General features: G+C 72.5%; 50 protein-coding genes. 23 read left to right on the top strand and 27 right to left on the bottom strand.

Going from position 1 to position 54,239, the window contains the following annotated elements:
- Positions 1–100: 100 nt before the first annotated feature.
- Entirely contained in the window at positions 101–517 is a 417-nt protein-coding gene (locus ACFWZ5_RS15270) for an RNA-binding S4 domain-containing protein (protein WP_384797532.1), read from the bottom strand.
- 155 nt (positions 518–672) lie between these two features.
- Between ACFWZ5_RS15270 and ACFWZ5_RS15265 the strand changes: the two genes are divergently transcribed.
- The 4 genes from ACFWZ5_RS15265 (at position 673) to ACFWZ5_RS15250 (ending at position 5,834) form a co-directional block, all read left to right on the top strand.
- Positions 673–2,034, top strand: coding sequence for a M20/M25/M40 family metallo-hydrolase (locus tag ACFWZ5_RS15265; RefSeq protein WP_384797529.1), 1,362 nt, complete (start codon positions 673–675; stop codon positions 2,032–2,034).
- A complete protein-coding gene (locus ACFWZ5_RS15260; RefSeq protein WP_384797526.1) occupies positions 2,031–3,557 on the top strand; it encodes a YfcC family protein in 1,527 nt (508 codons plus the stop codon). Before ACFWZ5_RS15265 ends, ACFWZ5_RS15260 begins: the two co-directional genes overlap by 4 nt.
- Positions 3,558–3,606: 49 nt before the next feature.
- Entirely contained in the window at positions 3,607–4,569 is a 963-nt protein-coding gene (pip, locus tag ACFWZ5_RS15255) for a prolyl aminopeptidase (RefSeq protein WP_384797523.1), read from the top strand.
- Positions 4,570–4,802: 233 nt separating this feature from the next.
- The gene (locus tag ACFWZ5_RS15250; protein WP_384797520.1) at positions 4,803–5,834 is read left to right on the top strand and encodes a glycoside hydrolase family 6 protein; all 1,032 of its coding nucleotides are present in this window, start codon (positions 4,803–4,805) and stop codon (positions 5,832–5,834) included.
- A gap of 20 nt (positions 5,835–5,854) precedes the next feature.
- On the opposite strand, the gene ACFWZ5_RS15245 is transcribed toward ACFWZ5_RS15250, so the two are convergent.
- From ACFWZ5_RS15245 to ACFWZ5_RS15225, 5 genes are read right to left on the bottom strand one after another with little or no spacing between them, the layout of a single operon-like run.
- A complete protein-coding gene (locus ACFWZ5_RS15245; RefSeq protein ID WP_384797517.1) occupies positions 5,855–6,307 on the bottom strand; it encodes a GNAT family N-acetyltransferase in 453 nt (150 codons plus the stop codon).
- Entirely contained in the window at positions 6,304–6,726 is a 423-nt protein-coding gene (locus tag ACFWZ5_RS15240) for a RidA family protein (protein ID WP_384797514.1), read from the bottom strand. The genes ACFWZ5_RS15245 and ACFWZ5_RS15240 overlap by 4 nt, the downstream gene beginning before the upstream one ends.
- Before the next feature lie 55 nt (positions 6,727–6,781).
- Positions 6,782–7,786, bottom strand: a complete 1,005-nt coding sequence (locus ACFWZ5_RS15235) for a TolB family protein (protein ID WP_384797511.1) — start codon at positions 7,784–7,786, stop codon at positions 6,782–6,784.
- Entirely contained in the window at positions 7,783–9,060 is a 1,278-nt protein-coding gene (locus tag ACFWZ5_RS15230) for an MFS transporter (protein ID WP_384797508.1), read from the bottom strand. The genes ACFWZ5_RS15235 and ACFWZ5_RS15230 overlap by 4 nt, the downstream gene beginning before the upstream one ends.
- A 21-nt stretch (positions 9,061–9,081) precedes the next feature.
- Positions 9,082–10,032 (bottom strand): metallophosphoesterase family protein, encoded by a 951-nt coding sequence (locus ACFWZ5_RS15225; protein ID WP_384797505.1) that lies wholly within the window; start codon positions 10,030–10,032, stop codon positions 9,082–9,084.
- Positions 10,033–10,241: 209 nt separating this feature from the next.
- Between ACFWZ5_RS15225 and ACFWZ5_RS15220 the strand changes: the two genes are divergently transcribed.
- Positions 10,242–10,655 (top strand): hypothetical protein, encoded by a 414-nt coding sequence (locus ACFWZ5_RS15220; protein WP_384797501.1) that lies wholly within the window; start codon positions 10,242–10,244, stop codon positions 10,653–10,655.
- A gap of 3 nt (positions 10,656–10,658) precedes the next feature.
- On the opposite strand, the gene ACFWZ5_RS15215 is transcribed toward ACFWZ5_RS15220, so the two are convergent.
- Together ACFWZ5_RS15215 and ACFWZ5_RS15210 are read right to left on the bottom strand one after the other, a co-directional pair.
- Positions 10,659–13,214 carry a protein kinase gene (locus ACFWZ5_RS15215; RefSeq protein ID WP_384797498.1) on the bottom strand — a complete coding sequence of 852 codons (2,556 nt, stop codon included), beginning with the start codon at positions 13,212–13,214 and terminating at the stop codon, positions 10,659–10,661.
- Between the two features lie 160 nt (positions 13,215–13,374).
- On the bottom strand, positions 13,375–13,848 hold the full coding sequence (locus tag ACFWZ5_RS15210) for a DUF3574 domain-containing protein (protein ID WP_384797492.1): 474 nt from the start codon (positions 13,846–13,848) through the stop codon (positions 13,375–13,377).
- Positions 13,849–14,039: 191 nt separating this feature from the next.
- Here ACFWZ5_RS15210 and ACFWZ5_RS15205 point away from each other — a divergent pair, with 191 nt between their 5' ends.
- Positions 14,040–15,077 (top strand): phosphatidylinositol-specific phospholipase C domain-containing protein, encoded by a 1,038-nt coding sequence (locus tag ACFWZ5_RS15205; RefSeq protein ID WP_384797538.1) that lies wholly within the window; start codon positions 14,040–14,042, stop codon positions 15,075–15,077.
- Positions 15,078–15,139: 62 nt separating this feature from the next.
- Here ACFWZ5_RS15205 and ACFWZ5_RS15200 read toward each other — a convergent pair whose 3' ends face one another.
- A complete protein-coding gene (locus ACFWZ5_RS15200; RefSeq protein WP_384797489.1) occupies positions 15,140–16,105 on the bottom strand; it encodes an endonuclease/exonuclease/phosphatase family protein in 966 nt (321 codons plus the stop codon).
- A gap of 158 nt (positions 16,106–16,263) precedes the next feature.
- Between ACFWZ5_RS15200 and ACFWZ5_RS15195 the strand changes: the two genes are divergently transcribed.
- From ACFWZ5_RS15195 to ACFWZ5_RS15180, 4 genes are all read left to right on the top strand, one after another.
- Positions 16,264–17,625 (top strand): amidohydrolase, encoded by a 1,362-nt coding sequence (locus ACFWZ5_RS15195; RefSeq protein WP_384797486.1) that lies wholly within the window; start codon positions 16,264–16,266, stop codon positions 17,623–17,625.
- Positions 17,626–17,743: 118 nt separating this feature from the next.
- Positions 17,744–18,967 carry a cytochrome P450 gene (locus tag ACFWZ5_RS15190; RefSeq protein ID WP_384797483.1) on the top strand — a complete coding sequence of 408 codons (1,224 nt, stop codon included), beginning with the start codon at positions 17,744–17,746 and terminating at the stop codon, positions 18,965–18,967.
- A gap of 148 nt (positions 18,968–19,115) precedes the next feature.
- Entirely contained in the window at positions 19,116–19,808 is a 693-nt protein-coding gene (locus tag ACFWZ5_RS15185) for a DUF899 domain-containing protein (protein WP_384797480.1), read from the top strand.
- A gap of 205 nt (positions 19,809–20,013) precedes the next feature.
- Positions 20,014–20,220 (top strand): hypothetical protein, encoded by a 207-nt coding sequence (locus ACFWZ5_RS15180; protein WP_384797477.1) that lies wholly within the window; start codon positions 20,014–20,016, stop codon positions 20,218–20,220.
- A 180-nt stretch (positions 20,221–20,400) separates the two neighbouring features.
- On the opposite strand, the gene ACFWZ5_RS15175 is transcribed toward ACFWZ5_RS15180, so the two are convergent.
- From ACFWZ5_RS15175 to ACFWZ5_RS15155, 5 genes are all read right to left on the bottom strand, one after another.
- On the bottom strand, positions 20,401–21,255 hold the full coding sequence (locus tag ACFWZ5_RS15175) for a siderophore-interacting protein (protein ID WP_384797474.1): 855 nt from the start codon (positions 21,253–21,255) through the stop codon (positions 20,401–20,403).
- A complete protein-coding gene (locus ACFWZ5_RS15170) occupies positions 21,255–22,292 on the bottom strand; it encodes an ABC transporter substrate-binding protein (protein WP_384797471.1) in 1,038 nt (345 codons plus the stop codon). The genes ACFWZ5_RS15175 and ACFWZ5_RS15170 overlap by 1 nt, the downstream gene beginning before the upstream one ends.
- A 227-nt stretch (positions 22,293–22,519) precedes the next feature.
- Positions 22,520–22,972: a hypothetical protein gene (locus ACFWZ5_RS15165; RefSeq protein ID WP_384797468.1), complete on the bottom strand. Its 453-nt coding sequence runs from the start codon at positions 22,970–22,972 to the stop codon at positions 22,520–22,522.
- Between the two features lie 63 nt (positions 22,973–23,035).
- Entirely contained in the window at positions 23,036–23,176 is a 141-nt protein-coding gene (locus ACFWZ5_RS15160; protein WP_384797466.1) for a hypothetical protein, read from the bottom strand.
- A 48-nt stretch (positions 23,177–23,224) separates the two neighbouring features.
- Positions 23,225–23,689 carry an ATP-binding protein gene (locus ACFWZ5_RS15155; protein ID WP_384797463.1) on the bottom strand — a complete coding sequence of 155 codons (465 nt, stop codon included), beginning with the start codon at positions 23,687–23,689 and terminating at the stop codon, positions 23,225–23,227.
- A gap of 269 nt (positions 23,690–23,958) precedes the next feature.
- On the opposite strand from ACFWZ5_RS15155, the gene ACFWZ5_RS15150 reads away from it, so the two are divergent.
- Positions 23,959–24,819: a helix-turn-helix domain-containing protein gene (locus tag ACFWZ5_RS15150; protein ID WP_384797460.1), complete on the top strand. Its 861-nt coding sequence runs from the start codon at positions 23,959–23,961 to the stop codon at positions 24,817–24,819.
- Between the two features lie 102 nt (positions 24,820–24,921).
- Positions 24,922–25,137: a DUF397 domain-containing protein gene (locus tag ACFWZ5_RS15145; RefSeq protein WP_384797535.1), complete on the top strand. Its 216-nt coding sequence runs from the start codon at positions 24,922–24,924 to the stop codon at positions 25,135–25,137.
- Between the two features lie 370 nt (positions 25,138–25,507).
- Here the strand turns inward: ACFWZ5_RS15145 and ACFWZ5_RS15140 are convergent, their stop codons facing one another.
- From ACFWZ5_RS15140 to ACFWZ5_RS15130, 3 genes are all read right to left on the bottom strand, one after another.
- Positions 25,508–26,992, bottom strand: a complete 1,485-nt coding sequence (locus tag ACFWZ5_RS15140) for a glutamate synthase subunit beta (RefSeq protein ID WP_384890758.1) — start codon at positions 26,990–26,992, stop codon at positions 25,508–25,510.
- Between the two features lie 174 nt (positions 26,993–27,166).
- The gene (locus ACFWZ5_RS15135) at positions 27,167–27,646 is read right to left on the bottom strand and encodes a DUF1772 domain-containing protein (RefSeq protein ID WP_384800049.1); all 480 of its coding nucleotides are present in this window, start codon (positions 27,644–27,646) and stop codon (positions 27,167–27,169) included.
- Between the two features lie 286 nt (positions 27,647–27,932).
- Positions 27,933–28,613, bottom strand: a complete 681-nt coding sequence (locus ACFWZ5_RS15130; protein WP_384800046.1) for a DUF2293 domain-containing protein — start codon at positions 28,611–28,613, stop codon at positions 27,933–27,935.
- A 76-nt stretch (positions 28,614–28,689) separates the two neighbouring features.
- Between ACFWZ5_RS15130 and ACFWZ5_RS15125 the strand changes: the two genes are divergently transcribed.
- Together ACFWZ5_RS15125 and ACFWZ5_RS15120 are read left to right on the top strand one after the other, a co-directional pair.
- Positions 28,690–29,322, top strand: a complete 633-nt coding sequence (locus tag ACFWZ5_RS15125) for a uridine kinase (protein ID WP_384800043.1) — start codon at positions 28,690–28,692, stop codon at positions 29,320–29,322.
- Positions 29,323–29,581: 259 nt separating this feature from the next.
- On the top strand, positions 29,582–30,001 hold the full coding sequence (locus ACFWZ5_RS15120) for a CBS domain-containing protein (RefSeq protein WP_384800041.1): 420 nt from the start codon (positions 29,582–29,584) through the stop codon (positions 29,999–30,001).
- Positions 30,002–30,122: 121 nt separating this feature from the next.
- On the opposite strand, the gene ACFWZ5_RS15115 is transcribed toward ACFWZ5_RS15120, so the two are convergent.
- From ACFWZ5_RS15115 to ACFWZ5_RS15105, 3 genes are all read right to left on the bottom strand, one after another.
- Positions 30,123–31,277 carry a magnesium and cobalt transport protein CorA gene (locus ACFWZ5_RS15115; protein WP_384800038.1) on the bottom strand — a complete coding sequence of 385 codons (1,155 nt, stop codon included), beginning with the start codon at positions 31,275–31,277 and terminating at the stop codon, positions 30,123–30,125.
- A gap of 123 nt (positions 31,278–31,400) precedes the next feature.
- Positions 31,401–32,447, bottom strand: coding sequence for a carbohydrate kinase family protein (locus ACFWZ5_RS15110; RefSeq protein WP_384800036.1), 1,047 nt, complete (start codon positions 32,445–32,447; stop codon positions 31,401–31,403).
- Positions 32,448–32,455: 8 nt separating this feature from the next.
- Positions 32,456–33,406, bottom strand: coding sequence for a pseudouridine-5'-phosphate glycosidase (locus tag ACFWZ5_RS15105; RefSeq protein WP_384800033.1), 951 nt, complete (start codon positions 33,404–33,406; stop codon positions 32,456–32,458).
- Positions 33,407–33,478: 72 nt separating this feature from the next.
- Here ACFWZ5_RS15105 and ACFWZ5_RS15100 point away from each other — a divergent pair, with 72 nt between their 5' ends.
- Entirely contained in the window at positions 33,479–33,847 is a 369-nt protein-coding gene (locus tag ACFWZ5_RS15100) for a cupin domain-containing protein (protein WP_384800030.1), read from the top strand.
- Positions 33,848–33,927: 80 nt separating this feature from the next.
- On the opposite strand, the gene ACFWZ5_RS15095 is transcribed toward ACFWZ5_RS15100, so the two are convergent.
- The 3 genes from ACFWZ5_RS15095 to ACFWZ5_RS15085 all read right to left on the bottom strand — a co-directional run bounded on the left by ACFWZ5_RS15095 (position 33,928) and on the right by ACFWZ5_RS15085 (position 36,983).
- A complete protein-coding gene (locus ACFWZ5_RS15095; protein WP_384800057.1) occupies positions 33,928–35,196 on the bottom strand; it encodes an MFS transporter in 1,269 nt (422 codons plus the stop codon).
- 239 nt (positions 35,197–35,435) lie between these two features.
- On the bottom strand, positions 35,436–36,005 hold the full coding sequence (locus ACFWZ5_RS15090) for a methylated-DNA--[protein]-cysteine S-methyltransferase (protein ID WP_384800055.1): 570 nt from the start codon (positions 36,003–36,005) through the stop codon (positions 35,436–35,438).
- Positions 36,006–36,080: 75 nt separating this feature from the next.
- Positions 36,081–36,983: a glycerophosphodiester phosphodiesterase gene (locus ACFWZ5_RS15085; protein ID WP_384800027.1), complete on the bottom strand. Its 903-nt coding sequence runs from the start codon at positions 36,981–36,983 to the stop codon at positions 36,081–36,083.
- Between the two features lie 272 nt (positions 36,984–37,255).
- On the opposite strand from ACFWZ5_RS15085, the gene ACFWZ5_RS15080 reads away from it, so the two are divergent.
- The 6 genes from ACFWZ5_RS15080 (at position 37,256) to ACFWZ5_RS15055 (ending at position 46,176) form a co-directional block, all read left to right on the top strand.
- A complete protein-coding gene (locus ACFWZ5_RS15080; protein ID WP_384800024.1) occupies positions 37,256–38,143 on the top strand; it encodes an MHYT domain-containing protein in 888 nt (295 codons plus the stop codon).
- A gap of 40 nt (positions 38,144–38,183) precedes the next feature.
- The gene (gene uvrB, locus ACFWZ5_RS15075) at positions 38,184–40,328 is read left to right on the top strand and encodes an excinuclease ABC subunit UvrB (protein ID WP_384800021.1); all 2,145 of its coding nucleotides are present in this window, start codon (positions 38,184–38,186) and stop codon (positions 40,326–40,328) included.
- A 147-nt stretch (positions 40,329–40,475) separates the two neighbouring features.
- Positions 40,476–41,054 carry a TerD family protein gene (locus ACFWZ5_RS15070; RefSeq protein WP_384800018.1) on the top strand — a complete coding sequence of 193 codons (579 nt, stop codon included), beginning with the start codon at positions 40,476–40,478 and terminating at the stop codon, positions 41,052–41,054.
- 85 nt (positions 41,055–41,139) lie between these two features.
- On the top strand, positions 41,140–43,446 hold the full coding sequence (locus ACFWZ5_RS15065; RefSeq protein ID WP_384800015.1) for a TerD family protein: 2,307 nt from the start codon (positions 41,140–41,142) through the stop codon (positions 43,444–43,446).
- Between the two features lie 413 nt (positions 43,447–43,859).
- Positions 43,860–44,864 carry a TerC family protein gene (locus tag ACFWZ5_RS15060; RefSeq protein ID WP_384800012.1) on the top strand — a complete coding sequence of 335 codons (1,005 nt, stop codon included), beginning with the start codon at positions 43,860–43,862 and terminating at the stop codon, positions 44,862–44,864.
- A 211-nt stretch (positions 44,865–45,075) separates the two neighbouring features.
- The gene (locus ACFWZ5_RS15055) at positions 45,076–46,176 is read left to right on the top strand and encodes a calcium:proton antiporter (protein WP_384797306.1); all 1,101 of its coding nucleotides are present in this window, start codon (positions 45,076–45,078) and stop codon (positions 46,174–46,176) included.
- Between the two features lie 96 nt (positions 46,177–46,272).
- Here ACFWZ5_RS15055 and ACFWZ5_RS15050 read toward each other — a convergent pair whose 3' ends face one another.
- Positions 46,273–47,535 (bottom strand): MFS transporter, encoded by a 1,263-nt coding sequence (locus ACFWZ5_RS15050; protein WP_384797314.1) that lies wholly within the window; start codon positions 47,533–47,535, stop codon positions 46,273–46,275.
- Positions 47,536–47,701: 166 nt separating this feature from the next.
- Positions 47,702–48,769 (bottom strand): S66 peptidase family protein, encoded by a 1,068-nt coding sequence (locus ACFWZ5_RS15045; protein ID WP_384797303.1) that lies wholly within the window; start codon positions 48,767–48,769, stop codon positions 47,702–47,704.
- Positions 48,770–48,852: 83 nt separating this feature from the next.
- Here ACFWZ5_RS15045 and aroQ point away from each other — a divergent pair, with 83 nt between their 5' ends.
- Positions 48,853–49,314 (top strand): type II 3-dehydroquinate dehydratase, encoded by a 462-nt coding sequence (aroQ, locus tag ACFWZ5_RS15040; RefSeq protein ID WP_384797300.1) that lies wholly within the window; start codon positions 48,853–48,855, stop codon positions 49,312–49,314.
- Positions 49,315–49,423: 109 nt separating this feature from the next.
- Here the strand turns inward: aroQ and ACFWZ5_RS15035 are convergent, their stop codons facing one another.
- On the bottom strand, positions 49,424–50,080 hold the full coding sequence (locus tag ACFWZ5_RS15035) for an MBL fold metallo-hydrolase (RefSeq protein WP_384797297.1): 657 nt from the start codon (positions 50,078–50,080) through the stop codon (positions 49,424–49,426).
- A gap of 9 nt (positions 50,081–50,089) precedes the next feature.
- The gene (locus tag ACFWZ5_RS15030) at positions 50,090–50,797 is read right to left on the bottom strand and encodes a maleylpyruvate isomerase family mycothiol-dependent enzyme (RefSeq protein WP_384797294.1); all 708 of its coding nucleotides are present in this window, start codon (positions 50,795–50,797) and stop codon (positions 50,090–50,092) included.
- Between the two features lie 220 nt (positions 50,798–51,017).
- Here ACFWZ5_RS15030 and uvrA point away from each other — a divergent pair, with 220 nt between their 5' ends.
- Positions 51,018–54,101, top strand: coding sequence for an excinuclease ABC subunit UvrA (gene uvrA / locus ACFWZ5_RS15025; RefSeq protein ID WP_384797291.1), 3,084 nt, complete (start codon positions 51,018–51,020; stop codon positions 54,099–54,101).
- The last annotated feature ends 138 nt before the right edge of the window (positions 54,102–54,239 follow it).

Raw genomic sequence — 54,239 nt, 5'->3', positions numbered from 1 at the left:
GGAAGGGCGGGTGGGTGGGGGAATCAGCCTGCCCGGCGTTTGAGGGCGAGGCGCGCAGCGCCGGAGAGAAGGGGGTCTGGGGGGCGGAGCCCCCAGGGGGTCAGCCGAGGCCCAGGGTGCCCTTGAGGCGCTCCATGTCGCGGCGGTCCCGCTTCGTGGGGCGACCGGCGCCCCGGTCGCGCACCCCCGCCGGGGCAACGGCCTCGCGCGGAGGCGGCGGCGGGCTGTTGTCGACGTAGCACTCGACGGCCACGGGCGCACCCACCCGCTTGCGGATGACGCGCTTGACGATCACCACACGCTCGCGGCCCCCGGCCTGACGCAGGCGGATCTTGTCGCCCGGCTTCACCCCGTACGCGGGCTTCACGCGCTCGCCGTTGACGCGGACGTGCCCGCCCTTGCAGGCCGCCGCGCCCATGGAGCGGCTCTTGACCAGGCGCACCGACCAGATCCAGCTGTCGACGCGGACGCTGCCGCCGGTCGTGTCCGCCGTGTTCGCTGACGTCTCCGAAGCCATGTCCTCGACCTTAATGCGGCATCGGTGCGGGCACCCAGGGCCACCGGCGAGCCGTCCGGAATCCGCCAGCGCTCACACTCGATAATTCGGGCTGAATCACAGCAAATTCAATAAACATGGTAAATACGGCAATCTTGCATGCAGAGGTGCTGCCCATGACGCCCGAAGAGCTCGCAACCACGGTCGACGGCCTGATGGACGGCCTGCGCGCCGACCTCGAACGGCTTGCCACGATCCCCTCGATCGCCTTCCCCGGATTCCCGAGCGGCCCGGTCGAGGAGGCCCACGACCTGGTCGCCGCGCTGCTGCGGGACGCCGGTGTGCCCGCCGTCGAGCGCATCGACCTGCCCGACACCGCCCCGGTCGTCTACGGCGAGATCCCCCCGCCCGCGCCGGACGCGCCCACCGTCCTGCTGTACGGGCACTACGACGTGCAGCCGCCCGGCGACGAGCGGCTGTGGAAGTCGCCGCCCTTCGAGCCGACCCCCGTCGACGGCGGCCTGCGGGCCCGCGGCATCGCCGACGACAAGTCCAACGTCATCGCCCACCTCGGCATGCTCCGCGCGTACGGCGGACGCCCGCCCGTCGGCGTCAAGATCGTCGTCGAGGGGCAGGAGGAGTACGGCAGCGCCTTCGACGCCTACCCGCCCACCGACCCCGGGCGCTTCGCCTGCGACGCCATGGTCATCGCCGACCTCGGCAACCTGCGCCCCGGCACGCCGACCCTCACCACGGGGCTGCGCGGCGCGGCCGAGGTCACCGTCGAGGTCCGCACCCTGGACGAGCCGCGGCACAGCGGCGAGTTCGGCGGCGCCGCGCCCGACGCCCTCCTCGTGCTCCTCAAAGCCCTCGCCACCCTCCACGACGTGCACGGCGACGTCGCCGTCGAGGGCCTGCGCCGCGACGAGTGGGACGGCACCTCGTACACCGAGGAGGAGTTCCGCGACCTCGCGGGCGTGCGCGACGGGATCCCGCTCATCGGCAGCGGCAGCCTCGGCGAACGGCTGTGGAGCGGGCCCGCGATCACCGTGATCGGCCTGGACGCGCCGAGCGTCGAGCACGCGGCGTCGGCGGTCGTGCCGTACGCGCGCGCCAAGCTGAATCTGCGCTTCCATCCCCGGCAGGACCCGCGCGACGCGCAGGCGCGGCTCGTCGACCACCTGCGGTCCCTGAAGCCCTTCGGCATCCCGCTGACCGTCACCCCGGGCGACACGGGCCCCGGCTACGAGGCGCGCACCGGCGGCCCCGCCTACCGCGCCGCGCTCGCCGCGCTCAAGGAGGCCTGGGGCGAGGACGCCTCGTACGTGGCGACGGGCGGCTCGATCCCGCTGGTCAACGGGCTCGCGACGGCCGCACCCGGCGCGGAGGTGCTGCTCTTCGGCGCCCAGGACAGCATGTGCAACCTGCACGCGCCGAACGAGCACGTCCTGCTCTCGGAGCTGCGCAACACGGTGGTCGCCATGGGGGCGTTCGTCCGCGAGTACGCCGCCGACTTCGCCGCCGGGGGCCGGCCATGAGCGCCACCGCCGCCGGCCCCGACACCGAAGAGCCGACGCCCAAGGGCAAGTTCACCTTCCCCAGCGCGCTGACCGTCCTCGCCGTCGTCACGGTGGCGGTGTGGCTGCTCGCGTTCCTGATCCCCTCCGGCGCCTACGACCGCGACGCCAAGGGCGCGCCCGTCCAGGGCAGTTACCACCGCGTCCCCGACGAGCAGTCCTTCGTGGACCGCCTCAACGACCTCTTCCTGGCGCCCGTCAACGGCCTGTACGGCATCCAGGACCCCAAGTCCGGTCAGGTCGGCCCGGATCTCGCCGGTGAGCTGTACGGCAGCGCGGGCGTGTTCCTCTTCGTCCTCGCGATCGGCGCGTTCATCACCGTCGTCTTCGCCACCGGCGCCCTCGACCGCGGCATCGAGCGCCTCGCCCACCGCCTGCGCGAGCGCGGCGCGCTGCTGATCGCGGGCGTCATGGTGGTCTTCTCCGTCCTCGGGACGGTGGAGGGCTTCGCGGAGGAGACGCTCGGGTTCTACGGCCTGATCGTGCCGTTGATGCTGGCGCTCGGGTACGACCGGATGACGGCCGTCGGTGCGATCATCCTGGGTGCGGGCATCGGCGTGCTGTGCTCGACCGTCAACCCGTTCGCGACCGGAGTGGCCTCGTCGGCGGCGGACATCTCGCTCGGCGACGGGATCGTGCTGCGGTTCGCGATGTGGCTGGTGCTCACGGCGGTCACCGTCGCGTACGTCATCCGGTACGCGAAGCGCGTACAGAAGGACCCCGGCCGCTCCCTCAGCGGCTTCCTGCCCGGCGACCGCGAGCTGACGGCCGCCGACGCGGGCGAGGTGCCCGAGCTCACCGGTCTGCACAAGGCGATCCTCGTCGTGGTCGCCCTGGTCTTCGCCTTCATGATCTTCTCGGTGGTGCCGTGGTCCAGCGCCCTGACGGGCAAGGCCGACGCCGAGCCGTACGGCTTTGAACTCGGCTGGTCCTTCCCGCAGTTGGCGGCGCTCTTCCTGTGCGCGGCGGTGCTCGTGGGTCTGGTGGCGCGGATGGGCGAGCAGAAGCTGAGCGCGACCGTCATCCAGGGCGCGGCCGACTTCATCTCGCCCGCCCTGGTGATCGTGCTCGCCCGCGGAGTCACCGTGATCATGAACAATTCGCGGATCACGGACACCGTCCTTCACTCGATCGAGGGCGTGGTCAAGGGCACCTCGTCCGGCCTGTTCGCGGTGATCGTCTTCATCGTGAACCTGCCCCTGGCCTTCCTCATCCCCTCCACCTCGGGCCATGCCACGCTCGCCATGCCGATCCTCGCGCCGCTCGCGGACTTCGCCGACGTCTCGCGGTCCGTCGTCGTCACGGCCTGGGCGGCGGCGAGCGGCTGGATGAACCTGTGGGTGCCGACGACGGCCGTGACGATCGGCGGGGTGGCGCTCGCGAAGGTCGGCTACGACAAGTACCTGCGGTTCGTGTGGCCGCTGCTCGCGCTGCTGTTCCTGCTGATCTGCGGGTTCGTGGCCGTGGGAGCGGTGCTCACCTGACGCGGAAATCGATGCGACGCCGGACCGACGCGGCCTCTAGGGTGCTCGGATGCCTCTTTACCCGCAGATCGAACCGTACGACCACGGCCTGCTCGACGTCGGTGACGGCAACCGCGTGTACTGGGAGGTCTGCGGCAACCCGCGGGGCAAGCCCGCCGTGGTCCTGCACGGCGGGCCCGGATCCGGCTGCACGCCGGGCCACCGGCGCTACTTCGACCCCGACGCGTACCGGATCGTCCTTCTCGACCAGCGCGGCAGCGGCCGCTCGACGCCCCACGCGAGCGGGCACGGCACCGACATGGGCGTCAACACGGCCAAGCACCTGCTCGCCGACCTGGAGCTCCTGCGTCGCCACCTCGGCATCGAGCGGTGGCTGGTGTGGGGCGCGTCGTGGGGCTCCGCGCTCGGCCTGCGGTACGCGCAGACGTACCCCGACCGGGTGTCCGAGCTGGTCCTCACCGGCGTCGCCACCGGCAGTCAGGCCGAGGTCGACCTCATGACCCGGGGGCTCGGCCGGATCTTCCCCGAGGCGTGGGAGGCGTTCCGCGCCCAGGTGCCCGAGGCCGAGCGCGACGGTGACCTGGCCGGGGCCTACCACCGCCTCCTGGAGTCAGGGGACGCGGAGACCCGGGCGCGGGCCGCGCGGGCCTGGACCGACTGGGAGACGGCCATGGCCGCGCAGCCACCGCGGTCCGTGCCCCGGTACGAGGACGCGACGTTCCGCGCCGGATTCGCGCGCACCGTCACGCACTACTGGGCCAACGGCCACTGGCTCGGCGAGGACGGCGCGGTCCTGCGCGACGCGGCGTCGCTCCACGGCATCCCGGGCGTCCTGGTCCAGGGCGCCCTCGACTTCGGCAACCTCCTCGGCATCCCCTGGCGCCTGCGGGAGGCGTGGGGGACGGCGGACCTGATCCTGGTGGACGACGCGGGCCACGACGCCGGTGCCGGCGGCATCGTGGGGGCCTTGGTGGCGGCCACCGACGGGTTCCGCGAGCGGAATCCAGCCTGAGCGACGGAATTTCAGCCCGTCAGGGGGTACCCCCTGCTCGTCAGAGCTTGGGGGAGTTTGAGGACGAGGCCGAAGGCCGATCAAGGGCAGGAATCCAAGGGGACAGGAACGCCGTAGGAGTGATCTTCCACGGCACCCACGCCCGGTCCAGCCGCCCGCCAGGGCCCCGCGTCGCACACTCCGTGAGAGAAGCGCGCCGGGCCCGTCCGGCGCCCCGATCGCGGAGCCGCCCGGTGTCCACCGATCCCCCTCGCCCCCGTCGCCCCCGTCACCCCCGTCACCCCCGTCGACCGTCCCGCGCCGTCGTCGCCGCCCTCGCGCTCGGCGCGCTCGCCGCCGCGCCCGCGGCGCCCGCGGCTCCCAAGGCTCAGGACACCGCCCCCGCGACGCGGGACGTCACGTTCTGGGTGAACCCGGACACCCCCGCGTCCCGGCAGGTCGCCCTCTGGTGGCGACAGTGGCGCCTGACCGACGCCTGGACCGTGGCGCGCATCGCGGTCCGCCCGCAGGCGGAGTGGCTGAACAAGGACCGGCCGGGCCCGGTGGTGCGCTCGCTGGTGCGGCGGGCGGCAGCCGCGGGCCGCACCGCCGTCCTCGTCGCGTACTTCATCCCGCACCGCGACTGCGGGGACTACTCGGCGGGCGGCGCCGACGACGCCGACCACTACCGGGACTGGATCGACGGCTTCGCCGAAGGGCTCGCCGCGCACGACGCGTACGTCGTCGTGGAACCGGACGCCATCGCGCAGATGGTGGCGGGCTGCCCGGGGGCCGACGCCGCCGAGCGGTACGCGCTGCTCGACTACGCCGTCACCCGGCTCAAGCGGCAGCCCGGCGCCAAGGTGTACCTCGACGCGGGCAACGCCACCTGGATCCCGCAGGAGCGGCGCCTGGCCGCACCGCTGCGCCGCTCGGGCATCGACAAGGCGGACGGCTTCGCGCTCAACGTGTCCAACTTCCACACGAACGCGGTGAGTTCGGAGTACGGGCACCGCGTCGCCCGGGTGCTCGGCGGCGACCGGCACTTCGTCGTCGACACCAGCCGCAACGGCAACGGGCCCTACGCGGGCGACAAGCCCTGGTGCAACCCGCCGGGCCGCGCCCTCGGCACCCCGCCCACCACCCGCACCGGCGACCCCGCGATCGACGCCTACCTGTGGATCAAGCGGCCCGGCGAGTCCGACGGGGAGTGCAGGGGCGGCCCGGCGGCGGGGGACTGGTGGCCGCGGTACGCGCTCGACCTCGCGCGCAACGCGAAACACTGACGCCTCAGGACACTGACGCCTCAGGGCCGCCACACGTACCGCACGTCCGGCTCGCCCTCCTCGTTGTCCCCGTCCGTCCGCTCGGCCGCCACGAAGCCATGGCGTTCGTAGAAGCGCCGCGCGGGCGCGTTGACCTGGAACGTCCACAGCGTGAGGCCGTCCGGGGCGTGCTCCTTGGCGAGCGCGACGAAGCGGTCGCCGATGCCCTGGCCGCGCCGGTCGGGCGCCAGATAGAGCTGGCTCAGCTCCGCGCCGTCGAGCACCATCATCCCGACGACCGCGTCCGCCGCGACCGCCACCCACGTGCCGCCGCGGGGCAGCACCACGCGCGCGAAGTAGTCCCGCACCGCGTCGTCGGAGTGGGCCCGGCGCACCGTCGGCAGCGCGGCGTCGTACGAGCGCAGATAGACCTCGGCGACGGCGGGCGCGTCGGCCGCCGTCGCGGGGCGCAGGGTGACGGCCGCCGCGGTCACCCGTCGGCTCCGTCCGGCACCACGGCCGTCGCGGTGATCTCGACGAGCTGTCCCGGGTAGCCGAGGACGGTCACGCCGAGCAGCGTCGACGTGTGCGGCTCGGGGGTGAGGAGGCCGGAGGCGCGGACGACCTCCCACGCCTCGGTGAGGACGCCGGGCACGTCCCCGACCACGTACACCGTGCTCGCCACGACCTGCGACAGGTCGCTGCCGATGGCGCGCAGGGCCTCGTCGAGGTTGGCGACGACCTGCCGCGTCTGCGCCGCCACGTCCCCCGCGCCGACCAGCTTCCCATCGGCGTCGAGCGGCACGGAACCGGCCATGAAGGCGAGCCGGGTCCCGGCTTCGACGACGGCTGCGTGGGCGTATCCAGGGGGCGGGAAGAGGGACGGGACGACGGTGCGGTGTGGGGTGGTCATGGGCCCATCGTGCGTGCGGCGCGGCCTCGTACGCACCTGAATATCTCGTGAGGGTTCAGCGCACCGCCGCCGGTGAACTGCCCCCGGGCACCCGCAGCTCCGCCCGCCCGGAGCCGTCGGCCGGCACCGTCCAGATGTCCTGCTTGCGGCCTTCGCGGCCCGGCAGGGCGTACGCGAGCGTGCCGTCGTCCAGCCACGCCGCCTGGTCGTCGACGCTGCGGCGCTCGGCGACGGGGTGCTCGCGCATCGTGCGCAGGTCGAGGACGTACAGGCGCCACGGGTCCGACGTGCCCTTGCGTACCCGCTTCTTGAACGCGACGCGGGTGTTGTCCGGGGACAGGGACGGGCACTCCACGTTCTCGCGCAGGGCCCGCGCGGCCCACTTCCGCAGGTCGCCGCGGACGAGATACGTCTTGCCCCGCGTCGAGACGGTGGCGTAGAAGCGGTTGTCGTCGCGGGCGAAGGTGACGCCCCAGTAGTTGACGTCGGGGGCGTGGTGGCGGCGGCCGTCGACGGTGAGCGGGATCTCCTCCATGTTCTTGATCAGGTAGCCGGTGCGGGTGTCCAGGATCGAGGTGCGGGTGGAGAAGGAGGAGCCGCCGCCCGCGTAGGAGTCGCCGGTCGTGAACATCGTCCACGAAAGCATCCGGCCCGACGCCGAGACGCGGGCCCGGTTGGGGATGCCGGTGAGCGCCACGCGCCGCTTCTCGCGCAGGCGTTCGTCGAGGACGACGGCGTACGACTTGGGCGGGATGCCGGGGCGGCGCAGCAGGCACAGGGCGGTGCCCCCGGCGGCGTGGAAGCGCTCGCAGGAGGGGCCGCCGGTGGTGCGGCGCACCCCGCCCGCGACGGGAAGCCGGGCCACCCGGCCCGCCCCGGCCTCCGTGGAGCGGAAGTAGAGGTGGCCGCGGTCGAGGGCGAACTCCGAGGTGGCGGAGACCGGTTGGGCGTCGTGCGCGGCCCGCATGGTGTAGGCGACGGCGATGGCCGTGAGCAGGGCGGCGGCCGCGGCGACGGCGATGACGCGGACGCGGAAGCGGGGGGAGGGGGCGGAGTTCATGGTGTCCCTTCGGTGGGGGCACTGGCGGCGTGGGGAGCGGAGGGGTGCGGTCGGCGCGGCAGCAGTGCCGCCGCACCCCCGATCGCCACCGTGAGCGCGAGCACCGCGCAGGTCAGCGCGGCGCCGACGCCCCACAGCGTCCATGCCGCGCCGAACCCGGCCGCGGCGACGAGCCGGCTGAGCGCCTGGCCGGTCTGGACCACGGCCATGCCTGCGGCGCGCTGCCCCGGCGGTACGAAGGGCGTGGCGAGCGCCATCAGGACGCCGTCCGTGGCGGCGTAGAAGACGCCGAGCGCGAGCAGCACCCCGACGAGCAGCGCCCGCCCGCCGGTCGGCAGGAGCAGCAGGGCGTACGCCGCGAGCAGCGCGCCGTGCCCGGCGAGGAACGGCCCGCGCCGCCCGAACCGGTCGGCGAGCCGCCCCGCGGGGACGGCGAGGAGCAGATACACCGCGGCGGTGCCGAGCGGAAGCAGCGGGAACCAGCTCTCGCCGAAGTCGAGCCGCCGCTGGAGCAGCAGATACAGGAAGGCGTCGCCGACCGTGGCGGCGCCGAGGAGCGCGGCGGCCCCGCACAGGCGCCGGAAGCCGGCGTCGCGAAGCAGTGCGAGCGACGCGCTCAAGCGGGTTTTCGGGCGGGCCGCGGGCAGTGCCTCGCGCCCCGGTACGAACGCCGCCATCAGCAGCACCCCGAAGAGCCCGAAGCAGAAGCTGACGACGAAGACGGCGTCGTACGCGTCCGCCGTGACCCACAGCAGCGCGAACGCGGCGAGCGGGCCGAGCAGCGCGCCGGTGGTGTCCATCGCCCGGTGCACGCCGAAGGCGCGGCCGAGTGCGTCGGGCGGGCTGTTCAGGGAGATCAGCGCGTCGCGCGGCGCGGTGCGCACGCCCTTGCCGAGGCGGTCGGCGGCGAGCGCGGCCCCGATCCCGGCGGTGGCGCCGCCCGCGAGCAGCAGACCGAGCCGGGACAGGGCGGACAGCAGGTAGCCGGAGCCCGCGACGAGCTTGTGCCGCCCGCCGCGGTCGGCGGCGTACCCGCCGAGGAGCCGCACGAACGCGGTCACGCCGTTGTAGAGCCCGTCGAGGAATCCGAACGCGAGCGGCGAGAGCCCGAGTCCGAGGACGAAGTACAGCGGCAGCACGGCCGTGACCATCTCCGAGGAGATGTCCGTGACGAGGCTGACCGCGCCGAGCGCGAGGACGGGACCGGTGACGCGGCCGCGGCGAGTGCGGGCCTTGGCCGCGGTGGCGACCGCGTCGGTGGAGGCCAGATACATCGGTGCGCTGTCCGGTCCGGGTCAGCGGCAGTTGTACGAGGGGCTGCTGTCCTTGGTCGCCCCGTCCGTCCCGATGAGCTTCCAGGAGAACCCGTCGTCGCCGAAGTCGAACTTCACCACGCCGTAGGTGTTGGTGATCCGCTTCTGGCTGTTGGGCTGCACTTCCTCGATCTTGTACGGGTTGGCGCCGCCGGTCCCGGCGATCACCTCGACGATGCCCTTGTCCGCGTCGGCCTTCCCGTTCTCGTCCTGCGGCGCGAACCGCTCGTAGTGGTGGTCGTGCCCGCCGAGCACGAGTTCGGCCTTCGCGCCGCGGAGCAGCTTCCAGACGGGTTTGCTGACGGGGTTGTTGCCGTGCTCGCCGGAGGAGAACAGCGGGTGGTGGAAGTACGCGGCCACGCACTTCTTGGCGGTGCCTGCGAGGTCGGACTTCAGCCAGTTGATCTGCGCGGAGTCGTCGAAGCTGTTGGAGTCGAGGGCGACGAAGTGCCAGTTTCCCTGGTCGTAGCTGTAGTAGCTCTTCCCCTTCGGGTACGCGATGTCCCCGAAGTAGCTCTTGTACCCCTTGAGCGGCCCGGCCGGGTCGTACGTCTCGTGGTTGCCCGGCACCGGCCGCGTCTTGCTCTTGAAGGCGCCCCAGGTGGTTGCGTAGTACTTCTGGAAGTCCTTGAGGCGGGCGTCGTCGTACTGGTTGTCGCCCATGGTCATCACGAAGTCCGGATTGAGCTGCTGCACGAGCGCCGCGGTCTTCGGGTGCGCGCACCTGCTGTCGCTCTTGGTGCACTGCTCGGCGATGTCCCCGACGGCGACGGCGGAGAACGCGGCCCGCGCGTCCCGCCCGCCCTCGGCGGCGTCGGCGGGCGACCAGACGAGCAGCCCACCGGCGACGGCGAGCGCGGCCCCCGCGGCGGCGGGCACGCCCCAACGGGCCTTGCGGCGACGGGATATGGGCGCACGAGAGGTGGGAGGCATGTCCTTCTCCTGGGGGGTGGGGGGTGGGGAGGACTGTCTCAGGCATGGTGGCGAGCGGGCATGTTCGCGTCAATGACGCGGGAGATAATTGTTAGGAAACTTTCCTACCATCGGCAGGGCGGCCTCTCGGCGCCCCTCGCTCAACATCCCCTGCCCCGGCTACCGTTGAACCCGACCGCGCACCCCCCGACCCGCACGAAGGAGCCCCCGTGGACCCAGAAGTGACCGCCCTCGCCACCGCCGGTGCCACCGCGCTCGTGCAGGCGATGGTGGGGGACGGGTGGGCGCACGCCCGGGATCGGGTGGTCGCGTTTCTCGGGCGGCGGCGGGACGGGGGTGAGGGCGGGCTCGCCGGTGAACTCGACGAGTCCCGTGCGGAGTTGGTGGCCGCAAGGGACGCCGGGGACGCGGAGGCCGAGGGGGATGTGCGGGCCGCGTGGCGGAGCCGGATGCGGCGGGCGCTGCGGGACGATCCCGACGCGGCGCGCGAACTACAGGCGCTGCTGCGGGAGTTGGGGCATGAAGAGGCGCGCGGCGGGGTCGCGTACAACACCATCAGCGGCGGGGTGCAGCACGGGACCGTCATTCAGGCCCACACGGTGGGGGACGTGAACCTGGGATAGGCGTCAGGCCGTGTCCGGCAGCGGGTGGAAGCCCGTGACGGGCGGGTCCGACGCCTCCGGGGTCGCACGCAGGGCGGCCAGGAAGTCGGCCGGCTCCTGATAGCGGTGCGCCGGGTCGCGGGCCAGACAGGTGCGCAGCACGTCACGCAGTTCGGGGGACACGTCGAGCGCGCTGACGTCGATGTCCTCGTGGATGATCGAGTACATCACCCGCACCATGTCGCCGTCCTCGTGCGGGCGGCGGCCCGTGGCGCACTCGTACAGGATGATGCCCAGGGCGTAGAGGTCGGAGCGGATGTCCGCCTCCGCGCCGCTCACGTGCTCCGGGGCCATGTACAGGGGCGTGCCGATGACGACGCCGGTCACCGTCAGCTGCGCGGCGGCCGACTCCAGGGCGCGTGCCACGCCGAGGTCGACGATCACGGCGCCGCGGGTGGGGTGGACGATGACGTTGGACGGCTTCAGGTCGATGCGGGACAGGCCCATCGCGTGCAGGTAGGAGAGGGCCTCGCCCAGGTCGGCGGCCAGGGAGGCGAGGGCGCGCGGGGGCGGCAGGCGGTGCTCCTCCAGGAGCGCGGAGAGCGAAGGGCCCTCGATCAGCTCCATGACCAGGGCGGGCTCCGGGTCCTCCACGACCGCGATGCCGCGCGTGATGTTGGGGTGCCGCACGCGCAGGCCGATCTGCGCCTCGCGGGCGAAGCGGGCCCGCATGCCGGGGTCCTGCGCGGTGCCGCGGTGCAGCAGCTTGACCGCGATCTCCTCGCCCGTCCGCAGATCGCGGCCGCGGTAGACCGCGCCCATGCCGCCCTGGCCGATGAGCTGGCGCAGTTCGTAGCGGTCGGCGAGCAGCAGCACCGGTGGCTCCGGTTCCGCCAGCGGTGGCGCCGCCGGCGCGCCGGTGGACGTGACCGGCGGGCTCAGGGTGTCCTCCCAGACGCTGCGCGCGGGCGGCGCGGGCAGGCCCAGGTCGGCGCGTTCGTTCTCGCTGTGCCGGGCGAAGCCCGCGAGGCGGCGCGCGTAGCCGTCGGTGAGCTTGTAGTACGTGATGGCGGTGTCGGCGGGATTGCCGTACACCGTCGCGTCCGGCCGGTCACCCTCGCTGACGACCTCCACCACGCCGCTGTGCGCCAGATGACGCAGCAGCCGCTCCGCGGTCGGGCTGTCCATCCGCAGGAGCGGGTCGAGCTGGCCGTCGCCCGTGATGTCCTCGGCGGTGAAGACCCGGCCGCGGCTGCGCAGCGTCCAGTCCACCAGGTGGTAGCCGCCGAGCCGCCACCGGTCGACGTCGATCGGCACGGTCGCGAGACCGCTCGTCGTGTTCGCGGACACCGCCTCCGTGACGACCGCCTCCAAGTGGCTGTAGAACAGCACCCGCTGCCAGTCGTCGCCCGCGACGCGCAGCGTCGGCCGGCCCGAAGGGTCCCAGCCGACCAGCGAGTTGAACTCCTGGAGCAGCCTGCGCGGCACCCCGCGCGACTTGAACTGGAGGTAGGTGATGAGCGCCGTGAGCGCCATCGCCTCGCCCTGTGAGGACTGCCCGTCCCAGGTGCGGGTGAGCAGCCGCTGCGCCGACGGCATCGGCAGCGGGCCGAGCCCCAGCTCCGCGCGCCCGAGCGTGGACAGGCCCGTCACAAGGCGTTCCGGCGCCGCCCACAGGCACGGCACGTACATCCGCCACGCGAACACGCTCTCGTACAGGCCGCCGCCCCGGTCCGCGTCCTTGAGCACCTGGTCGTGCAGGTCGGGCCCGGCGACGACGACGAAGTGGGCGCCGCGCGCGGTCAGCACGTTCTTGAGGGTGCCGAGCAGCCGCTCCAGGTCGGCGATGGCGTCCGCGGAGTTGTCGGTGAGCTTGTCGACCTCGTCGAGCACGATCACCGGATGGATGCGCAGGCGCGGCTTGCGGCGCCCGAGCCGCCGCCTGCGCCGGGGCGGGCGGCAGCTCTCCGCGTCGCCGAGCAGCTGGATGATGCGGACGAGGTCGTGCTCGACGTCGGTCTCCGAGTACGCGAGGAAGGAGGCCTCCGTCGCGCGGGTGCTCATCTTCTTGCCGGTCATGTTGAGCGTGGGCGCGAGCGACGCGAGCGGGCCGCCCTTCTGGCCGCCGAGGCCGAGCGTGGCGCCGTGCTCGCTGCCCTCGGAGTGGGTCTGCGTGAACGACAGGGACGTCCGCGTGTACGCGAGCAGCAGCGCCTCGCGGACCTCCGCGGGCAGGCGCGCGAACAGGCCCCGGTCCTCCAGGGTTTCGAAGATCCGCCGTACGACGGCGAAGAGCAGCTGGTCCGGCTCCATCCGCCGCGCCACGTTCAGATGCACGGTGAGCAGCGCCTCGGCGCGCCGCTGCTCACCGGCCGCCCGCGCGAGCGCCCGCAGGACGAGCGTCGACTTGCCGACCCCGCGGAAGCCGGTGACGAGGAAGGTCCCGCCGTGCGAGTACGTGAGTCGCTCCCGGAGCGCGTCGACGAGCTCCTCGTGCCCGAGCACGGGTATCGCGACGTCGCCCACGGGCAGCGGCTCATGGATGTACCGGAAGTCCCGGTGCAGCGGCACGTGCAGCATGGCGGTCCCCCCTTCGCCACGGGCAGCAACAGCCTAGAGCCGCAAGGGGCGTATTGGGCCCGCCCGTGGTGAAGGGGATTGCGGACGGCGCCCGTCACGCGGTTCTGCGCGGAGCGTGGGCGGCGCGGAGCGTGGGCGGCGCCGAGCGTGGGCGGCGCGCTCAGAAGTCCACGCGGGCCCGGTCGTCGAGCCGTCCCACCGAGTCCTGCGCGAACTTCTTCTCGTAGTCGGAGCGGATCTCCTCGATGACCTTGTCGCGCCGCTTCGCCTCGGCCGTCGGGTACAGCAGGATCAGCTCGTAGGAGCGCTCGCGCTCGATCTTCCCGTTGCTGTCCTTCCACTGGCCCCGGCCCTTCTGCACGGTCAGGCCGTCGGGGAAGCCGGGGGTCACCTCGTCGTCGATGAACTTCATGAACTGCTTGTCCGTCACGTCGGGGCCGCCGTCGGGGCGTTCGGTGCCGAAGAAGAGGCGGGTCTCGACGAAGGGCTTGCCGCGGGGCGGCGCCGACGCGGTGGCGGCCGCCGGCTTGTCGGTGTCGAGGGCCGCGTACGCCGTGGGCGCGCCGATCGCGAGGACGGCGGCGGTCGCCGCGAGCGCGAGGCGCGGTCCGGTGAGGGTGAGCGTGAGGGCCATGGGGCGCTGCCTTTCGGGTGCCTGATCGTCAACGGGCGTAAACGGTAGACGACCTGCGGGCCCGCCGAGGGGAGGGCGCACGGGGCTGTCCTTAAGTCGCCGTCTTCCGGTCGGTCACTCCCGTCCCGTACGTTTCCTTGCGTCTTTCCGTGAACACGACAGCACACGAGAACAAGGGCAGAGGGGGCGCCGTGCGCGCAGGGACGGTTCGGAGATTCGGGGCGGCGATCGCGGTGGGCGCCTTCCTGTGCGCGGTGCAAGGGGCACCGGCGACCGCCGCCGACGACCCCTCGTACGCCGCCACCACCGGCGTCGGCGTCCACAACGCGTACGAGAAGACCGCGTACCCGTACTTCGCCGACGCGCTCGACTCCGGCGCCGCGATGCTGGAACTCGACGTGTGGACCAATGTGTTCGGCGGCGGCTGGCGCGTCTCGCACAGCAACCCGGTCGGCAACGACAACAACTGCGAGAACGCGCAGCGGCCCGACGAGCTGCGGACGAAGGCGCGCAACCAGCGCCTCGACGGGTGCCTCGCCGACATGAAGGCCTGGCACGACGCCCACCCGGGGCACCGGCCCGTGCTCCTGAAGATCGAGCTGAAGGACGGCTTCCAGGCGCGGAACGGGCGCGGGCCCGCCGAGCTCGACGCGCTCCTGCGCAGCAAGCTCGGCGACGCCCTGTACCGCCCCGGCCAGCTGGCCTCCGGCGGTGCCACCCTCGACGACGCCGTCCGCGCCGGCGGCTGGCCCGGACGGTCCGCGCTCGCCGGGAAGTTCGTCGTCGAGCTCATCCCCGGCACCGTCGAGCAGAACAACCCGGTCGACACCCTGTGGACCGACCGCGAGTACGCGACCCACCTGCGGGACCTGGCCGCCGCGGGCCGGATCCAGGACGCGGGCGCCTTCCCCGCCGTGCTCGGCGCCGCGTCCGGCGACCCGCGCACCCGGTACGCGGACGCCTCGATCCGGCCCTGGTTCGTGCTGTTCGACGGGGACGCGTCGGTGTACGCGGGCGGGTCCGTCGACACCAAGTGGTACGCCGACCGGGGCTATCTGGTGGTGATGACGGACGCCCACAAGGTGCCGCCCGCCATCGACGGCACGCGCCCGACGGAGGCACAGGCCCGCGACCGCGTCGCGCTCCTCGCGGGCCGCCACGCCAGCGTCGTGTCGGCGGACTGGTATCCGCTGCCGCAGGTCCTCTCGACCGTGCTGCCGCGCGGCTGAACGGACGCGGCAGGAATCGCGGCAGCGGTGGTGGCAGGAGCCGCGGCAAGGGACGACGGCCGTCAGAACCCGAACCGCACCCACACCGGCGCGTGGTCCGAGCCCGCCGCGCCCTGCCGCCCGGTCGGGTCCAGGCCCACCGACGGCAGGTCGAGCGCGCCCGAGTCGTCCGGACGCCCCGTGCCCGCCGTGCCGTTGGAGGTGACACGGCGCAGCAGGCGGTGGCTCAGGAGCACGTGGTCGATGAGCTCGCGGCGGCCGGAGGTGACGCGCGAGAAGCGGCGCTCGGCGGGGATCAGCGGCGCCACGTTCCACAGCCGCGCCGCGTCCCCCTTGTCCGGCGTGGCGTGCCCGGGCGTGCCGAGCTCGGAGCCGGGCGGGCCGAGCAGGAGCTGGGTCGTCGCGGCCGCCACCTCGTCGTTGAGGTCGCCGAGCACCGCCACCTCGCGGACGCGGCCGTCGCCCGCGAGGAGGTCGTCGGCGAGCGCCCGCAGCGTCGCCGCCTCCGCCGTGCGGCGGTAGAGCGCGTACGCGCCGACGCGGGCCCGCTCGCCCTCGTCCCGGGGCTGGAACCGGCCGCCGGGGTAGCTGAGCAGCTTCGACTTGAGATGGCACACGGCCGCGTCGACGACGAGGGCGCGGCTGGAGACGCGGACGGCGAACAGGCCGCGGCCCGTCGTGGCGATCTGCCGCCCCGCGTCGTCGCTCTGCACGGGACGCAGATTCGGCGGGAACGCCTCCACGTCGGCGATCACCTCCGGTTCGAGGCGGCTCAGGAAGCCGACCCGGATGCCCCGGTCGTCCGCGTGCCGCGACACCGCCGTGTGCCAGGTGCCGTCGAGCAGCCCCGCCAGGTCGTCGAGGGCCGCGGGATCGCCGACCTCCTGCACGCCGAGCAGGCTCGGGTCGAGTGCGGTGATCGTCGCCGCGAGCGCGGACAGCTTCGCCTCGTACGCGGCCTTGTCCTTCGGGCCGAAGGGGCCGCCGGGACGGTAGAGGTTCTCCAGGTTCCAGGTGCCGAGGAGCACGACGGGCTCCCTCCGGGATCGGGCGGCGGGCCGTTCACGCCGGGCGGTGCGCCGGGCGGCCAGTTCACGCCAGACGGTCAGTTCACGCCAGCGTGCCCGCGGAACTCGCGCGGCGGCAGGGTGCGCGCACGGATCCGTACGCCACGTACCGTGAACGCATGACCGCGCCTGCCGCACCCGGCCCCGCCGACCTCGTCATCGACGGCTGCACGGCCCTCGTCCACGACCCGGCGGAGCGCGTCGGCTTCGCCGAGGACGCCGCGATCGTCGTACGCGACGGAGTGATCGCCGACGTCACCACCACGGCCGCGGCCCGGGGCGTCGACGCCGTCGAGCGGGTCGACGCCCGCGGCCAGGCGGCGCTGCCCGGCCTGATCAACTGCCATACGCACGCGCCGATGGTGGCGCTGCGCGGGGTCGCCGAGGACCTGCCGGTGGAGGAGTGGTTCAACGACCGCATCTGGCCGATCGAGTCCAACCTCGGCGAGCGCGACGTGGAGCTCGGCGCGCGGCTCGCCTGCGCCGAGCTGATCCGCGGCGGCGTCACGACCTTCGCCGACCACTACTTCGCCATGGACACCGTCGCGGACGTCGTCGCGGAGACCGGCCTGCGCGCGCTGCTCGGCCAGGCGTACTTCTCCTCGCAGGGACCCGAGGGCCGCGCGGCGTCCCTCGACTTCGCGCTGCGCCGCCGGGGCGCGGCCGACGGGCGCGTCACCACCTGCCTGGCCCCGCACGCCCCGTACACCGTCGAGGACGCCGACCTCGCCGCGACCGCCGAACTCGCCCGCGAACACGGCCTCCTCGTCCATCTGCACGCGGCCGAGAGCCGCGCCCAGACCGAGCACAGCATCGCCCGGCACGGTGCCACTCCCATCGAGATCCTGCACCGCACGGGCCTGCTCGACGTCGACGTCCTCATCGCCCACGGCACCGGCATCGTCGACCGCGACGCCGAAGTGCTGCGCGCCGCCACCGGACGCGTCGCCGTCGCCAGCGCGCCGCGCGGCTACCTGAAGTTCGCCTGGGACCCCACGCCCGTGCGGCTGCTCGCCGACCTCGGCATCCCCGTCGGCCTCGCCACGGACGGCGCCGCGTCCAACAACTCCCTCGACGTGTGGGAGTCCATGGCGCTCACCGCGCTCGTGCAGAAGTCCACGACCGGCGACCCGCGCTGGCTGACCTCCCGTCAGGCCCTGCACCACGCCACGCTGCAGAGCGCGCGGGCCGTCGGCCTCGGCGACCGCGTCGGCTCCCTCGCGCCGGGCCGCCGCGCCGACATCATCCTCGTCGACCTCACCGGCCCGCACACCCAGCCCGTGCACGACCTCGCCGCCACCCTCGTCCACAGCGCGCGCAGCGGCGACGTCCGCACGACGATCGTCGACGGGAAGGTCCTGATGCGGGACCGGGAACTGCTCACGGTGGATGTCGCGGCGGTGGTGGGGGAGTTGGGGGAGCGGCTGCCCGCGCTCGTCGAGCGGGGGCACGGCAGGCGGATCCAGGAGTACGACGCCTGATCCGACGTCCGATCCGACGTCCGACCCGACGTCCGACCCGAGGCCTGATCCGAGTACTGATCCGAGGCCTGAAGGGTCGCCCACGAGTGGCGGGGTGGCACTCCTTAGGGTGAGACCCATGGCGACACCCCCGGCATCCGCGACTCCCTCGGCATCCGCGACTCCCGAACCGCTCGACGGACTTCTCGACGACCCCTACGCCACGTACGCGCTGCTGCGCGAGAGCGCGCCGGTGCGGCGCGTCACCGGCACCGACGGCAACGCCGCCTGGCTCGTCACCCGCTACGCCGACGTCCGCGAGGCCCTCGCCGACCCCCGCCTGTCCCTGGACAAGTCGCACGCCCTGCCCGGGAACTACCGGGGCTTCGCGCTGCCGCCCGCCCTGGACGCCAACCTCCTGAACATGGACCCGCCGGACCACACCCGCATCCGGCGCCTGGTCGTCAAGGCGTTCACGCCGGGCCGGATGGAGCGCCTGCGCGAGCCCGTCCGCCGTGCCGCCGACGAACTCCTCGACGCCATCGCCGCCGACGGCCGCGCCGACCTCGTCGCCGCGTATGCCGCCCCGCTCCCGATCACCGTGATCTGCGACCTGCTCGGCGTGCCCGCGGAGCTCCGGCGGGACCTGCGGACCTGGACCGACGCGCTCGTCGCACCCGACCCGACCCGGCCCCACCTCGCCAAGGAAGCCGTCGGCGGACTGCTCGGCTACTTCACCTCGCTGATCGCCGAGAAGCGCAAGGCGCCCGGGGACGACCTGCTGTCCGACCTCATCGCGGCGCGGGACGAGGGCGACGGCGGGCGGCTCAGCGAGGACGAGCTGATGTCACTCGCCTTCCTGATCCTCTTCGCCGGGTACGAGAACGTGGTGCAGCTCATCGGCAACGCCGTCCTCGGCCTGCTTCGCCACCCCGACCAGCTCGCCGCGGTGCGCGCGGACCCGAGCCTGCTGCCCGGCACCGTCGAGGAGTTCATGCGCCACGAGGGCCCGGTGCTCCTCGCCATCCGGCGCTTCCCGCTCGAGGACGTCACCATCGCGGGCGTCCGCGTGCCCAAGGGGGAGACCGTGCTGCTCTCCCTCGGCTCCGCGGGCCGCGACCCCGAGCGCTTCGCCGACCCCGACCGCCTCGACATCACGCGCGACGCGAGCGGCCACCTCGCGCTCGGCCACGGCATCCACTACTGCTTGGGCGCCCCCCTCGCCCGCCTGGAGATGACGGTCGCCCTCGGCGCGCTCATCGAACGCTTCCCGAACCTCGCGCTCGCCGTGCCCGAGGACGAGCTGCGCCGACGCCCCTCCATGCGGGCGCGTGGCCTGCTGGAACTTCCGGTCGTGTGCTGACGTACGGACGCATCCGACGCGTTCGGCACCGGCGCAGGCGGCGGGCGCCGAGAAATTTCCGGAAATCCCGTCCGCGACCGATGAGTTCCGCCGACGCCCCCGGTCCACCCTGTCGGAGAACCGCGGACCGGATCCGGAGGAATGCGCCATGGGACTTCCGCACATCGTCACGCGCGCGGAGTGGCAGGCCGCGCGAGCGGAGCTGCTCGCCAAGGAGAAGGCCGCGACGCGCGCACGGGACGCGTTGAACGCCGAGCGGCGCGGGCTCCCGATGGTCGAGATCGACACGGAGTACGTGTTCGACGGCGCGGACGGCAAGGCCACGCTGCTCGACCTGTTCGCCGGGCGCGGCCAGCTCATCGTCTACCACTTCATGTTCGCGCCCGAGTGGGACGCCGGCTGCCGCAGTTGCTCGGGCTTCCTCGACCAGATCGGGCACCTCGCCCATCTGCGGGCCCGCGGCACGACGTTCGTCGCGGTGTCGCGCGCGCCGTTCACGCGCATCCTGCCGTTCAAGGCCCGCATGGGCTGGGTCGTGCCCTGGTACGCGGCGTGCGGGCCCGAGTTCAACCGCGACTTCGACGCCTCGTACGTCGACGAGCGGGGCCGCCTCCACGACCGGCCGGGCCTCAGCTGCTTCCTGCGGGACGGCGACCGCGTCTTCCACACGTACTCGACGTTCGACCGCGGACTCGACGGCCTCGGCTCGACCACCAGCCTCCTCGACCTCACCGCGCTCGGCCGCCAGGAGGAGTGGGAGGAGCCGAAGGGCCGTGCCTCCGCGCTCGGCGCGCCCGCGGGCAGCGAGAAGGTGCGCTACCACGACGAGTACGACGACTGAGCGGGACCGCGCGGCCGGCGGGGCGGTGGGGCGGTGGGAACCGTTCCGTCCCGGATGCGCGTGCGGTGCCTCAACTCCGTGTCATTTAGGTCACGTTGCGAGTCCTTCGGGGTGCTTCGCGCGTTCTCCTCAGTGCAGAGTCTGCGTGCGGAGGCCTCCGGGTCTCCGCACCTGGCACCGAGCCGCACACACGGGGGACGAGGACATGATGAACGGACGAGTGGTGCTCGAGCGCTTTCCCGCGGGCGGGCCGCGTGGATCGTGGCCCGCGGAGGAGTTCGCGCGGGACCGGCGCCGCGAGGGGCAGCGCGCGGAGGTCGTGATGGACCTGGCGACCGACGCCTTCCTGGTGATCGTGCGCGGACAGGACGCGGACGAGTGCCGGGGCGCGGGCGAGCGCGCCGCCGCGTGAGGGGGCGCCGCCGGGCCGAGGGGCATGTTCCCTTGACCTGGCGCTGACGGGTTGACCTGGCGCTGACGGACCGCGGGCGGCCCCGGGCCGGGGGTGGGTTCTCCTCGGCTCGGGGCCGCTTCTTATGGGGCCGGTTCTTATGGGGTCGGTTCTTTGGGGGCGGTTCTTACGGGGCCGGGGTCAGTCGTCCTCGGTCCGGGGATCGCCCTCCTCGCTGAGCCACTGTTCGACCGTCTTGCCGAGCCGCCAGTAGCCGGTGGCGTGCACCGCCTCGCGCGGCAGGCCGCGCTCCTGCCGCAGATACCGGCGCAGCGCCCGCACCACGGCCGCCTCGCCCGCGACCCACGCGTGCACCGCGCCCGCGGGCCAGGGCAGTTCGCGGACCGCGCGCTCCAGGGGAGTGGGCGTGGTCCACGGGCCCGTGCCGCGGTGCAGCCAGTGCACGGTCACGTGGGCGCCCCGGGCGATCGTCAGATGTTGCTCCTCGGCCGCGTCCACGACCTCGATGAACACCTCGGCGCGGGCCGTCGCGGGCAGCCGTTCCAGGATCGAGGCGATCGCGGGCAGCGCGGTCTCGTCGCCCGCGATGACATGGGTGTCCGCCGCGTCCGACGGCATCCCGCCGACCGCGGGACCCGCGATGCCGAGCAGGTCGCCCGGCCGGGCGTCGCGCGCCCACTCGGCGGCGTGCCCGCCGTTGTGGATCACGAAGTCCAGGTCGAGCTCCAGGAGCTCCGGGTCGAAGGAGCGCACCGTGTAGTTCCGGGCGTGCGGGATGACGGCGCCGTCCGGGTAGCGCATGCCGTCGGGGCCGAACTCGGGCAGCGCGGGCACGAGCAGGCCCCGCGGCGGGAAGAACAGCTTGACGCGCTCGTCGGCGTCCCGCCCGGCCGCGAACCCGCGCAGCCGCTGCCCGCCCAGGGTCAGCCGCAGCATCCGCGGCGTCACCGGGGAACTCCTGAGCACCGGGACGAGATACGTGGCGTGCCGCGTGGGCGCCGCCGCTTCCGGAGTTGCCGCTTCCGGAGTTGCCATCAGGTCACCTTCTTCGCGTTCTCCAGGGCCTGCGCGAACCGCTCGATGAGCGGCGCGTAGCCCGCGTAGCTGAACTGGGCCTCGTTGTTCCACGGCACGACCTGGCCCGCCTTGACCGCGGGCAGCGTGCCCCAGGTGGGCTTGGACCGCGCGACCTCGTCGAGCGGCATGTTGTTGGACCGCCGGTCGGCGAAGATCACGTCGGCCGCGTACGCGTCGACGTTCTCCCAGCTGACGGGCGACCAGAAGCCGGGCTTGCCGGGCTTGCGCGGCTTCACGAACTCGACGCCGAGCTCCGCGAAGTACCGGGTGTCGGGGAAGGCGCCGGGCGCGCCCACGGACAGGGCCGCGGGCTGCGTGGCGACGGCAACGACCCGGATGCCCTTCTTGGCGTGCGCCGCCCTGCGCAGCCGTTCGGCGGCGCGCTCGAAGCGGGACTTGGCGGACACCACGCGGTCCGCGCCGAGGTCGGCGCCGAGCGCGGCGGCCAGTTCGCCGTACCGCTGGATCGTGCGGACGAGCGAGACGTGCGCGGTCCTGATGCCGACGCTCGGCGCGAGCCGGTAGATCTTGTCGGCGCTGTCGTCGGGCACCTGCCACAGCAGGCCCGGCTGGTTCATGTTGCTGACGAGCAGGTCGGGACGGAGCGCGGCGTACTTCTCGATGTTGAAGTCCCCGAACGACGCGCCGCCGACGGTCGTCAGCTTCTTCACGTCGAGCGCGCCCGCCTGCGGGGTCGGCCGGCCGTCGCGGTACGTGGCGGGCCCGAACACGCCGACGCACTCCACGCCGAAGTCGTGCAGGGCGGCGGCGGACGCGACGTACGCGACGATCCGCTTCGGCGTGGCGCGGGCCTTCGCGGTCCTGCCGCGGTCGTCCTCGAACCGCCACGCACCGCCGGATCCTCCGGCGGCCTCGCCGTCCCCGTCGTCGTCGCCACCGCCGCACGCGGCGAGCGCGGCGGCCAGGGCGGCGGCACCGCCCGCGGTGAGCAGGCTACGTCTGGTGGGGGATGCGGGTGGACGGAAGACGGCCATCTGTACCTCATCAGTGCGTCTCGGCATCACAAGCGGCCCAACTCCCGTACGCAGAGCCGGACCCTGATATTCTTACACGTAAAGAAAGGGTGCCCTAAGTGATGCCGGTAACAGGGGGGTGGGTATGTGGCCGGGCGTGCGGACCGGTTGCGCGGAGCCGGGCGTGCGGCCGGGCATGCGAAAAGGGCGCCGCACGGTCAACGTGCGACGCCCAGGGTGAGCCGTCGTCAGGCGTGCACCGCCCGGCCCGTCCGGCACAGGGCCAGGTACGCCGAGTACAGGGGGAGGGGCGGTGTATAGGGGACGTCCCCTTCGAGGTCGGCGGGACAGTGCACCAGGGCGGGCTCGCGCGTCGCGTCCGGCAGCACCGCCCCCCGCGAGTAGAGCGTCGGCGGGGGCCAGTCGAGGGCCACGTCGGACTCGGCGGGCACGATCCACCACCAGCGGGGCCCGTCCTCGTACACGCACCCCACCCGGGGCAGCCGCTCCAGGAGCCGCGGACCGAACTCCGCGGGCAGCGCGACCGCGTCGCAGCCGAGCGGCTGCCGCATTCCGGCGGGGACGGCGAGCCGTGCCACTGGCTGCACACTCACGACCCGCCGTCCGACCGCCCGCTCCCGCTCTCGCGAGAGCCGTACCAAGGTGTCAAGGCCGAACGGTCGCACTGTCCCCGAGCTCACATGTCCCCCGACCGCATCACTGTCGCACTCGCATCCCCGTACCGCCGGCCTCGCGGCCGGCCGTCACGCCGTGTGGTTCACGTCGCCGGCGGGGCCCCTGTCGGAGCCGCCGGCGACGTCCTTGCCGAACTCGATCGAGCTGAAGTCGATCGAGCTGAACTCGATCGGGCCGACCTCGCTCCGGCTCCGGTCGAGGCCGCTCAAGCTCTGGTCGATGGCGCGCCGGTCGACGCTCCAGTCCTGGTCGACGCCCTAACCCTGGTCGACCTCGCCCCAGCTCCGGTCGACCTCGCTCCAGCCGAAGTCGCCCGCCGTGGCGGCGGGCGACCTGGGCAGCTCCGCCCACACCGAAAGGCCGGATCCGGAATCCTGGACACCCCATGCCGTGCTCACGGCACTCACGAGAAGCAACCCCCTCCCATGCTCCTCGTCAGGCCCACGCAGGCCGGTCGGGCGCGGAACCCCCGATCCGCACCCCTCGTCGCGTATCGCTATCCGCACGGTGTCGGCTTCCGTGCGGATCTCGCAGACGACGGTCCGGCTTGCGGTGTGCACGATGGCGTTGGTGACCAGCTCCGATACGACGAGCGCCGCCGTGTCGCAGGCGTCGTCGCCGACCGCGAGGGAACTGAGCCGGTCCCGTGTCAGCCGCCGGGCGCGCGCGACGGAAGCGGGCTGCGCGGCCAGGGTGAAGGTGACACAGGGCTCGCCATCCACTGCCCGCTGCCCGGCGCTCGCGCCAAGTCGGGGTCGGGTGGCCTCAGTTCCTAACGATGCGGGCGGAGTCACGCTCTCCACTATCGCCCCGGCGCGAACACCTTGGCAAGGGCCACTCTGAAAAGTGCACAGTGACGTGTTCCTTTGAGACGGCGCATGGCACACTTCTGGCAACGCCTCACCATGCGGCGTGAGTTCGCGTGACGTGCGGTGACGCGGCGTGGCGCAAGGCTTAGCAGAGAGTGACGCGTAGTGGGTGGAGGTAGGACGTGAGCGAACCGCGGTCGGCGCCGACCGTCGGGCAGGTCGTTCTCGGTCGTCGCCTGCAGGACCTGCGCGAACGGGCAGGTCTCAAACGTGACGAGGCCGCGCGCGTCCTGCGCGTGGCCCCCGCGACGGTGCGCCGCATGGAGACGGCGGAGGTCGCGCTCAAGATCCCCTACCTCCAGCTGCTCCTGAAGGCGTACGGCGTCCCGGAGGACGAGGCCGAGGCCTTCGTCGTGCTCGCCGAGGAGGCGAACAAGCCGGGCTGGTGGCAGCGGTTCCACGACATCCTGCCGGGCTGGTTCAGCATGTACGTGAGCCTGGAGGGCGCCGCCAGCCTCATCCGCTCGTACGAACCGCACTTCGTGCCCGGCCTGCTCCAGACCGAGGACTACGCGCGTGGCGTGCTGCTCTCCGGGGCCATCGGCCAGACCCGGCCCGAGGACATCGAGCGCTATGTCGCGCTGCGCATGGAGCGCCAGACACTGCTCACCCGCGAGGACGCGCCGCGCCTGTGGGTCGTGATGGACGAGACCGCCCTGCGCCGCCCCGTCGGCGGCCCCGACGTGATGCGCGCCCAGCTCGACCGGCTGCTCGAAGCGATCGAGCTGCCGCATGTGACGCTGCAGGTCGCGCCGTTCGCGGCGGGCCCGCACCCGGGCACGTTCGGACCGTTCGTGCTCTTCCGCTTCGCGATGGCGGAGCTGCCGGACATGGTCTACAGCGAGTACCTGACCGGCGCCGTCTACCTGGACGCGCGCACCGAGGTGGCGACGCATCTGGAGGTCATGGACCGCATGGCGGCCCAGGCCGCGACCGCACAACGCACGAAGGAAATCCTCCGGGATGTCCGCAAGGAGCTGTGAATGGACCGCGATCGACACCGTGCGGGCACGGGCCCCGCGTCCCGGCCCGACACCCGCGCCGATTCCCGGCCCCCGGGGACCGCGTCCCGGGTCTACAACGGCATGCCCGCCCGTGACCTCGGCACCGAGGGCTGGCACAAGCCGTGGAGCGGCGGCAACGGCGGCAACTGCCTGGAGGCGATGAAGCTGGCCGACGGCCGCGTCGCGGTCCGCCAGTCCTCCGACCCGGACGGCCCCGCGCTCATCTACACGGACGGCGAGATCAGGGCGTTCATACAGGGCGCGAAGGCGGGCGAAGCCGACTTCCTGCTGTCGTGACGGTCTCCGTGTACTGACGGTCTACGCGTGGTGATGTCGAGGTGATGTCCTACGCGTCGTGACGCCCTCCCTGACGTCGTGACGTCCGGTAGTTGGCCGATTCTGTACGTCGATGAGCGGGTGGGGGAGTGTCGTGACCGCGTGGGCGTCCGGCGCTTGTTCGAGAGGGCCGGTTCTTCGGGGGGGGCCGGTTCTTCTTCGGGGGGGCCGCTTCTTCGAGGGGGCCGGTTCTTCGGGGGGCGTGGCGGGGCCTGGTGGTTCCCGTAATCCCGGGTGAGGTGCCGGGTGCCGGGTGCCGAGCGGTGAGCGGCGAGTGGGTGCTGAGCGGTCGGGCGTCCAGCGGTGCGGGCGCCGGGGTTGAGGTGGCTCCTCACGCCGTGAGCGGGCGGTCCCCCGGAGTCACCGGCGACGGCAGCCGCGTCGAGCCCGTCAGGAAGCGGTCCACCGCCGCCGCCACCGAGCGGCCCTCCGCGATCGCCCACACCACCAGGGACTGACCCCGCCCCGCGTCCCCGGCGACGAACACCCCCGGCACGCCCGTGGCGAACCCGGCATCCCGGACCACCGTCCCGTCCGCCCCGACGGACACCCCCAACTCCCGCACCACACCCCCCGCCTCCGGCCCCTGGAACCCCAGCGCGAGCAGCACCAGGTCGGCCCGCAGCACCCGCTCCCCGCCCGGCACGGCCCGCCGCCGCGCGTCGACCCCGGCGAGATGGACGGCCCGCACCCGCCCCTCCGCGTCCCCGGTGAACCGCAGCGTCGCCGCCGCGAACACCCGCGCGTCCACGTCCGGCTCCTGCCCGAACCGCAGCTCCCCGGCCTCCTCGTGCGCGGGCGACACCCGGTACAGACGGGGGTACGTCGGCCACGGCTCCACCCCTTCGTCCCGCTCCGCACCCGGCAGCGGCCGGATGTCGACCTGCGTCACCGACGCGGCGCCCTCCCGCACCGCCGTGCCCAGGCAGTCCGCTCCGGTGTCCCCACCGCCCACGATCACCACGTGCCTCCCGGCCGCCGACAGCGGCGAGACGTCCAGATCCCCCTCGCAGACGCGGTTGGCGAGCGGCAGATACTCCATCGCCTGCCGCACACCGGCCAACTCCCGGCCCGGAACCGGAAGCTCCCGCCACGCGGTGGCCCCCACGGCGAGCACGAGCGCGTCATGGCGGGCCCGCAGCGCCCCCACCCCGACGTCCCGCCCCGCGTCCGTCGACGTACGGAACTTCGTGCCCTCGCCCCGCAACTGCGCCAGCCGCCGCTCCAGCTGCGCCTTCTCCATCTTGAACGCGGGAATCCCGTACCGCAGCAGCCCGCCCGGACGGTCGTCCCGCTCGTACACGACGACCGTGTGCCCGGCGCGCGTCAACTGCTGTGCCGCCGCGAGGCCCGCGGGACCCGAGCCGATGACGCCCACGGACTTCCCGCTCAGCCGCTCCGGCGGCCGCGGCGGCGCGAGTCCGTCCGCCCAGACGCGGTCGGCGATGGCCGCCTCGACGTTCTTGATGGTCACCGCGGGCTGGTTGATCGCGAGAACGCAACCCGCCTCGCACGGCGCGGGGCACAGGCGTCCGGTGAACTCGGGGAAGTTGTTCGTCGCGTGCAGCCGCTCGGCCGCCGCGTGCCAGTCGGCGCGCGAGACGAGCTCGTTCCACTCCGGGATCAGATTCCCCAGCGGGCACGCCTCGTGACAGAACGGGACGCCGCAGTCCATGCACCGGTCCGCCTGCCGCTCGACGAGGGGCAGCAGCGCCCCCGGAACGTACACCTCGTCCCAGTCCTTGACCCGCTCACCGACGGCCCGCCGCGGCCACTCCTCGCGCGGCGCCCTGAGGAACCCCTTGGGGTCGGCCATGGCCGTCTCCCTGCGCGCGACGTGTCTTCCGGCCCTCCTGTCACCGTACGTCGCGCGGGCGGGGGCGGCATGCGCTGGCCTTCCCGCGGGCCTTCTGCCAGGGCTTCTGTCAGGTCCTGCTGCCAGGGCCTTCTGTCAGGGCCTTCTGTCAGGGCCTACTGGCAGGGCCTGCTGTCAGGTCAGGGCCAGGATGAAGGCGAGCGTCGACGCGATGGCCGCCCCGGAGCGTATGTGGTTCCACATCGTCCACTCGCTGACGTACCTGCGCCAGTACTCCGCGCCCTGCTCCGACTGCGCGTCCACCTGCGCCAGCGCGTCATTGCGCGGGATGTTCGCAGCGACGGTCACTCCGAAGCAGCCGACGAGATACAGCGCGCTGCCGAGCAGCAGCTCCACCGTGCCTTCGTCGGGCCACACCACGAACGTCACCACGGCGAGCACCGCGGAGACCCCCGTCGCGCCCATGAACACGGCCATGAACGCCCGCGTGACCGCCGCGACATTGATCGCCTGCATCGCGGCGACGCCCTGCGCCGCGGGCAGCGCGGCGAGGCCCTTCATCACGAAGGTGGAGAAGGCGATGAACACCCCCGCGACCAGGCCGCAGGTCAGGACGCCGAGGACGGCGAGCACGAAATAGGGTCCCTCGATCATGACAACTCCCTAGTGGGTCGGGCCGCTGGCGATCCGCTCCCCCGAAGGGGCAGGCCCGGGGCGTCCAGCACACCGAGCGGCACTCCGCCCGGTGTGGTGTGTCTACGACAAGTCAATCCCGAGGCACGGGTCCCTGACCATGCGTGCGCCTCGCGGGGGCATGCGGGGGACTCTCGCCAGGAGTGAGCGTCTCGCTGAGGGTGGGGGCGGTGCTGGGTACCCGGCCTCGACGGAGTCGGATGGACCCCGGACTCGGCTCCGGCGCAGTCGAGTAGGCGTGCCGCGCTCATCCGTCGTCCGGCGCACGCCATCCCCGCAACGTCCCCTCCACCGCCCCCGCGATCAGGCGCCGGGCCTCGCCCCGCGGCACCCCGCGCATCAGCAGCCCGTCGTACTCCGTGTCCCCGTGCCGCACCGCCGCGATCACCGCCGCCGTCACCGCATCCGGCGAGAGCGCCCGTCCCGCGGTGCTGCGCCCCACGCGCCCGCTGCCCCGCAGGGACGCGTGCGCGGCGATCCGCCGGGCGCGCTCCGCCGGGCACCGGGGAAAGAGCCGCAGGATCTCCGCCGTGAACATCGCCGCGAACCGCTCGTCCTGCGCCGCCCGCCGCGCCGCGTCCCGCGCCCGCCGCCGCGCCCGCGCCTCCGCGTCCGCCAGGCACAGCTCCTCGGCCCGCGCGAGCGCCGCCTCCTCCACCAGCACGCCCTGGCGTTCGTACCGGCTCTTGCGCCGGTTGAGGCGGACCACCACCGCGGACAGCGCGCTGCCCTCCCGCGACCGCCTGGTCAGCGCGGTGTCGCCACGGGGCAGATAGACGAGGTGGCCGAGGTCCGCGCAGTCCAGACAGCGCGGCCCGCCGTCCTCGGGCACCAGTAGGGACAGCGGCCCGGCCCGGCACTCCGCGCAGCGCTTGCGCTTCAGCGGCTTGACGACCACAAGTGCGGTGCGGTCGGGGAGAGTTGTCATGGCCGGTTGATTCCCCGCACGGCCGTACCCCGTACGCGGACCGCGTGCCGAATCCTCCGGGCGGCATCATGGGCCCGTGCGACTCGAAGCGATCACCTGGGAACGGCTCACGGACACCCTCGCCGACCGCCTCCTCGACCTGAAGCCGGCGGACGGCGGCCCATGGCCACGCGTCGCCTTCGACGGCGCCCCCGCGGCCGAGCCCGGCCGCCTCGCGGCGCGGGTCGGAGAGGCGCTGCGGCTGCGCGGGCGGCCCTCGCTCGTCGTCGGCACCGAGGGGTTCCTCAGGCCCGCTTCGCTCCGCTTCGAGTACGGCCACGAGGACGTCGAGGCCTACTACAGCGGCTGGTTCGACACCGGCGCCCTGTGGCGTGAGGTCTTCGGGCCGTTGGAGGCGGGCGGCACCGGCCGGGTCCTGCCCGACCTGTGGGACCCGGAATCCGACCGCGCCACGCGCAGCCCCTACGTTCAACTCCCGCCCGGCGGGATGCTGTTGCTCCATGGTCCACTTCTCCTCGGTCATTGGTTCCCCTTCGATCTGACGGTGCACACACGGCTTTCCCCCGGCGCCCTGCGGCGGCGCACGCCACCGGGCGAACAGTGGACGCTCCCCGCCTTCGACCGGTACGAGACGGAGACCGACCCCGCGGCCACGGCCGACGTGGTCGTACGGGCCGACGACCCCCGCCATCCGGCGTGGAGCGGTTGACGGCCCCGCCGTCCGGCGTCGAGCGGTCGACGACGGCCGCCGTCCGGCGTGGGGCGGCCGACGGTGGCCGGGCCTACGGCGGCCGGGCCTGGCGGGCGCGGCCGGGTGCGCTCGGGACGGGTGCGCGTAGTCGCGTGCCCTGGCCCTGTGGCCCGGGCCCGCTGCGGGTGCGGCCACGCGGTGGCGCGGTGAGAATGAGGGAGCCGGGACTCGCGGTGCCCCCTGCGCCGCGCCGGCCGTCCGGCCCTGGGAGGTACCCATGACCACCGCCGGAGACATCATGCACCGTGGTGCCCAGTGGATCCCCGCCCACGAGACCTTGGACCGCGCCGCACAACTGATGCGCCAGCTGGACGTGGGCGCCCTGCCCATCAGCGACGCGAACGAGCGGCTGTGCGGCATCCTCACCGACCGCGACATCGTCGTCGGCTGTGTCGCGATGGGGCACGACCCCGCCAAGGTCACCGCGGGCGAGATGGCCAAGGGCACCCCGCGCTGGATCGCGGCGGACGCCGACGTCGACGCCGTCCTCGAACAGATGCAGAGCCACCAGATCCGCAGGCTGCCCGTGATCGAGGACAAGCGGCTCGTCGGCATGATCAGCGAGGCCGACCTCGCCACGCACCTGACCGAAGAGCAACTCGCGGGCTGGGTCGAGAGCGTCTACGCCAAGGGCTGACCCGAACCGCCGGGCCGAGCACGATCCTCACGCCTGCCTCGGCAGATCCTCACTCCCACCTTGGGCGCGATGCTTACGCCCACCCAGGAGCTGACCCTCACGCCCACCCCAGGAACAGCCCTCACAGCCAGCCGTTGCGCCGGAAGCCCCGGTAGAGGGCGAGGCATCCCGTGGCGATCACCCCCATCACCAGTCCGTAGCCGTACTGCCAGCGCAGCTCGGGCATGTGGTCGAAGTTCATGCCGTAGATCCCGCAGACCATCGTCGGCACGGCGACGATGGCGGCCCACGCCGTGATCTTCCGCATGTCCTCGTTCTGCGCGACCGTCACCTGCGCGAGATGCGCCTGGAGGATCGAGTTCAACAGCTCGTCGAAGGCCGCTATCTGTTCGGTGACCCGCTTGAGGTGGTCGTCCACGTCACGGAAGTACGCCTGTATCTCGGGGGCGACGAGGCGGGTCGGCTTCGTCGCGAGTATCTGGAGCGGGCGGCCGAGCGGCACCACCGCCCGCTTCAGCTCCAGGAGTTCACGCTTCAGCTGGTAGATGCGGCCGGGGTCGGCTGCCCGCGCCCCGGTGGGGGAGAACACCTCCGTCTCGACGTCGTCGATGTCGGACTGCACGGCGTCCGTCACGGCGAGGTAGTCGTCGACGACCTGGTCCGCGAGCGCGTGCAGCACGGCCGCGGGCCCCTGCGCGAGCTGGTCGGGCGTCGACTCGAGCTCCTCGCGCAGCGGGCCGAGGGAGCCGTGCCTGCCGTGCCGGACGGTGATCACGAACTCGCGGCCGAGGAAGACCATGATCTCGCCGGTGTCCACCACCTCGCTGGTCGCGGTCAGCTCGGCGTGCTCGACGTAGCACACGGTCTTGAACACGGCGAACAGCGTCTCGCCGTACCGCTCGACCTTCGGGCGCTGGTGGGCGTGGACCGCGTCCTCGACCGCCAGCGGGTGCAGGTCGAACAGGTCGGCGATGCCCGCGAACTCCTGCTCCGTGGGCTCGTGGAGCCCCAGCCACACGAAGCCGTCGTCGCTCTTGCGGACCTGCTCCACGGCCTCGACGAGATCCCCGTCGTGCGCCGTGGTCTGACGCACCCCCTTGCGATACGTCACGCACTTCACCACCGACGAGCCCAGCGGAGAACGCGCGGGGTGGCTCAGGTCGACGCGGGGGCTGCGCCGCCCGAGGCGCGCCACCTTCTTCAGGCCGCGGACGCTCCGCAGATTTCCGACCTTGCGAAGGCCTCCGACCTTCCGCAAGTTGCCTGCCATCGACATGTGCAGCTCCTAGCGCTGGACTTGATGAGCAAGTCTGCCAGCACGGTCCGACATCGCGCGGGGCCTGGGGAAACGGAAGGTTCCGTTTCGCGGTGGCGATGGGCGTACTCCCCGCCCCGCCCCTCACCTCCCGCCCCGCACCGACACCCCCGCCGGAGGCCGCGCCCCGACGCGCGCCACCGCCCGCGCCCCGGCCCGGCACCCCTCGGCCACCGCCTCCCGCAGCCCTGCCCCCGCCGTCCGCGCCGCGAGGAACGCACCGGTGAACGCGTCGCCCGCGCCCGTCGAGTCCCGTGCCGCGGCCCGCACGGCCGGAACGCGCACCCGCACCTGCCCGTCCCGCGCGGCCAGCGCGCCCTCGCCGCCCAACTTGACCACCACGTCCGGGAACCGGCGGCTCAGCGCGGCGGCCGCGTCCGCCGCCCGCGGCAGGCCCGAGAGCAGCTCCGCCTCGCCCCGGCTGGGCAGCAGGACGTGCACGCCGCGCGCTTCCGCCAGAAAGCGGTCCACGCCATGCCGCGCCAGGAAGCCCGCCGATGCCGGATCCACGCTCACCGTCACACCGCGCGCGCGAGCCGAGTCCAGGGCGGCCCGTGCCACGGCCCGGCTGGGCTCGGCGAAGAACAGATAGCCGGACAGATGCAGCCAGGCCACGCCGTCGAGCAGCGACGGCGCCCAGTCGGCGGGCGCGAGCCGCACGGACGCGCCGTTGTCGGTGAGGAACGTCCGCTCGGCCGCGCCGCCACCCTCCGCGCCCCCTTCCGTGCCGCTCGCTGTGCCGTCCTCCGTGCCGTCCCCTGTGTCACCCTCCGCGTCGCTCGTGTCGACGAGGCTGATCACCGTGCCCGTCGGGGCGTCCGGGTCCACGACGAGATGGGGACGTACCCCGGAGCGGAGCAGCGACTCCTGGTGCCACGCCGCCGCGTCGGCCCCCACCCGCCCCAGGAACCGCACGTCGGCGTGGCCCCAATGGGCCGCCCAGCAGGCGACGTTGGCCCCCGCCCCGCCCGGCACCGTGCGGATCGCGGCCACCGTGTCGGTTCCGGGCGCGAGCGGCGTACGGTGCCGGGCGACGATGTCCGTGACCACGTCACCGACGACCAGCAGGCCCCCGGCCCCGGCCCTGGCCTCGGCGTTGGCCCGGACCGGGACCGTTGCCTCCGTGTCCACCGCGTCCGTCACCCCCGCGCCCACGCGGCCGCGATCCGCGTCGCGAGCCGCACGTTTCCGCGCACCGCGGCGAGATTCGCCTCCAGGGACGCCCCTTCGGTGTGCCGCATCAGGTAGTCGAGGAGGAACGGCGTCACCGCCTGTCCCGTCACTCCCCGCGCGTCGCACTCCCGCAGCGCCTCATCCAGTACGCGCGCGTGGAGGGCGGGATCGAGCTGCTCCGCCTCCGGTACCGGATTCGCCACGACGAGCGCCGACTCCGGCCCCGCCAGTGCCTCCTGCGCGCGCATCACCTCCGCCGCCTCTTCCGGCGTACGCAGCGCCCAGTCCACGGTGTGCCCGGAGTCGGACAGATAGAAGCCGGGGAAGCGCCGCGTCCCGTACCCGGCCACCGCCACACCCAGCGTCTCCAGGCGCTGCAGCGTCGCCGCCACGTCCAGGATCGACTTCACGCCCGCGCACACGACCGTGATCCGGGTCCGCGCCAGCAGCCCCAGGTCGGCGGATTCGTCCTGGGTCACCGTCCACTCCCGGTGCACCCCACCGAGCCCACCCGTGGCGAACACCCGCACCCCCGCGCGTGCGGCGAGCAGCGCCGTCGCCGACACCGTCGTCGCCCCGCTCGCGCCCGCCGCGACCGCCAGGGGCAGATCCCGGTGGCCCAGCTTGCGGATGCCGTCCTCGCCGGCGACCCGCTCCACCTGCTCCTTGTTCAGGCCGACATGGGGGCGGCCGTCGAGGACGGCGATCGTCGCGGGGACGGCGCCCTCGTCGCGTACGGCCTCTTCGAGTTCGAGCGCCACCTGGAGATTGCGCGGGCGCGGGAGGCCGTGCGCGATGATCGTGGACTCCAGGGCCACCACCGGCCGCCGCCGCGCCAGAGCCGCCTGTACCTCGTCGGACACCACCAACACGGGCCTGCCTCCTGCCAGTCGGGTCTCCTGCGTTCCTGGCTTCATCCCTGGCGAGCGGCGCACGGTCGCAAACCCGTACGGCGAACCCGGTGAGCGGACCCATTAAGGTGACCGGCCATGACCACGAATGATCAGAACGCCGCCTCTTTCGCCGTGCACATTCCGGATGTCGAGCTCGAGGAGGAGCCGCTGGACCCGGAGCAGATCGTCTCCGGCGACCCGGTGGTCACCGGCAAGGTCCTGTGGGAGTCCGCGGACGGCAAGCAGCTGCGCGGCATCTGGCAGATCACGCCGGGCGTGGTGACCGACACCGAGGCCAACGAGCTCTTCGTGGTCGTCAGCGGGCGCGCCACCGTCGAGGTCGAGGGCGGCGACGTCCTGGAGGTCGGCCCGGGTGACGCGGCGGTCCTGCGCGAGGGCGACCGCACGACATGGACCGTCCACGAGACGCTGCGCAAGGCGTACCACATCACGCTGAGCGCCTAGGGCGTGCCCGCAACGTCCCGCCGTTCGCCCCGAAGGGCGTGCCAGGCGTCGCGGGGCAGGCGGGACTCTGCGGACACGGCCTAGCTCCGCGCGGACCCGCGGTGGAACAGGGCGAGTGCCGCGAGCGGCAGCAGCAGGAGCGCCGCGATCAGGTTGAGCAGGCCGTAGCTCGCCCGCGCGACCACGAGGCCCGCCACGGCGCCGCCGACGCCCGCCGCTGCGTTCATCGTCAGGTCCGACAGGCCCTGCGCGGCGGCCCGCGCGGCCTGCGGCACGGAGTCCGTGAGCAGCGCCGAACCGGCGACGAGGCCCGCCGACCAGCCGAGGCCGAGCACGAACAGGCCCGCCGCCGTCTGCGCGTGGTGGCCGCCCGCGGTCCCCGCGAGCAGCGCGGCGCAGGCCAGCAGGCCCACGGCGAGGCCGATGACGGAGAGCCGCCCGAGCCGGTCGGCGAGCCGCCCCATCACCGGTGAGAACGCGTACATGCCCGCGATGTGCCCGCTGATGACCAGACCGATCAGGTCGATGCTCGCCCCGTGGTGACCGAGGTCGACCGGTGTCATCGACATGATCGAGACCATGGCGGTGTGCGCGACGGCGACCGTCACCAGGGCGAGCCGGGCCCGCCGCGACGCGGCGACGGCGGCGAATCCGGCCCGCAGCGAGCGGCCCGCGGCCGACCGCTCCTCGTCGGCTTCCAGGGCGCGGGCGGTGAGCAGCGGGTCGGGGCGCAGCAGCACCGCCACGACGAGCGCCGAGACCAGGAAGACCCCGGCCGCCCACACGAACGCGCCCGACGCCTTCGGGATGCCGAGCCCCGTGACGCTGCGGCCCGCGGGCGCCGCGATGTTGGGCCCGAGCACCGCGCCGATCGTCGTCGCCCACACGACGTTCGAGATGGCGCGCGCCCTGGCCGTCGGCTCGGCCAGATCGGCGGCCGCGAACCGCGCCTGCAGATTCGCCGACGACGCCGCGCCGAACCCGGCCATGCCCACGAGCAGCAGCGGAAAGCTCTCGACGGCCGCGGCCACGACGACGACGCCCGCACCAAGCGCGCCGATCAGATACGCCAGGACGAGGCCGGGGCGGCGGCCCCGCGCGGTCATCAGCGCGGCCAGCGGAACCGAGAGCAGCGCGGTCCCGGCGACGGTCGCGGTGGGCGCGAGCCCCGACAGCGACTCGCTGCCGCTGACCTCCTTGGCGAGCACGGCGGCGAGCGCGATGCCGGTGGCGACGCCGAGCCCGCCGAGTATCTGGCTGACGATCAGCACCGCGGAGATACGCCGCCGCAGCGCCGGCAGATCGGCCACGGCGACCGGTGCGGTGGTCGCCTGCTCCGTCGCGGTCATCGGGTGCGCGCCGGGGGCGCGGCGGACAAGGGCGGCGACGTACGGCACGACGGCGCCGCGCACCGCAGGCGCGACGCGGATCGCACGCGCGACGCAGGCCGCGACGGGAAACAGGAGGATATGGCCACGCGCGCAGTGTGCCAGCACATTCCGCGATCCGGACATGGGTCGTCGCGCGGTACCGACCGGGCCGCACGCGCTGCCGCCGAACAGTGCCGCAGGCCAGGACAGCGCCCCCCTCAGAACAGCGGCGCCGGCAGCACCCCTTCCAGCGCGAGCAGCTGCCGCTTCGTCTCCAGACCGCCGCCGAAGCCGCCTATGCCGCCGTCGCTCTCGACCACCCGGTGGCACGGCACCACGACCGGCAGTGGGTTGGCGCCCATCGCGAGCCCCACCGCCTGGGCCGCGCCCGGCTGGCCCACGCGCCGGGCGAGGTCCCCGTAGCCGACGACCGTTCCGTACCGGACGCCCGTGGCCAGCTCGCGCAGCACCTGGCGGTTGAAGCCGGAGATCAGCGACCAGTCCAACGGCAGGTCGAAGTCGCGCCGCTCACCCGCGAAGTAGGCCTTCAACTGGCGTATGGGCTCGGCGAGCAGGGGGGATTCGGGCGCCTCGACCGGCTCGGCGCCCAGCCGGGAGCCGAGCCGCTCGACGGCCTTGTCGCGCACGCCGTCCGTGGCGTGGAAGACGACGCTGACAAGCCCGGCCTCGGTCGCGGCCAGCAGCAGCGGGCCGATGTCGCTGCGGACGACGGCCCACACCGGCCCGGGTCGCGCGGGCCGCTGCTGCTCCTGCTCGTGGTGCCCCATGGCGTTCATGGAAACCACCGTACGACCGAGCACTGACAACGCGGCCCCGCCCGCCCACAATCAGCCGTCTGCCGGTCAGTCCTCGATGGCCTCGCGCACGACGTCCGGCTTGTTGGTGATGATCCCGTCCACACCGAAGTCGGCGACCCGCCGCGCGGCCGCGGCCTCGTCGACGGTCCAGGTGTAGATCTCCAGAGGCTTGCCGTGCGGGCCCTTGAGCGCGTGGATGGCGGAGACGTAGTCGGCGGAGATGGACGTGTGCGTCGAGTTGATCTGGTCCGAGAACTCGGCGTACTTCGGCAGGTCGGCGGCCGCGGGCGTGCCCAGGAAGCCCGTCTTGATGTCGGGCCGCAGGGCGTGCACCTGCCGGACGCTGTCCGCGCTGAAGCTCTGGACGACCAGCCGGTGCTTCACGTGGTTCCGGTCGAGCCAGCCTGTCCTGCGCAGCACCCGCAGGGTGTCCTGCTCGATGCCCGGGTACAGCTCCGGCTTCTTGATCTCCAGGACGAGCCGCTGGTGGTTGCGCGAGACGCGGTTCATGTACTGCGTGAGCGTCGGCACGCGCGCGCCCGCGAACTTCGGGCCGAACCAGCTGCCCGCGTCCAGCTTCGCGATCTCCGCCGCGGTGAAGTCCTTCACCTTCCAGGGGGCGCGGTCGGGGAAGACCTCCTCGACGTTCGTCGTCCGCTTCAGGTTGTCGTCGTGCACGATCACGAGGACGCCGTCCTTGGTGCGCTGGACGTCGTTCTCGACCCAGCGGAAGCCGAGGTCCGCGGCCTTGTCGATGGCGGCGAGGGTGTTCTCGGGGGCGTAGGCGGAGGCGCCGCGGTGGGCGACGACCACCGGTACGTCGTGCCGGGCGGCGGCGCGGGTCTCCCGGGCGTCGGCGGTGCCGGCGGCAGCGGTGGTGGAGGGGAGGACGAGTGCACCTGCTCCTAGGAGAGCGGCGGTCGTGGCGGCGGCAGCGCGTGCGTACACGGGTTCTCCTCGCGTCATGAGCTCAGGGATCAGCTCAAAAGATGACAGTCCACGGCCAACTACAGACAGGCGCAGGATGGCCACAGGTTGAACACCGGCCCCTCATGTGGGGACCCCGCGCGCGGAAGCCGTGTTGTTTGCCGGAAAATCGTTCGTACGTTCCTGGAAGAGTCCTACTCTCGCCTCAGCCGACGCCCCGTCACCCGGCCGTCGACCGGCGCGTACGGGTGGTCCGGGACATTCAGGTACGACAGGCGGAAGGGCTACCGCTCATGGAGGGCACGGTCGACGGCTTCAGCTACGGACTCGTCACACCGGTGGTCGCTTACCTCATGGCCTGTCTCGGTGGTGCGCTCGGCCTGCGCTGCACCACCAGGTCACTGTTGGTCGCCCACTCCTGGCGGCCCGGCTGGCTCGCCCTCGGTTCGGCCGCGATCGGGTCCGGAATCTGGACGATGCACTTCATCGCCATGATGGGCTTCACCGTGAAGGAGACCCCGATCCACTACGACCGGGTGACGACCTTCGCGAGCCTCGCCGTCGCGATCGTCATGGTCGGCATCGGCATCTTCATCGTCGGCTACCGCGGTGCGCGGGGCGCGGCGCTCTTCACAGGAGGCACGATCACCGGCCTCGGCATCGCGTCGATGCACTACCTGGGAATGGCCGGTATGCGTCTGGGCGGCAGGCTGCAGTACAACACCCTCACCGTCGCGGCGTCCGTGGTGATCGCCGTCGTCGCCGCCATCGCCGCGCTCTGGGCCGCCGGGCAGATCAGGGGCTTCCTGTGGAGCCTCGGCGCCAGCCTCGTCATGGGCCTCGCCGTCAGCGGCATGCACTACACGGGCATGGCCGCCGTCAGCGTCCACCTGCACGACACGCCCGCCCCGCCCTCCGGGACGTCGTCCGCCGAGCTGCTCGCGCCCCTGATGATCGGCCCGCTCGCCTTCCTGCTGCTCTCCGGCGTCATCGTGATGTTCGACCCGCTGATGATGCTGGGCAAGGCCGACCTCAAGGCCGCCGGGCGGCCGCGCCCCCCGTCCTACCCGGTGGCGCGCTCCGGCGACCGGCAGAGCGGGCACATGAGCAGGCGGACGCCGCCGCGGCCGGGCCGCAGGAACCGCCGCAGGCCGGGCTCGCGCGCGCCCCAGAAGTGGTGAGCGGACGGCGTTGTCAGTGCGGGGTCGTACGGTGGATTCCATGCGGCCCGTATCGAAGATCGAACGCACGGTGGCACCTTTCGAGGTCGTCAGCCCGTACCAGCCCAGCGGCGACCAGCCCGCGGCCATCGCCGACCTGGAGAAGCGCATCCGCGCAGGTGAGAAGGACGTCGTCCTGCTCGGCGCGACCGGCACCGGCAAGTCGGCCACCACCGCGTGGATGATCGAGAAGCTCCAGCGCCCCACGCTCGTGATGGCGCCGAACAAGACCCTGGCCGCCCAGCTGGCGAACGAGTTCCGCGAGCTCCTCCCGAACAACGCGGTGGAGTACTTCGTCTCGTACTACGACTACTACCAGCCCGAGGCGTACGTCCCGCAGTCGGACACGTACATCGAGAAGGACTCCTCGATCAACGAGGAGGTCGAGCGCCTGCGCCACTCCGCGACGAACTCGCTCCTCACCCGCCGCGACGTCGTCGTGGTCGCCTCCGTCTCCTGCATCTACGGCCTCGGCACGCCGCAGGAGTACGTGGACCGCATGGTCCCCCTCAAGGTCGGCGACGAGATCGACCGCGACCAGCTCCTGCGCCGCTTCGTCGACATCCAGTACACGCGCAACGACCTGGCCTTCACCCGCGGCACCTTCCGGGTCCGCGGCGACACCATCGAGATCTTCCCGGTCTACGAGGAACTGGCCGTGCGCATCGAGATGTTCGGCGACGAGATCGAGGCGCTCTCCACGCTCCACCCGCTCACCGGCGAGGTCATCAGCGACGACGACCACCTCTACGTCTTCCCGGCCTCCCACTACGTAGCGGGCCCGGAGCGCATGGAGAAGGCGATCAACGGCATCGAGAAGGAGCTCGCCGAGCGCCTCGCCGAGCTGGAGAAGCAGGGCAAGATGCTGGAGGCCCAGCGTTTGCGCATGCGCACCACGTACGACCTGGAGATGCTCCGCCAGATCGGCTCCTGCTCCGGCGTCGAGAACTACTCGATGCACTTCGACGGCCGCGGCCCGGGCACCCCGCCGCACACCCTGCTCGACTACTTCCCGGACGACTTCCTCCTCGTCCTCGACGAGTCGCACGTCACGGTCCCCCAGATCGGCGCCATGTACGAGGGCGACGCCTCCCGCAAGCGCACCCTCGTCGACCACGGCTTCCGCCTCCCCTCCGCCCTCGACAACCGTCCGCTGAAGTGGGAGGAGTTCCAGGAGCGCATCGGCCAGACCGTCTACCTGTCGGCGACCCCGGGACAATACGAGCTCTCCCGCTCGGACGGCTTCGTGGAGCAGATCATCCGCCCCACCGGCCTCGTCGACCCGGAGGTCGTCGTCAAGCCCACGGAGGGCCAGATCGACGACCTGGTGCACGAGATCCGCAAGCGCGCCGAGAAGGACGAGCGGGTCCTCGTCACCACCCTCACCAAGAAGATGGCCGAGGACCTCACCGACTACTTCCTGGAGCTCGGCATCCAGGTCCGCTATCTGCACAGCGACGTCGACACCCTGCGCCGCGTCGAGCTCCTGCGCGAGCTGCGGGCCGGCGAGTACGACGTCCTGGTCGGCATCAACCTCCTGCGCGAGGGACTCGACCTGCCCGAGGTCTCCCTGGTGTCGATCCTCGACGCCGACAAGGAGGGCTTCCTGCGCTCCGGCACCTCCCTCATCCAGACCATCGGCCGCGCGGCGCGCAACGTGTCGGGCCAGGTCCATATGTACGCCGACAAGATCACCCCGGCGATGGAGAAGGCCATCGACGAGACGAACCGCCGCCGGGAGAAGCAGATCGCGTACAACAAGGAGAAGGGCATCGACCCCCAGCCGCTCCGCAAGAAGATCAACGACATCGTGTCGGCGATCGCGCGCGAGGAGGTCGACACCGAGGAGCTCCTCGGCAGCAACTACCGCAAGACGAAGGACGGCAAGGGAGCCAAGGCCCCGGTGCCCTCCCTCGGCACGGCGTCGGGCGCCGCGCCCGCCAAGGGCGCCAAGAAGTCCGCGAAGGGCAAGGCCGTGCCCACGGACCGGCCCGCCGCCGAACTCGCCGAGCAGATCGAGGAGATGACCGAGCGGATGCGCGCCGCCGCCGCGGACCTGCAGTTCGAGATCGCCGCGCGGCTGCGCGACGAGGTCTCGGAGATGAAGAAGGAGCTGCGGCAGATGAAGGAGGCAGGACTGGCGTAGCGGAGAACGGCACCGGCGTCGCGGTGTGTTGCAAGACCGACACAAATCGCGATCCAGGGTGCGGCGCGGTGGACACCGCTGCATAGGGTGATGGGCAACCGTCGGGCGACGACGGTTGCCCAGGGGAGTTCGAGAAGGGGACAGCGCGTGACGGTCAACATGACCAAGGGCCAGGCCATCAGCCTGCAGAAGAACGACGGGGGCGCCCTGACCGCGGTGCGCATGGGCCTCGGCTGGCAGGCGGCACCGCGGCGCGGCCTGTTCGGCACGCGTACGCGCGAGATCGACCTCGACGCGTCGGCCGTCCTGTTCGCCGACAAGCAGCCGGTGGACGTGGTGTTCTTCCGCCACCTCGTCAGCGACGACGGCTCCGTGCGGCACACCGGGGACAACCTGGTCGGCGGCGTCGGCCAGGGCGGCGACGACGAGGCCATCCTCGTCGACCTCCAGCGCGTCCCGGTCCACATCGACCAGATCGTGTTCACGGTGAACTCGTTCACCGGCCAGACCTTCCAGGAGGTGCAGAACGCCTTCTGCCGCCTGGTCGACGAGACCAACGGCCAGGAGCTGGCCCGCTACACCCTCGACGGCGGCGGCCAGTACACCGCCCAGATCATGGCCAAGGTCCACCGCGCGGGCCCGGGCTGGCAGATGACGGCCCTCGGCAACCCCGCCAACGGCCGCACCTTCCAGGATCTGATGCCGTCGATCCTGCCGCACCTGTAGGGGCAGGCCCGGCCGCCGGGCACGGCGGCCAAGCACGGCAGTCCGTACGAAGGCCCGGTGGGGGGCCGACAAGGGGGAACGAACGATGACGGCCGAGCTGGTCAGGGGGCAGAACCATCCGCTTCCCGGCACCCGCCTCGAGATCAGGGTGTCGGCCGGCAAGCCGCTCGTCGCCGGTGCCACGCTCTGCGACGAGCGGCGCAAGGTGCGCGGCACCGCCTGGGTCGCCCACCCCGGCGCACCCGTCCTGCCGGGCCTGGAAGTGTCCCGGCAGGCGGCCGCCGACCACCGCCTCGCCGTGGACCTGGACGCGCTGCCGGACGACGCGCACCAGGTCAACGTGTTGCTCGCGCTGCCCGTCGGCGCGGCGGGCCCGGTCGGCTTCGGCGCCGTCGCCGCGCCCTTCGTCGCCGTCACCGGGCTCGACGGCACCGAGATCGCCAGCTTCACGATCACGGACCTGACCGCCGAGTCCGCCGTCGTAGCCCTGGAGCTCTATCGCAGGCAGGGCGCCTGGAAGGTGCGCGCCGTCGGCCAGGGCTACGCGGGCGGGCTCGCCGAGATGCTCGCCGACCAGGGTCTGCCCCAGGCCCAGGAGCTGGCGGGCGCCATCAACGAAGCGGTGGCCCAGGGCCTCGCCCGCTCCGTGGCCGCGCCGCCGCCCCGGCCGTCGGACGAGGCACGCGTGCGTGCCGCCGCGCAGGGCCACGCCGCGCCGGGCCCGCAGCCGTCCGCCCAGGGCCCTGTGCCACCGGGGCAGCAGTCGCCCCCGCAGGGTCAGATCGCGCCCGGCCAGCAGTCCCCGCAGCCGGGACACATCACGCCGGGCCAGCAGCAGCCCGCGCCGGGCCAGATCACGCCCGGCCAGCAGCCCACGCCGGGCTCAACGCCGCCCGGCCAACAACTGCCCGCCCATCAGCCGCCCGCACAGCAGCAGCCGGGCCAACAGCGGCCCGCCCAACCGCAGCCGGGCCAACCGCAGTCGGGTCAAGGCCCCGCCACACCCTCCCAGCCGTCTCCGACCCCGTCGCACGGCGACCCGGCCGCCACCCAGCCGGTCACGCCGCCCGCCCAGCCGACCCCGCCTGCGCCCCAGCCGGTCACGCCCCCGACCCCGCCCCACCCCGGCGACGGCGCCACCCCCGCCCGGCAGCCCGACGGCGGCGCCGACGGTGGCCCCATCGACTACACCCACCCGCGCCGCCAGACCACCGCACCCCCGCCGCCCCCGCCCACCGCGGCTCCGGCGGCCCCCGGTCAGGCCGCCCAGCCCGTCGCTGGCGACGCCACCGGCTGGTCCATGGAGGAGCGGCTCTACAACCAGGTGTGGGGCATGTTCGAGGACCTGGCCCGCACGACGGCGGCGTACCGAAGCGCCGTCGACTTCGCCGACTCCCGCATGGAGCAGGAGCTCGACAAGGTCCTGTCCGACCCCCGCAGCCGCATCGGCGACACAGGTGACGCCGCGCGCGAGGCCGCCCGCGCCCGGCACGGCGACCTCGTCGACCAGGCCAGGGCCGCCCTCGACCGGGACCTGGCCCAGCTCGCCGCCGAGGTGGAGGTCGTCGAGCCCGCGCTGCCTCCGGCGTTCGCCGACTGGTCGAGCCCCGTCTGGCAGGGCTACCGGGTGCCCATGGAGATCCCGATGGCGCTGCGCCTCGGCGGCCTCCATCTCCCGGAGCGCCCGGACCTCCGTATCCCCATGCTGGTGCGGCTGCCCCTGGAGCGCGGCCTGTGGATCGACAGCGGCCGCTCCGGCACGGACTCGCTCGCCGACGCCGACCAGCTGCGCCGCCTCGCCCTGGACAGCGCCGTCGCGCACGCCGCGCGGCTGCTCGCGGCGTACCCTCCGGGCGCGTTCGCCGTGCATGTCATCGACCCCGCGGGCACCGGCGCGGGCGCGCTGGCCCCGCTCGTGGCGGCCGGTGTTCTGGACGAGCCGCCCGCCGCCGGCGCCGCCGGGGTCACGGCGGTCCTCACGAAGCTCACGCAGCGCGTGGACCTGGTGCAGATGGCGGTCCGCGGCGGTGTCTCGGAGTCGCTGCCGCCGGACCTGGACACGGGCGAGCAGCTCCTGGTGGTCAACGACTTCCCGCACGGCTTCGACGACCGTGCCGTGACCCAACTGCGGTACCTGGCGGACGAGGGCCCCGCCGTGGGCGTCCACCTGATGATGGTCGCCGACCGCGAGGAGGCCGCGGAGTACGGCCCGCTGCTCGACCCGCTGTGGCGCGCCCTGCTGCGCCTGACGCCGGTGCCGGACGACCACCTCGCCGACCCCTGGGTCGGCCACGCGTGGACGTACGAGCCGCCGCTGCCCCCGCCCCACAGCCAGGTCCTGCACCACGTCCTCGACCGCGCGGGCACGGCCCGCCGCACGGGCAGCCGCTGAGTCAGGAGCCGGGGCGCGTGCACCTGAGCACGCGCCCTCGCCATGCCCTTGAGGACATGCCCCGCGCCATGTCCTTGAGCACGCGCCCCTCGCCATGCCCTCGGGACGGCCTTCCCGTACGCACCTCGTGCGCCCTGCGCACCGCACGCCCTCGGCGCCGTCAAGTCGACTAAGTGATGTCACGCCCCTCTGACCTGGCTACTTGGTGCATGTTTGCCGACCCCTTTACCAAAGCTTGGTCTTTCGCGTACTCTGTTGGTGCGGAGGGGAGTACTCCCGTACGCGACGTGCCCGTCAGTACGGACCGCCATCGGTCCCGGGGCGTCGGCCCGCGGCGCACGGACAGTGCCCGGGTGGAAGAGACCTCCGGCAGCGACGACGCTGATCAGTAGCCGTACGACGCCGGAGGCGCAGTGGACGTTTCTATGACCCTGTGGGTGCTGACCGTTCTCGGTCTGTGTGCCCTGATCGCGGTCGACTTCTTCATCGGGCGCAAGCCGCATGACGTGTCGATCAAGGAAGCCGGAATCTGGACGGTCGTCTGGATCGTGCTCGCCGCGCTCTTCGGCATCGGCCTGCTGGTCGCGGGCGAGAGTCAGGCGTCCGGTGAGTTCTTCGCCGGCTTCATCACCGAGAAGTCGCTCAGCGTCGACAACCTCTTCGTCTTCATCCTGATCATGGCGAAGTTCTCGGTGCCGTCCCATCTGCAGCAGCGCGTGCTGCTGTTCGGCGTGCTGATCGCCCTGGTCCTGCGCGCGATCTTCATCGCCGCCGGCGCCGCGGTGATCGCCAACTTCTCCTGGGTCTTCTACATCTTCGGCGCGTTCCTGATCTACACCGCCTGGAAGCTCATCCAGGAGGCGCGCTCCGACGACGAGGAGGAGGACTTCGAGGAGAACCGCCTCCTGAAGTCCATCGAGAAGAAGTTCGGCGTCTCGGACCGGTACGAGGGCACGAAGCTGTTCATCCGGAAGAACGGCAAGAAGATCATGACGCCCCTGATGGTCGTCATGCTCGCCATCGGCACCACCGACGTGCTGTTCGCCATGGACTCCATCCCGGCGATCTTCGGCCTCACGCAGGACCCGTACATCGTCTTCACCGCCAACGCCTTCGCCCTGATGGGACTGCGGCAGCTGTACTTCCTCATCGGCGGACTGCTCAGGAAGCTGGTCCACCTCAGCTACGGCCTGTCGGTGATCCTCGGCTTCATCGGCGTGAAGCTCGTCCTGCACGCCCTGCACGAGTCCGGGGTGCACGTCCCCGAGATCTCCATCCCGGTCTCGCTCGGCGTGATCTGCGGCGTCCTGATCGTCACGACGATCACGAGCCTCATCGCCTCCAAGAAGCAGGAGGAGCGCGAGGCGGCCCAGGCGGCCGACGAGGACAAGGCCCCCAAGGACAGCGTCGAGGCGTAACAGGTCTCTACGGAGGACACGACCGCCTCTACGGAGGGCACGAACACCCTCTCTCTACGGGAGGGCATGAACGCCCTCTCCGTAGAACGCGGGTGCCACTGAACGGAACCACCTGGAGCGGTGCACGGTCGACGACGACCGTGCACCGCTTCCGCATAGAGAGGAACGTATGAAGTCGCGGCCCTCCCGCGCGCGGGGCAGCATCGAAGACATGATCCCCAGACTCCGGTCACTCGCCTCGCGGTGGACGGCCGCCGTGCCGGTACTCGGAGTCGTCCTGCTCGCCCTCACCTGGGGGCGGGACCTGCCGGGCGGCGTGGTCGCCCTGGTGACGGCGGTACTCGCCGGCGCGGTGCTCGCCGCGGTCCACCACGCCGAGGTCATCGCCCACCGCGTCGGCGAACCCTTCGGCTCGCTCGTCCTCGCCATCGCCGTCACCATCATCGAAGTGGCGCTGATCGTCACCCTGATGGCCGACGGCGGCGACAAGAGCTCCACCCTGGCGCGCGACACCGTCTTCGCCGCCGTGATGATCACCTGCAACGGCATCCTCGGCCTGTGCCTGCTCACGGGCGCCCTGCGCCACCGCGTCGCCGTCTTCAACTCCGAGGGCACCGGCGCCGCGCTCGCGACGGTCGCCATACTCGCCACGCTCAGCCTGGTCCTGCCGACCTTCACCACGTCCAAGCCGGGCCCGGAGTTCTCCACGTCGCAGCTCACCTTCGCCGCGCTCGCCTCGCTCGTCCTGTACGGCCTGTTCGTGGCGACGCAGACCGTGCGCCACCGCGACTACTTCCTGCCCGTCACCCGCGAGGGAGAGGTGGTCGACACCGACGACCACGCCGAGGGCCCCTCCGCCCGCACCGCGCTCATCAGCCTCGGCCTGCTCGCGCTCGCGCTGATCGGCGTCGTCGGACTCGCCAAGGGCGTGTCGCCGACCATCGAGTCGGGCGTGGAGTCCGCGGGCATGCCGCACGCCGTCGTCGGCGTGATCATCGCGCTGCTCGTGCTGCTCCCCGAGACCATCGCGGCGGTGCGGGCCGCCCGCCGCGACCGCGTCCAGACCAGCCTCAACCTCGCGCTCGGCTCGGCCATGGCCAGCATCGGCCTGACCATCCCGGCCGTCGCCGTCGCCTCGGTATGGCTGTCCGGGCCGCTCGTGCTCGGGCTCAGCTCGACGCACATGGTGCTGCTCATGCTCACGGTCGCCGTCGGCACGCTCACCGTCGTGCCCGGGCGGGCCACACCGCTGCAGGGCGGCCTCCACCTGGTCCTGTTCGCGGCGTACCTGGAGCTCGCGATCAATCCCTGACGGCGATCCCTGACGGCAATCCCTGACGGCGACAGCGAGCCCGCGACCCCGACGGCGAGCCCGCGAACAGCCCCCGACACCGGAAGCCGGTGCCGCTCACCCCGTGACCGGCACCGGCTCCCGCGCGGGCCGGGTCTCCGGCAGCAGCGCGAAACACCCGAGACTGAGCACCGCCACCCCCGTCAGATACGCGGCCACACCCCAAGGGGGCCCGTCCCCGCGCGCCGCAGCCGTCGCCACGAGGGGCGTGAGCGCCCCGCCGAGCACCCCGGCGAGGTTGTAGCCGACCGCGGCCCCCGTGCAGCGCACACGCGGCTCGTACAGCTCCGGCAGATACGCGGCGACCACGCCGAACATCGTGACGAACGCGAGCAGCGCCACCAGGAAGCCCAGGAACATCAACAGCGGCTCCCCGGTCGCGAGCAGCCCCACCATGGGGAACATCCACAGCACGATCGCCGCGCAGCCGAGCAGACACAGCGGGCGCCGCCCGTAGCGGTCGCCGAGGTGCGCCGCCACGGGCGTCAGCGCCCCCTTGGCGACGACGGCCGCCATGATGCACACCAGCATGACCGTGCGACTCACCCCGAGCTGCTCCACCCCGTAGGCGAGCGACCAGGTCGTGACGGCGTAGAACACCGCGTACCCGACGGCGAGCGCGCCCGCCGTGAGCAGGACGAGCCGCCAGTGCCCGCGCGCCACTTCCGCGAGCGGTACGCGCGCGTGCTCGCGTACGCCGAGGAAGTCCGGGCTCTCCGCGAGCGAGGCGCGCAGCGCGAGCCCCGCCGCCGCCAGCAGCCCCGCGCCCCAGAACGGAATCCGCCACCCCCAGGAGGCGAACTGCGCGTCCGTGAGCGTCGCCGAGAGCACCAGCATGATGCCGTTGGCGAGCAGGAACCCGATCGCGGGCCCCACCTGGGGGAAGCTCGCCCACAGCCCGCGCCGCTCGGCGGGCGCGTGCTCGGCCGTCAGGAGCACCGCACCGCCCCACTCGCCGCCCAGGCCGACGCCCTGGAGGAACCGCAGCACGAGCAGCAGCAGGGGAGCGGCGACACCGATCGAGTCGTACGTCGGTACGCAGCCGACGGCGACCGTGGCCAGGCCCGTCATCAGCAGCGAGATCACCAGAACGGGCCGTCGCCCATGCCGGTCACCGATGTGCCCGAAGATCACCGACCCCAGGGGCCGGGCGACGAAGCCCACTCCGAATGTCGCGAACGCGGCCAGAGTTCCCGCCAGCGGCGAGAACGTCGGAAAGAACAGCGGCCCGAGCACCAGGGCCGCCGCGGTGCCGTAGATGAAGAAGTCGTAGAACTCGATGGCGGTCCCGGCGAGCGACGCGGTGGCGAGGCGGGGCAGCGACGGGGACGTGGCCTTGGGCTTTGACGGACAGTCACTGGTGTGCACGGTGCGTCAACTACCCGCTGTCACCGGCGGTTACGGGGGCGCGCGGGGGTTCGCACCTGTCTCCGGGCGCCACGGGCGTGCCCCTCCGCCCCGGGGGCCGCTTCCGTAGAGGGGCGGTTCAGTACGTGACCGTGATGCGCCGTGCGCGCCCGTCCACCCGCACCGTGCCGCCGTACGGGATCACGTACTGGGGATCCGTGTGCCCCAGATCCACGTCGAACACCGCCAGGGCGTCCGGCGCGTACGCGGTGAGCGCCCGGAGGACGGCCTCGCGCTGCTCGTGCGCGTAACGGGCGCGCTCCTGAGGGGCGTGGGGGTGCTCGAAGCTCCAGGTCTTGGCGCGGCCCATCACCAGCGCGGCGAAGCGGCTCAGCAGGCCGCGCTCGCCCAGGGCGCGCAGGGCGCGGAACACCTCGGTGGCGGACGGGAGTTCCTCGGACGTCTCCAGGAAGAGCACCTGCCCGTCGTACGTCGCCGGGTCGGCGATCTCGCGGTCCGCCATCAGGAGCCCGGACAGGGTCTCCAGGTTGCCTCCCCAGGAGCGGCCCTCGGCCACCTGGCCCGTCCCGCCGGGCAGGTGCCAGGTCCAGCCGCCGCCCGGCTCGGTCTCCGGTTCGGCGGCGAACGAGGCCGGGTCGTCCCAGGGGACGTCGATGACGCGGAAGCGGTCGGCGGGCACCAGTTCGTAGGGGCCAGGGACGAACAGCGCGGCCCGCAGCGAGTCGGCGGTCTGCGCGGCCATGGCGCCGGGCCGCCCGAGCTCGCACATCACCGACGCTCCGTGGTAGCTGACGATGCCGGTCCGCGACAGGAACGCGTGCAGGTTCGTGTTGTCGCTGAACCCGAAGAACGGCTTCGGGTGCGCGCGGATCAACTCCCGGTCCAGGAACGGCAGGACGGTGATCTGGTCGTCGCCGCCGATGCTCGCGATGACGGCCTTCACGGTCGGGTCCGTGAACGCGGCGTGCAGGTCGTCGGCGCGCTCCTGGGGCGAGGAGCCCATCGTGCGGGTCGTCGGGTACTCCACGGGCTCCAGGTGGAACTCCGTGCGCAGCCGTGACAGGCCGAGCTCGTAGGGGAGGGGGAAGAGCCCGGGGAGCCCCGCGGACGGCGAGACGACGGCTATGCGGTCACCCGGCGCGGGCTTCGGCGGATACACGGGGCGCTGTTCGGCGGGTGACGTCATGCCCGGCAGCGTACGGCCCGTCGCCGCCCGCGAGCACCGTGATAAACCGTCTAGGAGCAGCAGTCCGACGCACGGAGGTCCCTGTGCCCCACACCCTCGCCACCGCCCCGATCATGATCCTGAACGGGCCCAACCTGAACCTCCTGGGCAAGCGGCAGCCGGAGATCTACGGCACCGACACGCTCGCCGACGTCGAGGCCCTGTGCGCCAAGGCGGCAGCGGCGCACGGCGGGACGGTCGACCTCAGGCAGTCCAACCATGAGGGTGAGTTGGTGGACTGGATCCACGAGGCGCGGGAGCACCACGCGGGCATCGTCATCAACCCCGCCGCGTACTCGCACACGTCCGTCGCGATTCTGGACGCGCTCAACACCTGTGACGGCATGCCCGTGGTGGAGGTCCACATCTCCAACATCCACCAGCGGGAGGTCTTCCGGCACCACTCGTACGTCTCGCAGCGCGCCGACGGCGTCATCGCGGGGTGCGGGGTGCAGGGGTACGTCTTCGGGGTGGAGCGGGTGGCCGCCCTGGTGGCGCAGCGCTGAGCCGAGCTCCGGTAACGCGGAAGGGCTGACAGAGGGCGGGCAGAAGGCGGGCAGAAAGGCAGGCCGAGGGGCTGACAGGTGGCGCCGGGTCCCCGGCGCCACCCACGGGTCACCAGCCGCGCTCGCGCCACTCCGCCAGGTGCGGGCGCTCCGCGCCGAGCGTCGTGTCGTTGCCGTGGCCCGGATAGACCCACGTCTCGTCCGGCAGCGTGCCGAAGATCTTCGTCTCGACGTCCCCGATGAGGCGCGCGAACTTCTCCGGGTCCTGCCAGGTGTTGCCGACGCCTCCGGGGAAGAGGCAGTCGCCGGTGAAGACGTGCGGGTGGCCGTGCGGGTCGTCGTACACGAGGGCGATCGAGCCCGGGGTGTGGCCCACGAGGTGGCGGGCCGTGAGCGAGATCCGGCCGAACTTGATCGTGTCGCCGTCGTCGACGAGGACGTCCGTCGGCACCGGAATGCCCTCGGCGTCCTCGCGGCCCGCGTACGTCCGCGCGCCCGTCGCCCCGACGACCTCGGCGAGCGCCTGCCAGTGGTCGCCGTGCTGGTGCGTGGTGACGACGGACGTGATGCCGTCGTCGCCGATGAGGCGCAGCAGCGTCGCCGCCTCGTTCGCCGCGTCGATCAGGAGCTGCTCGTCGGTGGCCCGACAGCGCAGCACGTAGGCGTTGTTGTCCATCGGCCCGACCGCGACCTTCGAGATCATCAGGTCCTGCAGCTCGTGCACATCCGCGGGCCCGCCGACCTTCACCGCTCCGCTGTACGTCATGGGCTCAGCCTATAGCGGGGGGAGGGCGGGCAGGAGGCCGCCGTCGACGGTCAGTACGGGGGCCAGGGCGGCCTTGTCGCGGCGGCCCGCGAGCCACCCGAGGAGCGCGGGCGCCGGGCCGCTCACGGTGACCTCCGGCTTCTCCCCGCTCTCCTGGGCGCGGCCCGTGCTCCACGCGTGCGTGCCGTCGGTGACGTGCGTCGGCGGTACGTCGGCGTTCCCCAGGAAGCGCTTGGTGAGGAAGTCGATCTCGCGGGTCACGAAGTCGTCGGGCAGGTCCTCCAGCTCGTACCCGATCCCCAGATCCACGTGGTGCAGCTCCACCTCGATCCAGCGCCGGAACGGCACCCGGGACGCCGAGTCCGTGACCCCGTTGCGCAGCTCCACCGTGCGGGACCAGTCCGCGGGCAGGGCCGCCTCGTCCTGGAAGCGCGCCGCCGACAGGCGCACGTCCTCGATCTGCTCGGCCAGCGGCCGCGGTGCGCCCCGCTCGATGTCGCTGTCGCGCACATCGGCGCTGGCGTACATCGGGCGTCCGGCGAGGACGTTCACGAGCGCGTCGGCGTTCCGCGCGAGGTGGGTGAGGACATGGCCCCGGGTCCACCCCGGGAGGCGGGAGGGTCCTGCGGCCGCCGTGTCGTCCAGGGCGGTGGCTGCGGCGAGCAGCCGATCGGTCGCGTCACGTACAGACGCCAGGTCGCGCACATGATCAATCATGGGCCTGACGATAGCCCCGCCACACGTTCGGGTGAAGGCGGCCGACCACCCCCTCAAATCGAATGTCCGTGCTATAAGCTCGGGCGCGGCATCGGGCACTCTTGATGGTCCGGGTTTCACCAACCGGAGAAACCGCCCGGCGTTGTCAGTGGGCCGCCCTAGTCTGTGAAGGACGGGGGCCCTGCCCCTGTCACTTCTCTCAAGAAAGGTGCGGACCGGCGTGGCCGACCGTCTCATCGTCCGTGGCGCGCGCGAGCACAATCTCAAGAACGTCTCGCTCGACCTCCCGCGTGACTCCCTCATCGTCTTCACCGGTCTCTCCGGGTCGGGCAAGTCCTCGCTGGCCTTCGACACGATCTTCGCCGAGGGCCAGCGGCGCTACGTCGAGTCCCTCTCGTCGTACGCCCGGCAGTTCCTCGGCCAGATGGACAAGCCGGACGTCGACTTCATCGAGGGCCTGTCGCCCGCGGTCTCCATCGACCAGAAGTCGACCTCGCGCAACCCGCGCTCGACGGTCGGCACCATCACCGAGGTCTACGACTACCTGCGCCTGCTGTTCGCCCGCATCGGCAAGCCGCACTGCCCGGAGTGCGGCCGCCCGATCTCCCGGCAGTCGCCGCAGGCCATCGTCGACAAGGTCCTCGAGCTGCCCGAGGGCAGCCGCTTCCAGGTCCTTTCGCCGCTGGTGCGCGAGCGCAAGGGCGAGTTCGTCGACCTCTTCGCCGACCTGCAGACCAAGGGCTACAGCCGCGCGCGGGTCGACGGCGAGACCATCCAGCTCTCCGACCCGCCCAAGCTGAAGAAGCAGGAGAAGCACACCATCGAGGTGGTCATCGACCGCCTCACCGTCAAGGACAGCGCCAAGCGCCGCCTCACCGACTCCGTGGAGACCGCGCTCGGCCTCGCCGGCGGCATGGTCGTGCTCGACTTCGTCGACCTCCCCGAGGACGACCCCGAGCGCGAGCGCATGTACTCGGAGCACCTGTACTGCCCGTACGACGACCTGTCCTTCGAAGAGCTGGAGCCCCGCTCCTTCTCCTTCAACTCGCCCTTCGGCGCCTGCCCCGACTGCACGGGCATCGGCACGCGCATGGAGGTCGACCCCGAGCTGCTCGTCCCGGACGAGGACAAGTCCCTCGAAGAGGGCGCCATCCACCCCTGGTCGCACGGCCACACCAAGGACTACTTCGGCCGCCTCGTAGGAGCCCTCGCCGACGCCCTCGGCTTCTCCATGGACATGCCCTGGGCGGGCCTGCCCCAGCGCGCCAAGAAGGCCCTGCTCTACGGCCACAAGACCCAGATCGAGGTCCGCTACCGCAACCGGTACGGCCGCGAGCGGGTCTACACCACGGCCTTCGAAGGCGCCGTCCCCTTCGTCAAGCGCCGCCACAGCGAGGCCGAGAGCGACGCCAGCCGCGAGCGCTTCGAGGGCTACATGCGCGAGGTGCCCTGCCCCACCTGTGAGGGCACGCGCCTGAAGCCGATCGTCCTCGCCGTCACGGTGATGGGGAGGTCCATCGCCGAGGTCTCCGCGATGTCGATCAGCGACTGCGCGGACTTCCTGGCCCAGCTGAAGCTCACCGCCCGCGACAAGAAGATCGCCGAGCGCGTCCTGAAGGAGGTCAACGAGCGGCTGCGGTTCCTGGTCGACGTCGGCCTGGACTACCTCTCGCTGAACCGCGCGGCGGGCACCCTCTCCGGAGGCGAGGCCCAGCGCATCCGCCTGGCCACCCAGATCGGCTCCGGCCTCGTCGGCGTGCTCTACGTCCTGGACGAGCCGTCCATCGGCCTGCACCAGCGCGACAACCACCGCCTCATCGAGACGCTCGTCCGCCTCCGCGACATGGGCAACACGCTCATCGTCGTCGAGCACGACGAGGACACCATCAAGGTCGCCGACTGGGTCGTCGACATCGGCCCCGGCGCGGGCGAGCACGGCGGCAAGGTCGTGCACAGCGGCTCCCTCAAGGAGCTCCTCGGCAACGACAAGTCGGTCACGGGCCAGTACCTGTCGGGCAAGAAGGCCATCCCCGTCCCCGACGTGCGCCGCCCCGCCGACCCCTCGCGCCGGCTCACGGTGCACGGCGCCCGCGAGAACAACCTGCGGGACATCGACGTCTCCTTCCCGCTCGGCGTCCTCACGGCCGTCACCGGCGTCTCGGGCTCCGGCAAGTCGACGCTGGTCAACGACATCCTGTACACCCACCTGGCCCGCGAGCTGAACGGCGCCCGGAGCGTGCCGGGGCGCCACACGCGCGTGGACGGCGACGACCTCGTCGACAAGGTCGTGCACGTCGACCAGTCGCCCATCGGCCGCACCCCCCGGTCGAACCCGGCGACGTACACCGGAGTCTTCGACCACGTCCGCAAGCTCTTCGCCGAGACCACGGAGGCCAAGGTCCGGGGCTATCTGCCCGGACGCTTCTCCTTCAACGTCAAGGGCGGCCGCTGCGAGAACTGCTCCGGCGACGGCACCATCAAGATCGAGATGAACTTCCTGCCGGACGTGTACGTCCCGTGCGAGGTCTGCCACGGGGCGCGCTACAACCGCGAGACGCTGGACGTGCACTACAAGGGCAAGTCCATCGCCGAAGTCCTCGACATGCCCATCGAGGAGGCACTCGGCTTCTTCGAAGCGGTGCCCGCCATCGCCCGCCACCTGAAGACGCTCCACGACGTCGGCCTCGGCTATGTCCGCCTCGGCCAGTCCGCGCCCACCCTCTCCGGAGGCGAGGCCCAGCGCGTCAAGCTGGCGAGCGAGCTCCAGAAGCGCTCCACGGGCCGCACGGTCTACGTCCTCGACGAGCCGACCACCGGCCTGCACTTCGAAGACATCAGCAAGCTCATCACGGTCCTGTCCGGCCTCGTCGACAAGGGCAACACGGTCATCGTGATCGAGCACAACCTGGACGTCATCAAGACCGCCGACTGGGTCGTCGACATGGGCCCCGAGGGCGGCAGCGGCGGCGGCCTCGTCATCGCCGAGGGCACCCCCGAGCAGGTCGCCGGAGTCCCGGCCAGCCACACGGGCAAGTTCCTGCGGGACATCATCGCGGCGGACCGCATCAGCGACGCGGGGATGCCTCCGGCACGGCGTACGACGAAGAAGGCGGCCGCCAAGAAGACGGTGGCCGCGGCCACGGCACCCGCGAAGAAGACGGTCACCAAGAAGACCACGGCGACCAAGAAGGCGGCCACTCAGAAGACGGCCACTCAGAAGACGGTCACCGAGAAGGCGGCCACCAAGAAGACGGCAGTCAAGAAGACCGCAGCCAAGAAGGCCACGCGGAGCCGCAAGGCCTGACGCCGTCACCGGCCGATCGAGGTGGGGGGGCCGGGGCCGTGGGGGGGGGGCCGGCCCCCGGGGCAGGGGCCCGCCCCACCCAATTTAACAGGGCGGGTAGCTTGTTGGGTGGGGGGGCGATGCCGAAAGAGCGAGGCG

It is taken from the genome of Streptomyces sp. NPDC059003, from assembly GCF_042740445.1.
Lineage (GTDB): Bacteria > Actinomycetota > Actinomycetes > Streptomycetales > Streptomycetaceae > Streptomyces.
This window is presented reverse-complemented; position numbering and strand designations above follow the sequence as displayed.

Excerpts from the sequence above, each read along its gene's own strand:
- ACFWZ5_RS15270 (WP_384797532.1), bottom strand. The coding sequence starts at position 517 with ATGGCTTCGGAGACGTCAGCGAACACGGCGGACACGACCGGCGGCAGC.
- ACFWZ5_RS15265 (WP_384797529.1), top strand. The coding sequence starts at position 673 with ATGACGCCCGAAGAGCTCGCAACCACGGTCGACGGCCTGATGGACGGC.
- ACFWZ5_RS15260 (WP_384797526.1), top strand. The coding sequence starts at position 2,031 with ATGAGCGCCACCGCCGCCGGCCCCGACACCGAAGAGCCGACGCCCAAG.
- pip (WP_384797523.1), top strand. The coding sequence starts at position 3,607 with ATGCCTCTTTACCCGCAGATCGAACCGTACGACCACGGCCTGCTCGAC.
- ACFWZ5_RS15240 (WP_384797514.1), bottom strand. The coding sequence starts at position 6,726 with ATGACCACCCCACACCGCACCGTCGTCCCGTCCCTCTTCCCGCCCCCT.
- ACFWZ5_RS15235 (WP_384797511.1), bottom strand. The coding sequence starts at position 7,786 with ATGAACTCCGCCCCCTCCCCCCGCTTCCGCGTCCGCGTCATCGCCGTC.
- ACFWZ5_RS15230 (WP_384797508.1), bottom strand. The coding sequence starts at position 9,060 with ATGTATCTGGCCTCCACCGACGCGGTCGCCACCGCGGCCAAGGCCCGC.
- ACFWZ5_RS15225 (WP_384797505.1), bottom strand. The coding sequence starts at position 10,032 with ATGCCTCCCACCTCTCGTGCGCCCATATCCCGTCGCCGCAAGGCCCGT.
- ACFWZ5_RS15215 (WP_384797498.1), bottom strand. The coding sequence starts at position 13,214 with ATGCTGCACGTGCCGCTGCACCGGGACTTCCGGTACATCCATGAGCCG.
- ACFWZ5_RS15210 (WP_384797492.1), bottom strand. The coding sequence starts at position 13,848 with ATGGCCCTCACGCTCACCCTCACCGGACCGCGCCTCGCGCTCGCGGCG.
- ACFWZ5_RS15195 (WP_384797486.1), top strand. The coding sequence starts at position 16,264 with ATGACCGCGCCTGCCGCACCCGGCCCCGCCGACCTCGTCATCGACGGC.
- ACFWZ5_RS15190 (WP_384797483.1), top strand. The coding sequence starts at position 17,744 with ATGGCGACACCCCCGGCATCCGCGACTCCCTCGGCATCCGCGACTCCC.
- ACFWZ5_RS15185 (WP_384797480.1), top strand. The coding sequence starts at position 19,116 with ATGGGACTTCCGCACATCGTCACGCGCGCGGAGTGGCAGGCCGCGCGA.
- ACFWZ5_RS15180 (WP_384797477.1), top strand. The coding sequence starts at position 20,014 with ATGATGAACGGACGAGTGGTGCTCGAGCGCTTTCCCGCGGGCGGGCCG.
- ACFWZ5_RS15175 (WP_384797474.1), bottom strand. The coding sequence starts at position 21,255 with ATGGCAACTCCGGAAGCGGCAACTCCGGAAGCGGCGGCGCCCACGCGG.
- ACFWZ5_RS15170 (WP_384797471.1), bottom strand. The coding sequence starts at position 22,292 with ATGGCCGTCTTCCGTCCACCCGCATCCCCCACCAGACGTAGCCTGCTC.
- ACFWZ5_RS15145 (WP_384797535.1), top strand. The coding sequence starts at position 24,922 with ATGCCCGCCCGTGACCTCGGCACCGAGGGCTGGCACAAGCCGTGGAGC.
- ACFWZ5_RS15140 (WP_384890758.1), bottom strand. The coding sequence starts at position 26,992 with ATGGCCGACCCCAAGGGGTTCCTCAGGGCGCCGCGCGAGGAGTGGCCG.
- ACFWZ5_RS15135 (WP_384800049.1), bottom strand. The coding sequence starts at position 27,646 with ATGATCGAGGGACCCTATTTCGTGCTCGCCGTCCTCGGCGTCCTGACC.
- ACFWZ5_RS15130 (WP_384800046.1), bottom strand. The coding sequence starts at position 28,613 with ATGACAACTCTCCCCGACCGCACCGCACTTGTGGTCGTCAAGCCGCTG.
- ACFWZ5_RS15120 (WP_384800041.1), top strand. The coding sequence starts at position 29,582 with ATGACCACCGCCGGAGACATCATGCACCGTGGTGCCCAGTGGATCCCC.
- ACFWZ5_RS15115 (WP_384800038.1), bottom strand. The coding sequence starts at position 31,277 with ATGTCGATGGCAGGCAACTTGCGGAAGGTCGGAGGCCTTCGCAAGGTC.
- ACFWZ5_RS15105 (WP_384800033.1), bottom strand. The coding sequence starts at position 33,406 with ATGAAGCCAGGAACGCAGGAGACCCGACTGGCAGGAGGCAGGCCCGTG.
- ACFWZ5_RS15100 (WP_384800030.1), top strand. The coding sequence starts at position 33,479 with ATGACCACGAATGATCAGAACGCCGCCTCTTTCGCCGTGCACATTCCG.
- ACFWZ5_RS15095 (WP_384800057.1), bottom strand. The coding sequence starts at position 35,196 with ATGACCGCGACGGAGCAGGCGACCACCGCACCGGTCGCCGTGGCCGAT.
- ACFWZ5_RS15090 (WP_384800055.1), bottom strand. The coding sequence starts at position 36,005 with ATGGGGCACCACGAGCAGGAGCAGCAGCGGCCCGCGCGACCCGGGCCG.
- ACFWZ5_RS15080 (WP_384800024.1), top strand. The coding sequence starts at position 37,256 with ATGGAGGGCACGGTCGACGGCTTCAGCTACGGACTCGTCACACCGGTG.
- uvrB (WP_384800021.1), top strand. The coding sequence starts at position 38,184 with ATGCGGCCCGTATCGAAGATCGAACGCACGGTGGCACCTTTCGAGGTC.
- ACFWZ5_RS15065 (WP_384800015.1), top strand. The coding sequence starts at position 41,140 with ATGACGGCCGAGCTGGTCAGGGGGCAGAACCATCCGCTTCCCGGCACC.
- ACFWZ5_RS15055 (WP_384797306.1), top strand. The coding sequence starts at position 45,076 with ATGATCCCCAGACTCCGGTCACTCGCCTCGCGGTGGACGGCCGCCGTG.
- ACFWZ5_RS15045 (WP_384797303.1), bottom strand. The coding sequence starts at position 48,769 with ATGACGTCACCCGCCGAACAGCGCCCCGTGTATCCGCCGAAGCCCGCG.
- ACFWZ5_RS15035 (WP_384797297.1), bottom strand. The coding sequence starts at position 50,080 with ATGACGTACAGCGGAGCGGTGAAGGTCGGCGGGCCCGCGGATGTGCAC.
- ACFWZ5_RS15030 (WP_384797294.1), bottom strand. The coding sequence starts at position 50,797 with ATGATTGATCATGTGCGCGACCTGGCGTCTGTACGTGACGCGACCGAT.